Annotated in this window: 55 protein-coding genes (1 of these 55 only partly in view); 28 read left to right on the top strand and 27 right to left on the bottom strand. The window is 66.1% G+C overall.

The annotated features are described in order from the left end of the window. On the bottom strand, positions 1-50 hold the 5' end (the start) of the coding sequence (locus tag ACFWP0_RS03545; protein WP_377839727.1) for a hypothetical protein. It extends 409 nt beyond the left edge of the window; 50 of the gene's 459 nt are visible here — the first part of the coding sequence; the start codon lies at positions 48-50; its stop codon lies off the left edge, out of view. A gap of 230 nt (positions 51-280) precedes the next feature. Here ACFWP0_RS03545 and ACFWP0_RS03540 point away from each other — a divergent pair, with 230 nt between their 5' ends. The 5 genes from ACFWP0_RS03540 to ACFWP0_RS03520 all read left to right on the top strand — a co-directional run bounded on the left by ACFWP0_RS03540 (position 281) and on the right by ACFWP0_RS03520 (position 6,981). Further along, positions 281-661, top strand: coding sequence for a hypothetical protein (locus ACFWP0_RS03540; protein WP_377839726.1), 381 nt, complete (start codon positions 281-283; stop codon positions 659-661). A 70-nt stretch (positions 662-731) separates the two neighbouring features. Next, complete coding sequence (locus ACFWP0_RS03535; protein ID WP_377839724.1) at positions 732-2,498, top strand: methyl-accepting chemotaxis protein; 1,767 nt, start codon at positions 732-734, stop codon at positions 2,496-2,498. 553 nt (positions 2,499-3,051) lie between these two features. Next, entirely contained in the window at positions 3,052-4,767 is a 1,716-nt protein-coding gene (locus ACFWP0_RS03530) for a GGDEF domain-containing protein (protein WP_377839723.1), read from the top strand. A gap of 668 nt (positions 4,768-5,435) precedes the next feature. Continuing rightward, positions 5,436-6,434, top strand: coding sequence for a LysR substrate-binding domain-containing protein (locus ACFWP0_RS03525; protein ID WP_377839722.1), 999 nt, complete (start codon positions 5,436-5,438; stop codon positions 6,432-6,434). A 196-nt stretch (positions 6,435-6,630) separates the two neighbouring features. After that, positions 6,631-6,981, top strand: coding sequence for a hypothetical protein (locus ACFWP0_RS03520; RefSeq protein WP_377839720.1), 351 nt, complete (start codon positions 6,631-6,633; stop codon positions 6,979-6,981). A 29-nt stretch (positions 6,982-7,010) separates the two neighbouring features. Here ACFWP0_RS03520 and ACFWP0_RS03515 read toward each other — a convergent pair whose 3' ends face one another. Then, positions 7,011-7,676 carry a class I SAM-dependent methyltransferase gene (locus tag ACFWP0_RS03515; RefSeq protein ID WP_377839719.1) on the bottom strand — a complete coding sequence of 222 codons (666 nt, stop codon included), beginning with the start codon at positions 7,674-7,676 and terminating at the stop codon, positions 7,011-7,013. Between the two features lie 227 nt (positions 7,677-7,903). Continuing rightward, a complete protein-coding gene (locus ACFWP0_RS03510) occupies positions 7,904-9,343 on the bottom strand; it encodes an NAD-dependent succinate-semialdehyde dehydrogenase (RefSeq protein WP_377839718.1) in 1,440 nt (479 codons plus the stop codon). Positions 9,344-9,940: 597 nt separating this feature from the next. On the opposite strand from ACFWP0_RS03510, the gene ACFWP0_RS03505 reads away from it, so the two are divergent. After that, complete coding sequence (locus ACFWP0_RS03505; protein WP_377839716.1) at positions 9,941-10,063, top strand: hypothetical protein; 123 nt, start codon at positions 9,941-9,943, stop codon at positions 10,061-10,063. A gap of 217 nt (positions 10,064-10,280) precedes the next feature. Further along, positions 10,281-10,718, top strand: coding sequence for a DUF1488 family protein (locus tag ACFWP0_RS03500; RefSeq protein ID WP_377839715.1), 438 nt, complete (start codon positions 10,281-10,283; stop codon positions 10,716-10,718). Here ACFWP0_RS03500 and ACFWP0_RS03495 read toward each other — a convergent pair. The 7 genes from ACFWP0_RS03495 to ACFWP0_RS03465 all read right to left on the bottom strand — a co-directional run bounded on the left by ACFWP0_RS03495 (position 10,715) and on the right by ACFWP0_RS03465 (position 16,184). Continuing rightward, complete coding sequence (locus tag ACFWP0_RS03495) at positions 10,715-10,984, bottom strand: DNA-3-methyladenine glycosylase (protein WP_377839713.1); 270 nt, start codon at positions 10,982-10,984, stop codon at positions 10,715-10,717. The genes ACFWP0_RS03500 and ACFWP0_RS03495 overlap by 4 nt on opposite strands. 157 nt (positions 10,985-11,141) lie before the next feature. Continuing rightward, a complete protein-coding gene (locus ACFWP0_RS03490; RefSeq protein WP_377839712.1) occupies positions 11,142-11,690 on the bottom strand; it encodes a cytochrome b in 549 nt (182 codons plus the stop codon). A 64-nt stretch (positions 11,691-11,754) separates the two neighbouring features. Continuing rightward, complete coding sequence (gene ligD / locus ACFWP0_RS03485) at positions 11,755-14,286, bottom strand: DNA ligase D (RefSeq protein ID WP_377839710.1); 2,532 nt, start codon at positions 14,284-14,286, stop codon at positions 11,755-11,757. Positions 14,287-14,288: 2 nt separating this feature from the next. Next, entirely contained in the window at positions 14,289-15,224 is a 936-nt protein-coding gene (locus tag ACFWP0_RS03480) for a Ku protein (protein ID WP_377839709.1), read from the bottom strand. Between the two features lie 85 nt (positions 15,225-15,309). Continuing rightward, a complete protein-coding gene (locus tag ACFWP0_RS03475) occupies positions 15,310-15,561 on the bottom strand; it encodes a hypothetical protein (RefSeq protein ID WP_377839707.1) in 252 nt (83 codons plus the stop codon). After that, complete coding sequence (locus ACFWP0_RS03470) at positions 15,551-15,943, bottom strand: PRC-barrel domain-containing protein (protein ID WP_377839706.1); 393 nt, start codon at positions 15,941-15,943, stop codon at positions 15,551-15,553. Before ACFWP0_RS03470 ends, ACFWP0_RS03475 begins: the two co-directional genes overlap by 11 nt. A gap of 19 nt (positions 15,944-15,962) precedes the next feature. Beyond that, on the bottom strand, positions 15,963-16,184 hold the full coding sequence (locus ACFWP0_RS03465; RefSeq protein ID WP_377839704.1) for a hypothetical protein: 222 nt from the start codon (positions 16,182-16,184) through the stop codon (positions 15,963-15,965). 235 nt (positions 16,185-16,419) lie between these two features. Here ACFWP0_RS03465 and ppk2 point away from each other — a divergent pair, with 235 nt between their 5' ends. Both ppk2 and ACFWP0_RS03455 read left to right on the top strand, forming a co-directional pair. Next, on the top strand, positions 16,420-17,241 hold the full coding sequence (gene ppk2, locus ACFWP0_RS03460; RefSeq protein WP_377839702.1) for a polyphosphate kinase 2: 822 nt from the start codon (positions 16,420-16,422) through the stop codon (positions 17,239-17,241). 17 nt (positions 17,242-17,258) lie between these two features. Then, positions 17,259-17,513 (top strand): RNA-binding protein, encoded by a 255-nt coding sequence (locus tag ACFWP0_RS03455; protein WP_377839701.1) that lies wholly within the window; start codon positions 17,259-17,261, stop codon positions 17,511-17,513. 27 nt (positions 17,514-17,540) lie between these two features. Here ACFWP0_RS03455 and ACFWP0_RS03450 read toward each other — a convergent pair whose 3' ends face one another. The 8 genes from ACFWP0_RS03450 to ACFWP0_RS03415 form a co-directional block, all read right to left on the bottom strand. Continuing rightward, positions 17,541-17,741 (bottom strand): hypothetical protein, encoded by a 201-nt coding sequence (locus tag ACFWP0_RS03450; protein ID WP_377839700.1) that lies wholly within the window; start codon positions 17,739-17,741, stop codon positions 17,541-17,543. A gap of 88 nt (positions 17,742-17,829) precedes the next feature. Continuing rightward, complete coding sequence (locus tag ACFWP0_RS03445) at positions 17,830-18,204, bottom strand: hypothetical protein (RefSeq protein WP_377839698.1); 375 nt, start codon at positions 18,202-18,204, stop codon at positions 17,830-17,832. A gap of 132 nt (positions 18,205-18,336) precedes the next feature. After that, positions 18,337-20,397, bottom strand: a complete 2,061-nt coding sequence (locus tag ACFWP0_RS03440) for a TonB-dependent copper receptor (protein WP_377839696.1) — start codon at positions 20,395-20,397, stop codon at positions 18,337-18,339. A gap of 205 nt (positions 20,398-20,602) precedes the next feature. Then, on the bottom strand, positions 20,603-21,010 hold the full coding sequence (locus tag ACFWP0_RS03435; RefSeq protein ID WP_377839694.1) for a DUF2946 family protein: 408 nt from the start codon (positions 21,008-21,010) through the stop codon (positions 20,603-20,605). A gap of 122 nt (positions 21,011-21,132) precedes the next feature. Beyond that, positions 21,133-22,554, bottom strand: a complete 1,422-nt coding sequence (locus ACFWP0_RS03430) for a PepSY-associated TM helix domain-containing protein (protein WP_377839692.1) — start codon at positions 22,552-22,554, stop codon at positions 21,133-21,135. A gap of 75 nt (positions 22,555-22,629) precedes the next feature. Beyond that, positions 22,630-23,091 (bottom strand): DUF2946 family protein, encoded by a 462-nt coding sequence (locus ACFWP0_RS03425; RefSeq protein WP_377839691.1) that lies wholly within the window; start codon positions 23,089-23,091, stop codon positions 22,630-22,632. A 60-nt stretch (positions 23,092-23,151) separates the two neighbouring features. Continuing rightward, complete coding sequence (locus tag ACFWP0_RS03420) at positions 23,152-23,781, bottom strand: NAD-dependent dehydratase (protein ID WP_377839689.1); 630 nt, start codon at positions 23,779-23,781, stop codon at positions 23,152-23,154. Positions 23,782-23,784: 3 nt separating this feature from the next. Next, positions 23,785-24,756 carry a LysR substrate-binding domain-containing protein gene (locus tag ACFWP0_RS03415; protein WP_377839688.1) on the bottom strand — a complete coding sequence of 324 codons (972 nt, stop codon included), beginning with the start codon at positions 24,754-24,756 and terminating at the stop codon, positions 23,785-23,787. Between the two features lie 141 nt (positions 24,757-24,897). On the opposite strand from ACFWP0_RS03415, the gene ACFWP0_RS03410 reads away from it, so the two are divergent. From ACFWP0_RS03410 to ACFWP0_RS03385, 6 genes are all read left to right on the top strand, one after another. Next, a complete protein-coding gene (locus tag ACFWP0_RS03410; RefSeq protein ID WP_377839686.1) occupies positions 24,898-25,902 on the top strand; it encodes a tripartite tricarboxylate transporter substrate binding protein in 1,005 nt (334 codons plus the stop codon). 7 nt (positions 25,903-25,909) lie between these two features. After that, positions 25,910-27,433: a UxaA family hydrolase gene (locus tag ACFWP0_RS03405; protein WP_377839685.1), complete on the top strand. Its 1,524-nt coding sequence runs from the start codon at positions 25,910-25,912 to the stop codon at positions 27,431-27,433. Between the two features lie 26 nt (positions 27,434-27,459). Further along, entirely contained in the window at positions 27,460-28,935 is a 1,476-nt protein-coding gene (locus tag ACFWP0_RS03400; protein ID WP_377839683.1) for an NAD-dependent succinate-semialdehyde dehydrogenase, read from the top strand. Between the two features lie 31 nt (positions 28,936-28,966). Beyond that, positions 28,967-29,773 carry an aldolase/citrate lyase family protein gene (locus tag ACFWP0_RS03395; RefSeq protein ID WP_377839682.1) on the top strand — a complete coding sequence of 269 codons (807 nt, stop codon included), beginning with the start codon at positions 28,967-28,969 and terminating at the stop codon, positions 29,771-29,773. 163 nt (positions 29,774-29,936) lie between these two features. Further along, positions 29,937-30,326 (top strand): hypothetical protein, encoded by a 390-nt coding sequence (locus ACFWP0_RS03390; protein ID WP_377839680.1) that lies wholly within the window; start codon positions 29,937-29,939, stop codon positions 30,324-30,326. 8 nt (positions 30,327-30,334) lie between these two features. Beyond that, positions 30,335-30,556 carry a hypothetical protein gene (locus ACFWP0_RS03385; RefSeq protein ID WP_377839678.1) on the top strand — a complete coding sequence of 74 codons (222 nt, stop codon included), beginning with the start codon at positions 30,335-30,337 and terminating at the stop codon, positions 30,554-30,556. A gap of 117 nt (positions 30,557-30,673) precedes the next feature. On the opposite strand, the gene ACFWP0_RS03380 is transcribed toward ACFWP0_RS03385, so the two are convergent. Further along, positions 30,674-31,351 (bottom strand): hydrolase, encoded by a 678-nt coding sequence (locus tag ACFWP0_RS03380; RefSeq protein ID WP_377839677.1) that lies wholly within the window; start codon positions 31,349-31,351, stop codon positions 30,674-30,676. Positions 31,352-31,594: 243 nt separating this feature from the next. On the opposite strand from ACFWP0_RS03380, the gene ACFWP0_RS03375 reads away from it, so the two are divergent. Both ACFWP0_RS03375 and ACFWP0_RS03370 read left to right on the top strand, forming a co-directional pair. Further along, positions 31,595-33,079: a hypothetical protein gene (locus ACFWP0_RS03375; protein WP_377839676.1), complete on the top strand. Its 1,485-nt coding sequence runs from the start codon at positions 31,595-31,597 to the stop codon at positions 33,077-33,079. A 101-nt stretch (positions 33,080-33,180) separates the two neighbouring features. Beyond that, positions 33,181-33,855, top strand: coding sequence for a ProQ/FinO family protein (locus ACFWP0_RS03370; RefSeq protein WP_377839674.1), 675 nt, complete (start codon positions 33,181-33,183; stop codon positions 33,853-33,855). Between the two features lie 97 nt (positions 33,856-33,952). Here the strand turns inward: ACFWP0_RS03370 and ACFWP0_RS03365 are convergent, their stop codons facing one another. Continuing rightward, a complete protein-coding gene (locus ACFWP0_RS03365) occupies positions 33,953-34,549 on the bottom strand; it encodes a DUF4202 domain-containing protein (RefSeq protein ID WP_377839673.1) in 597 nt (198 codons plus the stop codon). A 333-nt stretch (positions 34,550-34,882) separates the two neighbouring features. Here ACFWP0_RS03365 and ACFWP0_RS03360 point away from each other — a divergent pair, with 333 nt between their 5' ends. From ACFWP0_RS03360 to ACFWP0_RS03325, 8 genes are all read left to right on the top strand, one after another. Beyond that, positions 34,883-35,614 carry a FadR/GntR family transcriptional regulator gene (locus ACFWP0_RS03360; RefSeq protein WP_377839671.1) on the top strand — a complete coding sequence of 244 codons (732 nt, stop codon included), beginning with the start codon at positions 34,883-34,885 and terminating at the stop codon, positions 35,612-35,614. Between the two features lie 237 nt (positions 35,615-35,851). Then, positions 35,852-36,847 (top strand): DctP family TRAP transporter solute-binding subunit, encoded by a 996-nt coding sequence (locus ACFWP0_RS03355; protein WP_377839670.1) that lies wholly within the window; start codon positions 35,852-35,854, stop codon positions 36,845-36,847. Then, on the top strand, positions 36,847-37,326 hold the full coding sequence (locus ACFWP0_RS03350) for a TRAP transporter small permease (protein WP_377839669.1): 480 nt from the start codon (positions 36,847-36,849) through the stop codon (positions 37,324-37,326). The genes ACFWP0_RS03355 and ACFWP0_RS03350 overlap by 1 nt, the downstream gene beginning before the upstream one ends. Before the next feature lie 10 nt (positions 37,327-37,336). Further along, a complete protein-coding gene (locus ACFWP0_RS03345; RefSeq protein ID WP_377839668.1) occupies positions 37,337-38,620 on the top strand; it encodes a TRAP transporter large permease in 1,284 nt (427 codons plus the stop codon). Then, a complete protein-coding gene (locus ACFWP0_RS03340) occupies positions 38,617-39,546 on the top strand; it encodes an HpcH/HpaI aldolase/citrate lyase family protein (protein WP_377839666.1) in 930 nt (309 codons plus the stop codon). Before ACFWP0_RS03345 ends, ACFWP0_RS03340 begins: the two co-directional genes overlap by 4 nt. Then, positions 39,543-41,240, top strand: coding sequence for a thiamine pyrophosphate-binding protein (locus ACFWP0_RS03335; protein ID WP_377839665.1), 1,698 nt, complete (start codon positions 39,543-39,545; stop codon positions 41,238-41,240). The genes ACFWP0_RS03340 and ACFWP0_RS03335 overlap by 4 nt, the downstream gene beginning before the upstream one ends. Positions 41,241-41,427: 187 nt before the next feature. Continuing rightward, positions 41,428-42,414, top strand: coding sequence for a Bug family tripartite tricarboxylate transporter substrate binding protein (locus tag ACFWP0_RS03330; protein WP_377839663.1), 987 nt, complete (start codon positions 41,428-41,430; stop codon positions 42,412-42,414). A gap of 16 nt (positions 42,415-42,430) precedes the next feature. Then, a complete protein-coding gene (locus ACFWP0_RS03325; protein WP_377839662.1) occupies positions 42,431-43,180 on the top strand; it encodes a class II aldolase/adducin family protein in 750 nt (249 codons plus the stop codon). Positions 43,181-43,214: 34 nt separating this feature from the next. On the opposite strand, the gene ACFWP0_RS03320 is transcribed toward ACFWP0_RS03325, so the two are convergent. Beyond that, positions 43,215-44,906 (bottom strand): thiamine pyrophosphate-dependent enzyme, encoded by a 1,692-nt coding sequence (locus ACFWP0_RS03320; protein WP_377839661.1) that lies wholly within the window; start codon positions 44,904-44,906, stop codon positions 43,215-43,217. 131 nt (positions 44,907-45,037) lie between these two features. Between ACFWP0_RS03320 and ACFWP0_RS03315 the strand changes: the two genes are divergently transcribed. Next, positions 45,038-45,982, top strand: coding sequence for a LysR family transcriptional regulator (locus ACFWP0_RS03315; RefSeq protein WP_377839659.1), 945 nt, complete (start codon positions 45,038-45,040; stop codon positions 45,980-45,982). Positions 45,983-46,015: 33 nt separating this feature from the next. On the opposite strand, the gene ACFWP0_RS03310 is transcribed toward ACFWP0_RS03315, so the two are convergent. The 6 genes from ACFWP0_RS03310 to garD all read right to left on the bottom strand — a co-directional run bounded on the left by ACFWP0_RS03310 (position 46,016) and on the right by garD (position 52,613). After that, the gene (locus ACFWP0_RS03310; RefSeq protein ID WP_377839657.1) at positions 46,016-47,173 is read right to left on the bottom strand and encodes a Fic family protein; all 1,158 of its coding nucleotides are present in this window, start codon (positions 47,171-47,173) and stop codon (positions 46,016-46,018) included. Positions 47,174-47,283: 110 nt separating this feature from the next. Then, entirely contained in the window at positions 47,284-48,432 is a 1,149-nt protein-coding gene (locus ACFWP0_RS03305) for a putative zinc-binding metallopeptidase (RefSeq protein WP_377839656.1), read from the bottom strand. 17 nt (positions 48,433-48,449) lie between these two features. Further along, positions 48,450-48,800: a hypothetical protein gene (locus ACFWP0_RS03300; protein WP_377839655.1), complete on the bottom strand. Its 351-nt coding sequence runs from the start codon at positions 48,798-48,800 to the stop codon at positions 48,450-48,452. A gap of 88 nt (positions 48,801-48,888) precedes the next feature. Beyond that, a complete protein-coding gene (locus tag ACFWP0_RS03295; protein ID WP_377839654.1) occupies positions 48,889-49,869 on the bottom strand; it encodes a Bug family tripartite tricarboxylate transporter substrate binding protein in 981 nt (326 codons plus the stop codon). A gap of 68 nt (positions 49,870-49,937) precedes the next feature. Further along, the gene (locus ACFWP0_RS03290) at positions 49,938-50,987 is read right to left on the bottom strand and encodes an SMP-30/gluconolactonase/LRE family protein (RefSeq protein ID WP_377839652.1); all 1,050 of its coding nucleotides are present in this window, start codon (positions 50,985-50,987) and stop codon (positions 49,938-49,940) included. A 57-nt stretch (positions 50,988-51,044) separates the two neighbouring features. Then, entirely contained in the window at positions 51,045-52,613 is a 1,569-nt protein-coding gene (garD, locus tag ACFWP0_RS03285; RefSeq protein WP_377839651.1) for a galactarate dehydratase, read from the bottom strand. A gap of 246 nt (positions 52,614-52,859) precedes the next feature. Here garD and kdgD point away from each other — a divergent pair, with 246 nt between their 5' ends. Next, entirely contained in the window at positions 52,860-53,774 is a 915-nt protein-coding gene (gene kdgD, locus ACFWP0_RS03280; RefSeq protein WP_377839650.1) for a 5-dehydro-4-deoxyglucarate dehydratase, read from the top strand. A gap of 102 nt (positions 53,775-53,876) precedes the next feature. After that, entirely contained in the window at positions 53,877-55,460 is a 1,584-nt protein-coding gene (locus ACFWP0_RS03275; RefSeq protein WP_377839648.1) for an aldehyde dehydrogenase (NADP(+)), read from the top strand. The last annotated feature ends 127 nt before the right edge of the window (positions 55,461-55,587 follow it).

Here is a 55,587-nt window from a genome sequence, read left to right as displayed (position 1 = left end):
GCTAGATAACTCATTTTTATTGCCAAATCATCGGTGGTTTCGATTGGCAACGATTATTTCATAGATATTTGGTCATACCTATTCAATATGGCTATACCAAAATTCAATAATTCAATTTATCTACGGTAGCTCGCCTGGTTATATTCTCCCCAGGGGCTCGCTCGGGCCGGGCGACCGCTGGGCGTCGCTCTAGTTGGCCACTCGAAAATAAGAATAATCTTATCAAAACAATACTGCTCAAGGATTATAAGTAAAAGCGCCGTCGATACAGAGCAGAGGGATGAACATTGAGCATTCAGCCAGGCCTGCCCCGCAACACCTGACACACCTGAAGGCGCAAGCTTTCAATCATGGAAATACGATGGAAAGAAATATCCTGCTGACAATGACGGAAACGGTCGCTGTCTTGGCCGATTTAATTATCAAGCAGCACCTCAAGGTCGATGCCATGAGAACGGCGGTGATTGGAATGACCTGCACGGTTTCCAGTTTTCCGGAACTTCGCGAACCCTTATTCAAGCACTTCGAGCTTGCGATGAAGGACGACGCGAAGCGAAACAATGAAATTGGCTATTCCGCAGAAGTGCAACGGCTTCGGAATGAATGGCTCGCGGTGCTCATGCCGCAGGATTTCTGGAAAAAAATGCAGCAGGCCACTTGAACGACCGCACTTTCCCCAATCCATCCACCTTCAATTCGTCGCATCAGATCAAGGCTATCAGGTAAATATTATGTTTAAGAAACTAAGCGTCCGGGCGTTCATGGCATTACTGCTGTGCCTGCTGGCCGGCGTAATGATCGTCTCGAATGCCGTGGCATGGAAAAGCCTCGACACCAGCAATCAGAACCTGGTCGAGGTCAAAGACGCATACACGGGACAGTCCGGCGAGCTGAATTCGGCCTACCTCCAACTGCTCCGGGCAAGAGTCAATTTGGCTACCGCCTTCAACGACCTGCTGGCAGGAAAGGAAAGCCAGGTGGTTGCCGGCATCGAGGCCAGCCAACGCGCGCTCGACGCATTGGACAAGAACTTCAACGCGTTCCTGAGAAATGCAAGGCAGCACGAGTCGGCGCCCGCCCCTCAGGTCGCGCAATTGGAAAAGGCATATAAAGCTTATCTAGACGCAGTGGCGCTGCAGATTCACGCGCTGGAAGGCAAGGACACGGATCGCTACCTTGCGCTGGACGAAACTTCGCGCAAGCGAGGACAGGTGTTCAGCGCGCATAACGCTGAAGTCCTGGAGATCATCGACCAGCGCACGAGAGACTTGGTGGAAGTTGCCTCGCATGAGCATGCAAGCGCGCGCATCGTCACGATCGCGACGCTGGCGGTGGGATTGATACTGGCGCTGGCCGGCTGGATCTTTGTGAACCGCATCGTCCTGCGCCCGCTCGTGGAGGCCGGCGCGCATTTCGATCGCCTTTCCGAAGGCGATTTCACGGGACGGATAGAAAACAAGAAAGAAAACGAGATTGGCCACCTTTTCACGGCAATCAGGAAAATGCAGGAGGGCCTGACCCGCACGGTTTCTTCCGTGCGGCGCGGCGTCGACGAAATCAACACCGGAGTGCGCGAGATCGCGGCGGGGAACATGGATCTGTCTGGCCGCACCGAGCAGCAGGCCGCGTCGCTGGAGCAGACTGCGGCGTCAATGGAGCAACTGTCGGTGACCGTCAAGCAAAACGCCGACAACGCGAAACAGGCCAATCAATTGGCGTCCAGCGCTGCGATGGTCGCGGAACGCGGCGCCGCGGTCGTATCGGAAGTCGTAAGCGTGATGCACGACATCTCCACCAGCTCCCATCGGATTGCGGAGATCGTCTCCGTCATTGACGGCATCGCATTCCAGACCAACATATTGGCCCTGAACGCCGCGGTGGAGGCCGCGCGCGCGGGAGACCAAGGAAAGGGCTTTGCCGTCGTGGCAGGCGAAGTCCGCAACCTTGCGCAGAGAAGCGCACAGGCGGCCAAGGAGATCAAGACGCTGATTCTGGAGTCCGTGAGCGCGGTGGACGGAGGCTCCCGGCAGGTTGAACTCGCGGGCGCCACCATGAATGAGCTCGTCGCGTCTGTCTCGCGAGTGACGGACATCATGGGTGAAATCTCCGCGGCTTCGCAGGAGCAATCCGTGGGCATTGACCAAGTCAACCGCGCAGTCGCGCAGATGGATCAGATGACCCAAAAGAATGCTGCGCTGGTCGAACAGGCAGCGGCGGCGGCGGGATCGTTGGAAAAACAAGCCATAACCCTGGCCGGCGCAATGGACGTATTCAAAACGCACTCCGGCGAAATTATTGAGGTCGCGACGAACGATCTGAGAGTGGTGCAGCCCGCTACTCCCCAGGAAACCGGATCACTCAGAGCCAGCCTCGCGGTCAATCGAGCCCAGACGACAAATGGCGGCAGGACTACAAGAAGCGCTATTGCGCCAGGGCACACGGCACGGCTGGCAGCGGCTACCCCTTCGTCGGGCAACGAGGACTGGGAATCCTTCTAGCATCGCCTACACAGAATCCGCAATGAAGCGCTCCTGAAACAAGGTTCCTGGCGCCTAAGCGCTGACACCGCCTCGCCTCGCCTCGCCTCGCCTCGCCTCGCCTCGCAATGGATTGCAGCTTGATACGTCGAGCTGCGCTTTCCTTTGCGTGCCGGATTATTCCTTGAACAAGCTTTCCTCGACCATCCCCGCCTGCTAGACGATATTCTCGGGAGCAATAGCGCCATTCTGTTTATGAATTATCCATGCCGCTTCTTGATTATTAACATACGAAAACAAGACGGGCTTCGCGTTATTTTCGAGCATTTCGTGAGATATAGCGGCCCTCCTTTCGAGACTGGTAGACAATGAGAAGCAGCACTTCCATGAGCGCCCATACTCGCAATCTGGAAAAGAACAGCATATCGAGCTCCGCACTTCCGGCCGCTGCTTGACAATGAGCTCGGCAAACGAAACACATAAACAATGCTCTAGCGAAAAAGCTTCAGGCCTACGCGGCAACAGCGGGGCCATTACAAGACCGGATCGCGCCTTTGCCCGAAAATCGTTGGCCTTGAATTACATTACCTTTGCCTCATTTTTACTGGCATCGCTCTTCACCATTTTATATTTTGGCATAGGCACAATCTGGCATTCATATGCCAATAACGAGCAGACCCGTCGCACCTTGCGCGTCGCAGGCGCCGGATTCAAGACCATGGACGCACTCGTGCGCGAGAGCGCGTCGACCTCGGAGGCGCTGGACAAAAACGGGCATGACTTGGCCGGCCAGATTTCGGCCCGCGCAGCCACCGACTCGGCCATTGCGGATTTCAATAGGCTCCTGACGTCATCGGAATGCGCGCCGTGCAAACCTGAAGCGGGATGGGTTGCAGAGATAACGGCCGACCTGTCCGTTATTCGAGAGCTGGCCGATCATTACCTCAAAAACCCCGACAGCCATCCCCCAGGGCGGCAGTTTAATTCGATCCTCAAGGGAATGGCGCGGCTTGTTCCGCAAACACAGGCGATCCTCGCTGATCAACTCAGCGCCGCGTGGAAAGCAGAGGCTGGCCTAGGGGAGGAATTGGCGCTTCTAACCTTCATAAGCGAGCTGTGCGAGCGCTTGGAACAGCTCCGGACAAGCTTTGTGCCTGCGCTGGCGGAACGCCGGCAATTATCCGCCGTCGAACAACTGCGAGCCGAGCGTACTATCGCGCGCATCGAGGAACTCCATGGATTGATCGATAAGGCAATAATGCGCCGCGCAGGCCTGCAGAATTCCGCGTCTATCAAATCGAAATTCTTTAGCGAGAGGCTGCACTACATAAGGGACTTGCAGGCGAAGCTGACACAATCCGCCCATGCAGATATCAGCATTATTGAGCTGAACAGGCAATACAGGCCCTTGGCCTTGACCATCACCGATCTTCGGGACGACCTGCTCAGGAGTTTTTCAGTAAAGACCCGGCAGCGGGAGGCCGTGCTGAAGTTTCAGTTTGTCTTCGTGGGGCTGGCGGTCCTTACGCTTTCGGTGACTCTGGTCTGGGGACTGGTGGGCTTCTGGAAGCGGATTCTCCACCCCTTCGGGATAGCCAATAGAATCATCCGCAGCTTCATTTCGGAAGACCCGGCCATCCAGCTCCCGCCGGCCAAGAGATATCGCGGCGTGGCTCGGGAGTTCTTCGAAACCTTGTCCTCGCTAAAGGAACACATAGATCTCAAGCGCAACCTTGAAAGCCAGCGGAACGAACTGATAGAAGCGCTTCAGGAAATGGCGGAAACTGATCACCTCACGGGTCTGCTGAACCGGCGGGCATTCGAAAAGCGCGTAGCCAAGGCGCTCGACGAATGGAGCAATCCCGAGGAACTGCTAGCCGTCATTCTGTTTGACATCGACCATTTCAAGGGGGTCAACGACAGCTTCGGCCATGTGACTGGCGATGCCGCATTGGCCACGATAGCCCAGATATGCCAGGGGAATTGCCGCAAGACGGACATCATCGCCCGAGTCGGCGGGGAAGAATTCTCGGTTGTGTGTTTTGTGAACAGTGCCGCAGAGGCGCACGCGATAGCCCACAGGTTGCGGCTCAATATTCAGAATAAAGAAATCATGTCGGAATCCGGCAGCTCGTTTCATGTCACGGCGAGCTTTGGCGTCGCGGTCTCGCGTCGCAATGAAGAATGCAATATCGGTGTTATTTTTGGCAGATCGGATCAATTGCTGTATATCGCAAAAGCGTCCGGGCGCAATCGCGTAGTGCTGGGCGACGGGCAAGAGACAATATAAACCCTGAAAATCCAAGCGGATATGCGCTGCACCAATAATAATCAAGCATATCCGCTCGCGTCCTGGCGGTGTTGCCGCACCGCTCCACTCTACCCCGCCTTTGCCACTCTCCTATTTTCCTGCTTCAGCCTGTTGCCGCGTCTCATCCAAATATTCCAAATGGGAATAGAGATATGCATTTTATCAATTAGTGGCAGCGTGCAGTAAAACCTAGAATTTTCTGGATAGACAATACAATCGAAATTGGCAGGAATTGGAAATAGTCGGACATCTTCATGGTCAGAGGGTGCGCTGATACGAATTTCGAACAACTACGGCTAGGCAGGCCCGGCGCCGTCAGAAAATTCCGCCCGACAAGTTGGCCGACTGGAAGGCAAACTCCTGCCCTTCAAGGGCGCGAGACAATAACCCCGCTTGCGCAGCCATTTTTGATAAACCGCGAAACGACTGACAAAGGAGTGATAAAAATCGCGCTGGCGAAGGCTCTGTGCTGGAACAACCGATATGATTAATGAGGATTCCATGCAACCAGCCCTACAGCGAATCCTTACTGACGGCGCTTGCTTTGTCGCAGCAAGTCGCGCGAAGGAACCAGCCCGGCAACGAATTTTCCAAAGGCGATCAGTAGAGCGCTATTTTTTGCATTCGATTTTCTGGACTTCAACGTCATGAAACACTCTACGGTTTCCCTCGCCCGGAAGGTCAAATTCTATCAATTGGTCGTTTTCGATCAGATTGTCGCGAGTGGATCGCTAGTGAAGGCTGCTGGGGCATTGAATATCACCCAACCCTCGCTCACCAAGATCGTCCAAGAGCTTGAGTATTTTTTTCAAGCCCCGCTGCTGGTGCGCGGAAACCGCGGCGTCACCGCGACCGAACTGGGCGAGCTCATCTCCCGCCGGGCGCGTTCGATGCTGGCGGACCTGCGCGCACTGAACGACGACGTCGAAGCCTATCGCCGGGGCACCTCAGGCTATGTCCTGGTGGGGTCACTGACTTCGGCGTCCATGTCGGCCATTCCACAGGCCCTGCACCTGGTCAAGCAACGTGCACCCAGCCTGCTCGTATCGCTGCGCGTCGGCCAGATGAATCAATTGCTGTCCGTATTGCAGGTTGGCGAACTCGATCTGGTTGTCGGCCGCATCCCCGACGATTGGGGGTGGCGCGCCAATGTTGGCGACCTTGCCGTCGTGCCGCTCTATCACGAAAGGCTCTGCGTGGTGGCGGGCAGGTATCACCCGCTGCACTCCTTGCCCACCAGCCCGTGGAATCTCATGCATGCCTACCCGTGGATCTTGCCCCCCCGGGAATCCGTCTTGCGCAACTCCGCCGAGAACATCTTTGCGAAGGCGGGCATGGCACCGCCTGCTGACTTCACCGAGTCCGCCTCGATCCTTACAAACCTCGCATTAATGCAGGACAACCAGACCCTTTCCTTGCTGCCATCCGCCGTGGCGGACCCTTTTGTGCGCAGCGGAATGATCAAGGAAGTTGACGTCGGAGAACACCTTGCATATGGGCAGGTCGGCTGCTTCTTTGCTGCGCACCGCAAACGGGAACCGTCGCTCAGCCTGCTGGTGGACTGCCTGAAGAAGGTATCTCAAACTACTGCGCCGGGCGACAGCGCGTTCTCGCCCGCGGCCACGCTGTCAATAATTAATCACTGAATCCGGATTTAGTTTCCGGGAAGGCCGGCATCGCATACTCGTCCGGATAAAAATGGAAGCTGCGGCATGAAAAATAAGCGGAAGTTGATATCGGCTTCTGACATTGCCGTATTTTCAATTTTAATCGTCAATATTTTGAAAAATACGACAAACCTTCTTTCCATAACGAACTGCGTATTTTTATCGGCCAATATGAATGGGAGCAACACCGTTGGATAGCAATGAGCACAACCTGATCCTGACCTTGGCGCAGACGGTCGAGAAGCTGGCCGACACGCTAATGAAGACGCATATCGAGATCGAAGCACTCAGGACCGTCGTGGTCGGGATCAGCGCCGTCTTGCACGACAGGCCGGAACTTCAGGCGGCGTTCGTGGATTCCATGTCGGGCGCCATCGAAGGAAATCTTGTTCAAGGCCTGGGATCGCCGCTGACGGAAGACATGCTGAAGATGCGCGACCAGTGGCTGTCCAAATTAATGGCCGAATCCGCATGGCGGAAAGTCCAAGCGAACAAGAATATCTACTCCGAAGCGCAGAAGAAGTAGTTTCCGCTGGGGCTGCGAACAGGCGTACCTCAGGGCCGCCGGCTCACGCTGTACACCGAGGCGGGGGGCAAATTGAGCGGGACGAAACGCTCCCGGCGGGCGGACAGCCCACAAGCTTCGAGTACGCCGGTGGAGATCGGGCAACGCACGCCATAAGTGAAAAAGTGCATGGCTCCGCCCGGACGCATTGCCTCGAACACGGCGGTCAGCAGCTTATGGTGGAGCGTCCCGCTCATGTTCCGCAACGGGAGGCCACAGATAGCCGCGCCTATCCCATTGAGTTCAGGATGGCTGTCCCGGGACAGATCTTGCGCGGAAACCTGAAGCACCGCGGCGCCAGGAAATTGCGTGCGCAAGCTGGAGCTCATCCCTGAATCCTGCTCGACCAGCACAAGGCTGGACGGATCGACTCCCCTGCGCAGCATCTCGCGCGTGAAGACGCCCGTTCCGCAGCCCAGCTCCAGGACTTTTCCCGCTTTGGGGTGGATGGACGCTGTGATCGCTTCCGCCAGCGCCGCCCCGGATGGCGCCACCGCGCCTATGGCCGCGGGGTTGGACAAAAGCGCCTTGACGAACTGCTTGCGCTCTTGCAGCCAGGTCATCGGCGGGCTGGGCGGGGATTGATGCTGGGCAGTGCTTTTGCATGATGGCGAGGAATGCATTGGTGCTTCTATCTCCGGAGTCGACGTCTTCATGCAGACATTACCTGGGCCTGGCGGCTCATACCGGCAACGGTGCGTAAGCACCCTTGTCAAATAGGCAAAAACAGGCGGGCAGCCGGCGCGGGGACAAAGCCCAACCCCATATAGCGCATGCCCAGCCGCATGGCGGCCCAGCCCGTGACGATCGCAGACAGCTTGAGTTGCAAGTCCCGCTCCATTGGATCCCTGCCCAAAGCGGATCCAATGGAGCATCGGCAAGACTAAACGCCGACGACGGACACCGCCTTCGTTACAAGGTAGGCCTCCAGCGCTTCCGGCCCGCCCTCGGACCCATAGCCTGAATCCTTGACCCCGCCGAACGGAAGCTCGGCCGATGGCGTCGCGGGCTGGTTGACCCACAACATGCCGACCTCAAGGCGGCGCGACAGTTCGTGCACCGTTTTGATAGACCGCGTAAAGCCATAGGCGGCCAGCCCGAAAGGCAGGCGGTTGGCTTCGCGTATGGCCTCGTCCAGGGTTTCAAAGCTGCGGATCGCGGCGATCGGCCCGAACGGTTCCTCGTTGAAAATGTCGGCCTCAAGCGGCACATCGGTGAGAATCGTGGGCGCGAAGAAATTGCCCGCGCCGCCGATCCGCTCGCCGCCGATGGCAACGCGAGCGCCCTTCTCGCGCGCATTCCGGACAATCTTGTCCATGGCCGTCAGGCGGCGATCATTGGCCAGCGGGCCGAGCGTCGTGCCTTCGGTCAGCCCGTCGCCCAGCTTGAGCTTTTCAGCGTGGGCAACAAAGGCCTGCTCGAACGCCGCCTTGACGTTCTTGTGGACCAGAAAGCGGGTCGGCGAGATGCAGACCTGGCCTGCGTTGCGGAACTTCGCGCCGCCGGAGCATTTCACGGCCAGTTCCACATCGGCGTCCTCGGCAACGATCACCGGGGCGTGACCGCCCAGTTCCATCGTGACGCGCTTCATGTGCCGGCCCGCCAGCGCCGCCAGTTCCTTGCCGACGGGCGTGGAGCCCGTGAATGTGACCTTGCGGATCACCGGGTGCGGAATCAGGTAGCCGGAAATCTCGGCCGGCGAACCGAAAACCAGTCCAAGCACGCCCTTGGGGATGCCGGCGTCGACAAAGCAGTTGAGCAGCGCAGCCGGGGAAGCCGGCGTTTCTTCCGGTGCCTTCACCAGGAATGAGCAGCCCGTGGCCAACGCGGCGCCAAGCTTGCGCACGATCTGGTTGACCGGGAAGTTCCAAGGCGTGAACGCCGCGACGGGGCCGACAGGCTCCTTGATGACCAGTTGCTGCGCAGCCGGGTTGCGCGACGGCACGATGCGGCCGTAGACGCGCAGCGCCTCGTTGGCGAACCAATCGATGATCTCGGCGCCGGCGAGCACTTCGCCGCGCGCTTCGGCCAGCGGCTTGCCCTGTTCCTGGGTCAGCAGCCGGGCGACCGAGTCCGCGCGCTCGCGCAGCAGCGCGGCCGCCTTGCGCATGATGGCGCAACGTTCATGGGCAGAGGTGTCTCTCCACGTCTCGAACCCGCGCTGCGTCGCCGCCAGCGCCAGGTCGAGATCTTCCCGGCTGGCGCTGGCCACCTGGCCGATCTTCTGGCCGGTGGCGGGGTTCACGACATCAATACGCGCGCCGCCTCGGGCTTCGCGCCATTCGTTGTCTATCAGTAGGAGAGTATCTGGGTAATCGTTCATGGGTGCTCCGTGGTAGAAATGCGGCCGTCACGTTCCAGTCGATTCGGGCAAGCGCGGTGGAAACTGCTGCGCGCGTCCTGGTATCGTAAGTGTTTGGCGTGTCTACGGGAAGTGGGACGCGTCGGACGGCCGGCCACGGTAGGCGCGCAGCCCCGGGGGATCCACGGCGAACCAGAGGGGCAGCCATGATCAGATTCGGCAAGAGATACCGGCACGGCCTGATCGTGCTTGCGGGCGCGGCTGCGCTGACCTGGCTGCTGGGGCGGCATATTGCGGGACGGCGGGGCTATCCGCGCTGATCCGTTGCGACCCCGGGCGCGGCGTCACGCCCGGGCAGGCCTGCCCGCGCAGGGTGCATGGCGGCCGCCATGGGCATGCCGCTTGCTGGTGGGAGCCCGATGCTGGTCATGCAATCTTCCCTAGCGGAGACTCACCATGAGCTCGCCCGAACCCGCCTTAACATCGACACAGATCGGAAACACCTTTGTTTCCCTCGGGGAGCCGCAGCTCCCCTCGGGCCAGCCCTCCTGCCTGGGCCTGCATCCCTGCCCTCTGGCCGCCAATGAAGACATCCCGGACGCGCCCCCGGCGCGAGGGATGCCCGCCCTCGCCCCCCCAGCAGGCCGCGTCCCGCTCGGCGCATGGCTGTCGCTGGCCTTCTGGGGACTGGGCACCGCGGTGCTGTTGACCTTGGGACTGGCCTACCGCTTGTACGCGTGACGGGGCGCCGGACTTGCCTTCGGCGCCAGATCCTCGGGCGGGCGCGCAGACGCGCCATTTCCACACGCAGCGGTAGTTTTTTCCGATGCCCATCGCAGGGCCTGAAAGGCGTCTTGCGTTCGTTTTCGCCGTGCAATGGGTGGCCGGGCACGGCAATTGCTCGCGCGCTCCCCCAAGCAGCGCCCCCCAAGAACCTCCTGCACAGGGAATGCCCGCCATGACGACGCTCCAGCCCCCCGCCGTTCCCGGATCTTCCCCGGGATCCTCGCCCGCCCCTTCCCCCACTTCTTCTCCATTCGGTCGCGCCCAGCCGCGCGCCCCGGACGCCACGCCCGGCGCCCTGCCGGAGCACTCGCCCGGCCATGCCGACGCCACCGCCGAGGCCACGGGCGTGCGTTTCAAGCTGAACCTGGCCGGCAAGGAGTGCGCCGCCGTGATTACCGCCAAGGCGCTCGTCGAGCACTTCGGCGCGCGCGCGGGCAGCGCTGGCCTGCTGGCTTGCTATCGGCAGCATTCGAGCGCGATCCATCGCCTGGCGGCGCGCAAGAACGCGTCCACCCTGGACGGCGGCGTATTGATCAGTGCCGCGGATTTTTCCGCGGAGGACGCGTCCGCCAGCCCTGCCGGCTGGCGCCGCCTTCCCGCCGCGCTCTAGTCACGGACGGCCGGCACGCTTTTGGCCTGCCCGTCCGTCTTCTGCCGTTCCCAGACCGCCTCTTTCCGGTAGGCGTCCGCCTGGCGGAGCGTCCGATAGAACATGGCGCCCGCGCCGATGAAATCGCCCAGTTCCTTTTGGGACAGTTTCGGGGCGACGCCTTCCAGATAGCCGGCAAAGATCGACAGAACCCTGTCCCAGTCGTCCAGCCTGGGCACCGGAGCCGGAACAGAAATCATCAATGCCAAGAGTTCTTCCCGCTGCATGAGTCTCTCCTCGCCACCGGTGCATTTGCACTAAGCTCATTAACAAGTGTATTTTCCACTTGTCGCATCAAGGGGGTGGAATCCTTGGTGCGTCGCATCAGTACCCCCTTCCCACCGCGCGCCTTCTTCGCCGTGCGGACCGGGAAGGGCCTCCGGCTCATTTCCCTTTTGTCATGTATGACAGCACGGGCTGCCCGTCAGGCTTGCGATGGACGAACGCCATGACCACATGGCCGGCGGCCAGCGCCAGCAAGGTCCAGCCCAATAAGCCGTGCCAGGTGTTGCCTAGCTCGACCAGGCTTTCGATTTCGTTGTCCCTGCGGCTGAAAATCTCGATGCCGAACGGGGAATAGCCGCGCCCCCTGCCATAGGCCCGCAACAGCGACAGCGTGGGAATGGCGACCATGAAGGCGTAGAGGATGAGGTGGCCCAGGCGCGCGATGTAGCCGCTGTCGGGCCGGCGGCGGGCATTGGCCAGCGCCCAGGCGCCGCGCACCAGCACCAGGATGAACAGCAGGAACCCCAAGGAGGTGTGCGAGAACCAGAAGAATTCTTCCACCGGGGTATCGGGCAGAAACTGGCGGGCCGCCGCGCTCGTGAATTGCCAGGCAAGGAGCGCAGCCATGAGCCAGTGCAGGGTGCGGCTGACGATTCCGTAGCCGTCCGGGCGGTCCATGAGGGTAGCTCCGGTGGGACAGGCGGGCATGCGGCATCTCCTTGTCTCTAGTACCTTGATAGTAGCGCCCCGACACTAAGGGCGGGCGCGCCGCTCACGGCTCGAACCCAATCGCCGCCATCGCCTTGCCTATCGGCTGCGCCGCGTAGCCTGACCACGGTTCGTTGCCGGCGTCCAGCCGCGAGTGGATATTGCTGATCGTCCAGTGGGCTCCGCTGGTGAGTTTCTCCAGTTCATCCCAAGCCACGGGAACCGAAACGCCCAGGCCCGGCCGGGCGCGCGCCGACCAGGCCGCCACGGTGGTGGCGCCAAAGCCATTGCGCAGATAATCGGCAAAGATCTTGCCGACGCGGTTCTTCGGGCCGCTCTTGGCGACGAACAGCTGCGGCAGCGTCTTGGCCAGGTGTTGCACGAGCGCCTGCGAGAAGCCTTTGACGGTATCCCAATCGTGTTGCTTGCGCAGCGGCACCACGACGTGCAGGCCCTTGCCTCCGCTGGTCTTCAGCCAGGCCTGCAGGCCGATCTCTTGCAACAGCACGTGCAGCAGATGCGCGGCGCGCTGCATCGCAGCCCATTGCACGCCCTCCCCCGGGTCCAGGTCAAACAGCATGCGGTCCGGCTTGCCGATCGAGGTCTTCACGGCGTTCCAGGTGTGAAACTCCACGACGTTCATCTGGACGGCGGACATGATGGCTTCCTGCGTGGGCACTTCAAGCAGCGGCGGATGGTCGGGATCGAGCTTGGCGGGCAAGGCCTTGACGCCCGGCATGGCGGCATCCAGGTGCTTCTGAAAGAAGAATTCTCCCTGGACGCCGGCAGGCGCGCGCAGGAACGATACCGGGCGGCCCGTGAGATGCTCCACCAGCAGGGGCGCGATCAGTCCGTAATATCGCGCCAGGTCCAGCTTGGTGAGATTCGTGGAGGGATCGATGACGCGATCGGGATTGGTAAGCTTGCCGGCCTTCGTGCGCGCCGGCGCCGCGGCGCGCGAGGCGCGGGCGGGCTGAGCAGCGGGCGGAGCGGGATCGGGCTTGTCCTCGACCTCCTCGACGGGCACCGCCTTCTCGCGAGAGATCGCCCGCAACGGCTTGTCCTGGCGCAGCCCGCGAAACACCGAATGGCGGATGTGGCCCGAGCTTGTCCAGTCGCCGAACGAGACTTCGGCGATCAGCTCGGGCCTGACCCAATGCACATCCTTGCCCGCTATGCCGCCCGCCACGGGCTTTTCGTCCGTCTGCATGCGCGCCAGCCGCTTCTGCAGCCCGGCCAGTCCCTGGTCGTCGAAGCCGGTGCCGACCTTGCCGGCATAGCGCAGTTTTCCATCGGCCTCATGCACGGCCAGCAGCAGCGCGCCCAGCCCCACGCGCTCGCCCTTGGGCGCGGTGTAGCCGACGATGGCGAACTCCTGGCGCTTGGCGCACTTGACCTTCACCCAGCTGTCCGTGCGGCGCGACACGTAAGGCGCCGACTGGCGCTTGGCCATGATGCCCTCCAGCCCCATCTTGCAGGCGGAGGCCACCAGGTCGGCGGGCGCCGCGTCGAATGCCTCGCTAAAGCGCAGGCGCTCATCGTCTTCGGCGGTCTCCATCAATTGCGCCAGCAGCGCCCGGCGCACGCGCAAGGGCTCCCGCCGCAGGTCCCGCCCGCCGATGAAGGGCAGATCGAAGGCGTAGAAAACGATGTCCTGGGTGCGCTCGCCGTCGAAGGCATTCTGAAGCGCCTGAAAGCTGGGTACGCCGTTCTGGCCGAGAATGACGATTTCACCGTCGACCCAGGCGGACTTCGCGGGCAAGCCGCGGAACGCCTCGACCAGATGCGGCAGCCTTGCGCTCCAGTCATGGCCATTGCGGGTGTAGAGGCGCACGTCGGCGCCGTCGATCCGGGTCAGCAGCCGGTAGCCGTCGAACTTCATCTCGTACAGCCAGTCCTCGGCGTGGCGCGGCACGCCATCCACCAAGGTGGCGAGCTGCGGCTTCAGGAGCCTGGGCAGTTCGGCCGCCTCGCCGGGCAGCGCGGCGACGCCCTCTGGCGCCTGGCTGGACCGGGCCTTGACCTTGCGCCGGCCCGCCCCGGAGGCGCGCAGCGGCACAACGCTGTCGGGCATCTCGTCGACCACGCTGAACTCGCGCTCGGGGCGGGCGAAGTCGTCCCTGTCCTTGATCAGGAGCCAGGGCGGCTGCTTCTCGGCCTCTTTTCCTTTCAGGCGCACCAGCGCCCATCGGCCCTGCATCTTGACGCCTTGCAGGTCGAACTTCATGTGCCCTTCCCGATAGCCCTTGCGGGGGTCGCCGACGGGCGCCCAGTTGCCCTCGTCCCAGATGATGACCTTGCCGGCGCCGTATTGGCCCTTCGGAATCTCGCCTTCAAACTGGTTGTAGGCGATGGGGTGATCCTCGACCTGCACGGCCATGCGCTTGACGGCCGGGTCGTAGCTGGGCCCCTTGGGCACGGCCCAGCTTTTCATGGCGCCGTCCAATTCCAGCCGGAAGTCGTAGTGCAGCCGGCTTGCCCAGTGCTTCTGGATGACGAAGGCGCGCGCGCCCTCGTTCGCCTCGCCGCCGCCCGCGGGCTCCGAGGTCACCTCGAAATTGCGCTTCTCGCGGTACTTCTTTAGGGAGTCCGCCATCGTCACGCCGCCTTCCGCGCCTTGCCTGCGGTCTTGGCGGCCTTGGCCGGCGGCTTCTTGGCGGCCGCCTTGCGGGGCGCGGGCTTTTTCGCATTGCCGGCGCTGGATCTGGCGGCTGCGGGAGCGGCCTTGCCGGCCGCCCTGCCCCCCTTCAGGCTGCGCTGCAGCAATTCGGTAAGGTCGATGACGTTGTCAGCGTAGGCGGGCGATTCCTCCTGGGGCTCGATGACGGTCTCGGTCTTGCCGGCGCGCGCCTTCTTCTCGACCAGTTCCATCACGGCGGCCTTGAATTCGTCCTTGAACTGCTCCGGATCCCACTCGCCCGTCATATCGTCCACGAGCATCTTGGCCATCTTCAATTCGCTGGCGCTAGGGCTCATGCCCTTGGCGCCGGCCTTCGGCAGGTCCAGGCCTTCCTGCGACCTGACCTCGTCGCCCCAGCGCATCAGGTTGAGCACCAGCGCGTCGCCCGACGGAATGAGCGCCGCCAGGTGCTGCTTGGTCTGGATCACCACCTTGGCAATGCCGATTTTCCCGGTCTTGGCCAGCGTGTCGCGCAGCAAGGCGTACACCTTATGGCCTTTGTTGATGGGCGCCACGTAATAAGGCCGCTCCAGGTAGACAAACGACACGCCGGCCGCGTCCACGAATTGCTGGATCTCGATGGTCTGTGTCGTCCGTGGGTATGCGTCGGCAATCTCTTCGGGGGAAATGATGACGTATTGGCCGTCCTCGTACTCCACGCCCTTGACGATGTTGTCCTTGTCGATCTCCTTGCCGGTGCGCTTGTTGATGCGCTTGTAGCCGACCGGATCCATCGAGCGCTTGTCCAGCCAGTCGAAGTCGACCCCGGACTCCGTCGTGGCGGTGTGCAGTCCGACCGGGATGTGGACCAGGCCGAAGGAAATTGCCCCTTTCCATATGGTTCTAGATGCCATGACCGCCTCCTTGAGAGGATTCCGACCAGCAAATGGCATTCCCGCCGCGCCGCGGTCCGGCATGGCGACCCCGGGGCCAGTCCGGTCAGCCCAGCCTTTTCACCACGCGCGCCACTCTCGCAACGCCGCCCGTGCCGCTTGCCGCGCGGCCGACCAGGGCAGTGCCCACGGCCGTCAGCAGGGTGCGGCGCAGCACGGTCCGGCTGCGCATGCCGGCCACCATGAGCAGCGCCCCCACGCCAAACACGATCAGGTGCTCGCCAGGAAAGTCCGGGCGGTTGGCGTCGATTTCCCTAAGCTGCCGCGCAAGCGAATCCCGGTGGCGTTCACTTCGCATACTTGAACTCCGGCAGCGCCTTCAGTGAGTCCTTGGACGCGTTCGGCAGCTGGAACTGGTCGCCTTCCACCCGCATGTTCGCCAAGGGCACCGTTACCAGGTGGTTCCCGACGCCCAGCAGGCCGCCCACCGACAGCACCGCATACGGGGTCCAGTCCGGCGGACCCAGGATCAGGTCGTCCACGGTGCCGATCTTTTCCTTCTTGCCGTTGTAGACGGTGGCGCCGTTTATCTTCGAGGCGCGATATCCGGCTTCGACTTTCGCGACATCGACGCGAACTTCCGTCACCGACTGCGGCGCGCCCTGGGCCCAGGCCAGAGGCACATGGGACATTACGCCCAGCAGAACGGCCCATCCTATCGTTGCAGTCTTTTCGATCATGGCTGATCTCCTTGATGGCTCAGGAACCCCGCTTCGCGTCGCCGGGCGACGGGTCAGAGGCTGTCGCATCCGACGGTTCGAGATCCTCTTCGCGGATTTCGTTGCCTTGCGCGTTCTCGCTGGCGTCGTCCGGCTTGACGGGCGCCTGCCCGCTTTCCGGCGCCGGCTTTCCGGCGGGCGCGGTCGCAGGCTTGGAGGGTGCTGCGGGGGATGCCGGTTCAATGGGAGAGGTAGGATTCATTTTCGTCACCTGAAGTCGCCTGAGACGGCCAGGCGGTGGCCGTCAGTCCGATCAGCAAGTGCCGGTCCCGACGCGGCGCGCAGTGTGCGGCCGCGCCAGCATGGCGAGGAATCCGGCACCATAATTCCATCGGTAACGCCCATACAAGCCCGCGCCAATCGGCAATATATTCAGATTCACTGCCGGAGCATGCTCCGGCTTTCACCTCGCGGCAGGGAACTTCCGGAGTGCAATCATGGCCGGCAAAAAGCAAGAAAAGAAGAGCAATGGTCCGCCAGCGCAGAACGTCCTTTCCAGACAGCAGTACGAGGATGAACTGGCGCTGCTGCACGTCGAGCTCGTCAAGCTGCAGGAATGGGTCGTGAAGACAGGGGCGAAGGTCTGCGTCGTCTTCGAGGGCCGCGACGGGGCAGGAAAGGGAGGAACCATCAAGGCCATCACGCAGCGGGTGAGTCCTCGGGTCTTCCGGGTGGTGGCGCTCACCGCGCCAACCGAGCGCGAGAAGTCGCAGATGTACATGCAACGCTATCTCCCGCATCTGCCCGCGGCCGGAGAGGTCGTGATTTTCGACCGCAGCTGGTACAACCGGGCCGGCGTGGAGCCGGTCATGGGGTTCTGCACCCAGGAGCAGACAGACGTCTTTCTGAAAGGCGTTCCCCTGATGGAACGGGTCATGGTCGATTCCGGCATTCTGCTGTTCAAGTACTGGCTGGAAGTCAGCGAGGAAGAACAGACCCGCAGGCTGCAGGCGCGCATCACCGACGAACGGAAGACCTGGAAACTCACCAAGATGGATCTCGATTCGTACAGCCGCTGGTACGACTACTCGCGCGCCCGGGACGCGATGTTCCGGGCGACCGACACAGCCGTGGCGCCGTGGTTCGTGGGGCGGTCCGACAACAAGAAGCGGGTGCGGCTGAACATCATCAGCCACCTTCTAAAGAACATCCCATACAAAGCCATGCCCCGCGAGAAAATCAAGCTCCCCAAGCGGCAAAAGGCCGGGGGCTACACCGAGCCAGACCATCCGTTCAGGTTCGTGCCCGAAAAATTCTGAATTACGGAGAATCCGTCATGGCTGCCCTGCTGATCAATCACGTGGAAGACAGCACTTCCGACGATGAGATCCGGACGTTTCTGCTCAAGTATGGATTTCCCTCGCTCGACCGCATCCAACGCGTGCCCAGCGACGGAAACCGCCCTGCCGTGCTGGTGACGTTCAATGCCGCGACCGAGGCCGAACTGCATTCCCTGCTGCCGCGGATACATCAGGTGTTCTGGAAGAATCACACGATTACCGCCTTGGTCATGCGGGCTCCCATCGAATGAGCGCCCGCAAGGCATGGATCCCGCCGCCTACCCGTAGCTGCGCGGCCGATACGCTTCCTTTACGTATCTCGCCAGCTCGGCCTCGATCGAAGACTCGGATGGCACGCCCGGCGGAATGCTGGGATGAAGCAGCTGTTCCGCCGCGGCGAGCGTGCGCTGCGCGCAGCGCTCTCCGCTGCTGAGCACCCTGGTCGGGCGAGATGCGGCGATGTCTTTGAGTGGGTCCATGACGCTACTCCAGAGAACAAGGAAGGACGGTGTGCAGCCGTGATAGCAAGTATCGTGCCGCGTTCGCGGCCGGCGGGCCGCGGCGCCGCTACCGTCCGAACTCATTGGACTTGTGGCCGCCCGATCCCGCTTTGCCTCCGGGGATGACGCCGTCGGGCGCCGGGTTGCCGGTGGATCCCTTCACGGTCCCCTGGCCAGGCATGGGCTGGGTGGAGCTGTCGCCGGCCGGCCCTCTGGGTATGGTCGGAGGCGGCGCGCTGGGATCGCCCTTGGACGGCCCTTCCGGGCCGGCCGGCGGCGGCGGCGCCTTGGGGGTCGAGCCGCCGCCCTCCGAACCGGGCGCATTGTTGCCCGGCGAGCCGGAAGGCGGCTGAGCGAACCCGGCCGGCGCGTAGGCTCCCGCGGCAAGGCCGACCGCCAGCGCGGCCAATGTTGTTCCGAAACTGCGGTGGCCATGGTTCATGGTCGTCTCCCAGGAGCGTTGCCGGCATGCGCGCGGCGCCCGGGCCGCTGCCTGGCCGTCCGCGACGCGGAAACCCAGCAGCAAACGATATGCCCGAGGCGCCCCGCGCCGGTCACGTTCCGCCGGACCGGATCAGTATTTGACGCTGACGCGCGCCCACACGGTGCGTCCGGGTTCGTTCACCCCGGTGTTCGCGGCATAGCCAAAACCGGCGTTGCCCGCCAGGTTCAGGTGTTCGCTGTAGGCCTTGTTGAACAGGTTGTCCACGCCCAGCGACAAGCGCACCTGCTTGTTCACCGCATACCCGCCGTTGATGGAGAACACCCCGAACCCCGCGCTGGGGCCGAAGTCCTTGCCGACCACGTTGCCTTCGTTCAGGGCATAGCGCTTTTGCGGCGCGACAAGGCGCCACAAGACCCCCGCCGACCAGGCGCCGTCGTCATAGGCGGCGCTGAGCTTGGCTTCCAGCGGCGGAATCTGCGGCAGCGCGCGGCCATCGCTGCGGTTCTGGCCCCAGGCGTAGGCCAGCGTGGCGCCCAGCTTCCAGCCCGGCGACACGGCGTAGGACGCGCCGAGTTCGCCGCCGAAGATCCGGGCGTCCACATTCGTGGCCTGCGACGACGCCCCCATCATGCCGCCGCCCGTGTAGTTGAACAGGATGAAGTCGTCGACGTAGCCTGCGTAGCCGGAGAACCACGCATCCAGGGTTTCGGTCTTGTACTGGGCGCCGAAGTCGAGCTGCGTGGTCTTTTCGGGCTTGACGCCCTGGAAGGCGTTGACGGACCCCGCGGGGCCGCGGTCGGGGGAGAACAGTTCCCAGTAGTCCGGGAAGCGCTCCACATGGCCCAGGCCGATGTAGACGGTGGCGGGCACCGCCGCCAGGTCCTGTTCATAGCGCAGAAACCCGCTGGGCAGCGTATCGTTGCGCCGCGCATTGGCCGTGGGATTCGGCATGGGCATCATCATGCCGCCCGCGCTCTGGCGCAAGTCCTTGGCGGAGGCCCAATCCACCCGCGCGCCGCCGATGACGCGGCTGTCCGGCGCGGCGCGCCAGGTGAGCTCGCCAAAAAGGCCCGTGTTCGAAAAGTCTGCGTCCTTGACCCAGGGCTGCCCACGGTACGGCATGCTGTCCGTGCCGCTGCGCGAACGGTGGCGGCTCTGCTGAAAGTCCAGCCCGGCCGCCAGGCTGAGGTCTTGCGACAGGTCCCATGCGGTGGCCAGTCGCCCGCCCCAGGTGGCGCGGTCCACGTCGGCGGCCATGGCCATGCGCATGGCGCTCATCGGGTCTGGCGCGCGCAGGCTGTAGTTATCCATCACATGGTCGGCATAGTTGTAGTAGAGCTGCGCTTCAACCTTGTTCAGCACGGCGCCGATGTTGCGCTTCTCGAAGCGCAGGCCGAAGCTTTCGCGCTTGAACTGCGAACCGTCCATGCCCCGGCCGGCGTAGCGCGCCTCTCCGTCGCCCGTGCCGGCGGTCAGCTCGTACAGCGTATCCGCGTCGGGCGTGAACCCCAGCGTCACGTCCGCGTTCCACTTGTCCCAGCGCGACGGCACGGTGTTGCCGTCGCCGTCCTTGTAGTCCTGGGAATGGGAATGGTTGGCCGTGATGCGCGTGTAGACCTTTTCGTTGCCCACGGTCAGGTCGGCCGTCTGGTCGTTGCGGCCGAACGAGCCGCCCACCAGGCTGCCGTCGAACCGGACGCCGGCCTCGGTGAAACGGGGCGTATCGCGGTCGAACCGGATCGTGCCCGCAGACGCGCCCGGCCCCCACAACACGGTCTGCGGGCCCTTGATGACGGTGAGCTGGTCAAAGTTCTCGGGAGAAATATAGGAGCTGGGCGCGTCCATGCGCGCCGGGCAGGCGCCGGGCATCGAAGTGCCGTTGGTCAGGATGTTCAGGCGCGAGCCGAACATGCCGCGCAGCACCGGGTCGCCGTTGGTGCCGCCGTTGCGTATCGCCGAAAAACCGGGAATCGTCTTGAGGTAATCGGTGCCGTCGCTGGCCGGCAGCGGCTGGCGCGGGAGCTTCGGGTCCGTCGTGAAGGTCAGCGGCGCGCTGGGCGCCACGCCCAGGATCACCACGGGGTCCAGCGTGGCGACGCCGTCGGCCGCGGACTGGGCCGCGGCGGGAAACGAGGCAGCCATTGCGGCCGCCAGGCAGGTCATGCGTAGGAATTGCTGTTGCTTGCACATATCGGGATCTCGACCATCTTGGATCGTTGAATGAAGTGCGCCGGTGTCCCGCGGAATGGCCAGGCGCGCGTGCGCGGCCCGGCGCCATGCGCCCAGGCCGGGCCATGCCGAGTGCGACGCACGAATTTCCGCTGACGGAACGGCAACGCCCGCGCCAGCAGGTGGCGGCGCGCGATGCAAACCGATGACGCTTAAGGGAGGAACGTCAGGCGAGGAACGGCGGGGCGCGCGATCGCTGCTGCGACCGCGCCAGCGCGCTGGAGAAATGGGGAGTGGCCGCGAGCTGCGGCGCATCGGGTTGCGACGCCGCCGGAACGAACCAGGCAAGCGCCAACAGGGCCGGGAGGGCTGCGCCGCCCAGCATGGCGCAGCCGGCCGCGCAACAATGCGGCAACGCGCCGCTATGCTGGCCGGCGCCCTGCTTCGCGGCGTCGAGATCCAGCGCAACGACGCGCGGGCCGCTCGCCGTGCAGATGATGGTGGTGGCGCCGGGGAGGCCGGAGACGGCGCGGGGCGCCGCCAGGGCAGAGGATGCGATCAGCGCCTGAAAGACGAAAAGGGCCGCCGCGAACAACGCGACCCATCGTCTGCCGGCAGCGCCGCAAGTGTGCATTCTCATCCTCATGACGGCGCAGATGGTAGCACGCAGGACGGAGCAAATTGGCGTCAAACCGGGCCGCTTGCGGTGGTGCGCGCGGTCTTTCCGCCCTTATCTGCCGCGTTCGTTGACGCAGATCAATTCCGGCTGGCCGCGGGCCTGCGCAAGCGCCAGCGCAGCACGTCCACCGCGACAAACACCAGCAGGCTCGCGCCCATCGCCGGCAGGCACCAGCCCAGCGCCACCGCGACGCCCGCCGCCGCCATGCGTGCGGGCCACGACAGGTCCCGCCATGCCTGCGTGAGCGTTTGCGGCGACGCGCCCGCGGCCGGCCGGCGCAGCCACCACATCCGATAGCCCAGGATGACCATGGCCGTCAGCGCCAGGCCGATGGCCGCCATCAGGAGCTGGTTGGGCCACCCGAAGAGGATGCCCATGTGCATGTCCACGCCCCAACGGATCAGCTTGGCGATAAGAGGAAACGTGTCGAAATCCGCGCGGCTCGTAATGGCGAAGCTGACGGGGTCGATGGCGACGGTGTCCACCTGCGTCGGCCAGGAGCGGTCCACTTCGCGCACCATCCAGGCCTGGTCCGCGGCGCGCGGCGGCCGGATTTCAAGCTGATTGCTGTCGATGCCGCCCAGCCGGGCCCCTTCCAGCACGCGGTCAAAGCCGCCCGCCACGCTCGCGCCGGCGGCGGGCATGGCGCCGTGCTCGTGCATGCCGCCATGGTGATGCGCGTGTTCGCCCGCGGCGGCCGGCGCGGTTCCCGCCGATCCCGGAAGCTTCATGGAAGCCGATGGCGTGATCCAGCCCAGTTGCGCCCGCAGCTGATCCACGCGGGCGCCCGCCCAGTTCGACCAGGTCAGCCCGGTGGCCGACAGGAACAGCAGACCGACCGCCAACCATAACCCCAGCAAGCCATGCCAGCGCCGAGCGCGCAGGCGCGGACTGCGCGCGGTGTTTGCGGCATTGTCGCGGCCGCGCCTTGCGAACCACAACACCAGCCCGCCCAGCGCCGCCAGCCAGAGCCAGGAGGCGGCCAGTTCGCTGTAGTTGCGGCCCAGTTCGCCCAGCATCAGGTTGCGGTGCAGATAGTCCAGCGCGGTGCGGAAAGGCAGCGTACCGCTGGTGCCGTAGACGATCATGTCGCCCTTGATCTCCAGGGTGACCGGGTCCACGAACAGTGCGCGGCTTTCGGAGTCGCCCAGGCCGGGCTGCGTGTACATCACGCGCGTGGTGTCGCCCTCTCCGGGCGCGGGACGCACCGCGAACAGGCGCGGGCCCGGGCCGATGCGGGCTTGCGCGGCCTCGACCTGGCGGGCCAACGGCTGGGCCGCGCCCCGGGAGGCCGTGCGCAGCTGGTCGGCGTAGAGATGGTTCTCGATCTGGGGAGTCAGCACGAACAGCGTGCCGGTAACCGCGGCCACCAGGATGAAGGGGCCGACGAACAAGCCGATGTAGAAATGCAGGCGGGTGATCAGCGCCAGCAAGGCGCCGCGGCCCGCGGACCGCGCGCGGGCGGACGCGGCCGGAGAATCCAGGGTTTGAGTGGACATGAGAGTCTCGAATACGACGGACGCCGCCGGGAACGGGCGGCTTTCATGCGCGCGGTGCGCGCACGGCGACAGGAGTCATCCGGGGAGTCGAGGCGGGGCGCGCTGCCCCAGGGGCGGGCCCGCCGCCGGCATGGGCGGGCGCGGGCTGTCCGCAAGCGGCGGCGGCTGGGCAAACCAGCGCAGCAACACGATGGGCAGCGCCGCGACGGGCGGCAGGTCCAGCACCTGGTGGGCGGCGAGCCCGAAGGGGCACTCCTGCCCTGCTCCGCTTCCCGCGGGCTGGCCGCCGTGTTCATGGTGGCCGTGATGCGGATCGGCTTGCGCGTGCGGTTCCGCCAATGCGCGCAGGCCCATGAGCGAGCCGCCGCCGGCGGCGCAGAATCCCAGGGCCAGCCGTCCTTGCTTCAAGGCGTCCGCGTCGGGCATGTACCCGACGGGCACCCATGCCCGCGCCGCCAGCAGCAGCAACAGCAACAGCCGCCCGATGGCGGCGGCGCTGGAAAAACGGCGGGGGGAACAGGATAATCCGGTGCGCATGCGCTCATTCCTGGCTGCCGGCGGATTCCGGCGCCAAGCGTGCATTTTACGCATCCGGCATCAAGCCAGCTGCTCGGCGGCGACGATGTGGACGCCCGGCTTCGGATTCACGGCCGCCTCGATCAGCGCGCGGGCGATCGCGGTAGCCGGGTTGAGCCGCCAGCGCCTGGGCAGCAAGGGCCCCGCAAGGCTCAGCGCGGCCGCGAAGGCGCGTTCGCCCAGGCGGAACTCCTCGCGGCGGCCACCGATAAGCCCCGGCCTCACGAACGTCAACGAGGCGAATCCCAGGCCGGCCAGATCCCGTTCCAGTTCGCCCTTGGTCCGGTTGTAGAAGAACCGCGAGGCCGGATCGGCGCCGATCGCCGAGTTCAGCGCATACGCAGGCGTGCCGGACCGCAGTGCCAGTTCGGCGACCGCCAGTGGATAGTCATGATCCACCCGCCTGAAGGCGGCGGGCGACCCGGCGGTGCGCATCGTCGTGCCCAGCGTGCAAATGACCGCGTCCGCCCGCCACCAGCCAGCGTCTTCGGGCAGATGCTCGAAGTCCACGACGGGCGCCAGCAGCTTGGGATGCGGCGGCAGCTCGCGACGGGCGGGCGCGGTCACCTCATCGATCCTGGGGTCGGCCAGCGCCATGTCCAGCACGTGGCGCCCGACCAGCCCGGTCGGTCCCACCAATAGCAGTTTCATCGTTCACTCCTGGTTTGGGCGCGACGGCTGCGCAGCGTCGGCGCGGAGCGCCGATCCGACCTCGCGCAGGCATTCCATCAACTGCAGGCTGCTGGCCGACAAGCGGCCCTCCCGCATCGTAATGATGCCCACGGGCGGCAGGTCCAGGAACAGCGGCACGTTCAGTATCCTGCACAGGCCCTGGCGCTCGAAGCTTTGCGCGGCCGACCTCGCCAGGAATCCCACCGCGCCGCGCTGTCCCAGGAAGGTGAGCGTAGCCAGATAGGACGAGGTCTCCATCAGGTCGGAGGACGGTTGCACCCCGTGGCGGTGGAACTGCTGCTCAAGCTTGACGCGCAGCGACGCCCAGGGCGGCGGCATGACGCAAGGCAGCGCCGCCAGGTCGGACCAGCCGGGCGCCGGCTTGCCGGCCACCGCGCTGCCCACGCCGGCCACAACCACCATCGGCTCCTCGTACAGGGCTTCCGTGGACAGGTCGGGGGCCGCGTAGCCCGGCTCCAGCCGCCCGACGAAAAGATCCAGCTCGCCCAGGCGCAGCTTGGGCAGCAGGTGGGTCAGGTCTCCTTCCTCGATCTGCACTGTCGCGCGCGCCGAGCGCGCCTTCAGTGCGTGGACCGCCCGGGCCAGCAGCACGGGCATGGCCACCGCCATCGACCCCACCCGCGTCTTGCCGACCGCGCCGCTGGCGGCCGCATCGATTTCATCCCGAGTGCGCTCGTACTGCGCCAGCACGCCGCGGGCGAATCGCACCACTGATACGCCCGCGCTGGTGGGCTCGGTGCCGCGAACGGAGCGGTCAAATAGCGTAAAGCCCAGCATGGACTCGACCTCCGACAGCATGCGCGAGACGGCGGGCTGGCTGACCGACAGGAACTCCGCGCTGCGGCCCAAGTGGCGGAATTCGTCCAGGGCGACCACCAACTGCAGGTGGCGGAGCTTGAGATTCGAGCGGAAAACGCGGTCCAGGTGCGCCATGCGAGGGCTCAATACATATCAAAGACGTTATCTAAGGATGTTTCTATTCTATTGGCTTGTTATGTATAAGCCCATGAGAATAACGACAGGCCGCCGGTAGCCTTTCGGCAGCCCCAAAAAAACGACATACGGAGACAAACCATGAGGCACACCCCTACCCCTGATCTGCAGCGGCGCAGGCTGCTGGCCGGCGCCGCCTGTGCGGGCGCGGCTGGCTTGCTGGCGCCCCTCTCGGCGCGCGCCGCCAACTATCCGCAGCGGCCGATCACCTTCATCTGCCCGTGGCCGGTAGGCGGCACGGCGGACCAGTCGATGCGGGCGCTGTGCCAGGTGGCCTCCGGCGTGCTGGGCCAGTCCATCGTGGTGGAAAACCGCGCGGGCGCCTCCGGCATGATAGGCACCAAGACCCTGTCGCAGGCCCAGCCGGACGGCTACACCATTGGCCAGATTCCCATCTCGGTCGCGCGCTTCTCGCAGCTGGGGCTGCTGCAGCTCGACCCGCGCAATGAGCTGACCTATCTTGCCCGCACCTCCGGCCAGACCTTCGGCATCGCCGTGCTGGCTGGTTCGCCGTTCAAGACGCTGCAGGAGGTGGTCGCGCACGCCAAGGCCCATCCCGGCCAGGTGACCTATGGCCACGCCGGCATCGGCGGCGCCACGCATGTGGGCATGGAGGAATTCGCGCTGGCCGCCGGCGCGCAGTTCAACGCCATCGCCTACAAGGGCGGCTCGGCCGCGCTGCAGGACGTCCTGGGCGGCCAGATCGACCTGCTGGCCGATTCAAGCTCCTGGGCGCCGCACGTCGAGTCCGGCAAGCTGCGCCTGCTCGCCACCTGGGGCGAGGCGCGCGCATCGCGCTTCAAGGATGCGCCCACGCTGAAGGAGCTGGGCTACGGCGTCGTGGTCGAGGCGCCCAACGGCATCGGCGCGCCCAAGGGACTGGACCCGGCGGTCGAGCGCAAGCTGCGCGACGCCTTCCGCGCCGCCGTCGCGAGCGATGCGTTCAAGCAGGTCGCCGACCGCATCGATGCGCCGGTCATGTACCTGGACGGGCCGGACTACAAGGCGTACGTGGCCTCCGTCTACCAGCAGGAAACCGCGCTGATCGCGCGCCTCAAACTGAAAGAAATGCTCCAGAAAGGCTGATTCCACGGTGAACCCCAACCCCTTGATCCGGCTGCACGCCAACGACAATGTGCTGATCGCCAGGCAGGCCCTGGCGCTGGGCATGGCCATCCCCGAGCTGGGACTGCGCGTGCGCGCCCAGGTGCCCGGCGGCCACAAGATTGCCGCCTGCCGCATTGCGGCGGGCACGCCGGTGCGCAAGTACGACGCCATCATCGGCGTGGCGGCCCGCGACATCGAAGCCGGCGACCATGTGCACGCGCACAACCTGGAGCTGGTCGACTTCGAGCGCGATCCCGCGTTCTGCCGCGACGCGCGGCCGGTGGCGCTGCTGCCGGAATCCGAGCGCGCCACGTTTCAGGGCTACCTGCGGGCGGACGGCCGCGTCGGCACCCGCAATTTCATTGGCATCCTGGCCTCGGTGAACTGTTCGGCGACGGTCATCCACCATATCGCGGAGCACTTCACGCCCGAACGCCTGGCCGCATTTCCCAACGTGGACGGCGTGGCCGCCTTCGCGCAGACGAGCGGCTGCGGGATGTCTTCGCCCAGCGAGCATTTTGACGTGCTGCGGCGCACGCTGGCGGGCTACGCCCGGCATCCGAACCTGGCGGGCGTGCTGATCGTGGGCCTGGGCTGTGAACGCAATCAGGTCGCCTCGCTGGTGGAGTCCCAGGACCTGGCGCTGGACTCGCGGGTGCGCACGCTGGTCATGCAGGACAGCGGCGGCACGCGGGCAACCATTGCCGCGGGCATCCGCGCAATCGAGGAAATGCTGCCCCGGGCCAACGCGGCGCGGCGCAGCGCCGTGCCGGCCAGCCACCTCAAGATCGGCCTGGAATGCGGCGGGTCGGACGGCTTTTCCGCCATCACCGCCAATCCGGCGCTGGGCGCGGCGATGGACATCCTGGTGCGCCATGGCGGCACGGCCATCCTGTCCGAAACGCCCGAGATCCATGGCGTGGAATACATGCTGACGCGCCGCGCCGCCACCCCGCAGGTCGGCCAGAAGCTGCTGGACCGCCTGGCATGGTGGGAAAGGTACACGGCCGGCCAGAACGCGCAGTTCAACGGCGTGGTCGGCCACGGCAACCAGCAAGGCGGCCTGGCCAACATCTTCGAAAAGTCCCTGGGGTCCGCCATGAAAGGCGGCACCACGCCGCTGCAGGCGGTGTACGAGTACGCCGAGCCCATCGACCAGCCCGGGCTGGTCTTCATGGATTCGCCGGGCTATGACCCGGTGGCCGTCACGGGGCAGATCGCCAGCGGCGCCAATCTGATCTGCTTCACGACCGGCCGCGGTTCCATGTTCGGGTCCAAGCCCGCCCCCACGATCAAGCTGGCCAGCAACAGCGCCATGTACGCCCGCCTGGAGGAAGACATGGACATCAATTGCGGCGCGGTGCTGGACGGCGAGCTGGACATCGGACAGATGGGGCAGCGCATCTTCGAGCACATCCTGCGCGCGGCCTCCGGCGAGCCCACCAAGAGCGAAGCGCTGGGGCTGGGCAACCACGAATTCGTGCCCTGGCATCTGGGCATCGTCAGCTGATCCTCAACACTCTGAATCCTCCCCCCATGCATCCGACGCTTGATCACCCCGCGCTGTTGCGCGACCAGAATTTCATCGCCTCGCAATGGCGGCCGGCCCAGGCCGCGGGCCGCCTGCCGGTGAGCAATCCCGCGCGGGACGCGGTCTTCGCACACGTGCCCGACAGCGCCGCCGCCGATGCCCGCGCCGCCGCCGACGCCGCCCACGCGGCGTTCCCCGCCTGGAGCCGGCGGCCCGCGCGGGAACGCGCGCAGTTCCTCAAGCGCTGGCATGCCGAAATCCTGCGCCACCAGGAAGACCTGGCCCGGCTGATATCCGCCGAGCAAGGCAAGCCGCTGGCCGAAAGCCTCGGCGAGGTGCTGTACGGCGCGTCCTATGTGGAGTGGTTCGCCGAAGAGGCCAACCGCATCTACGGCGACATCATCAACGCCGCGGCGCCTGGCCGGCGCATGATGGTGCTGAAGGAGCCGGTGGGCGTGGTCGCCGCCATCACACCGTGGAACTTCCCGCTGGCCATGATTGCGCGCAAGATCGCGCCCGCGCTGGCGGCCGGCTGCACCGTGGTCGGCAAACCCGCCGAGGACACCCCGCTGACCGCGCTGGCGTTGGCCTATCTGGCCGAACGGGCCGGCCTGCCCGCCGGCGTGCTGAACCTGGTGACGGCCTCGCGGGAAAACACGCCCGCCGTGGTGGACGCGTGGCTGGGCGACAGCCGTGTGCGCAAGATCACCTTCACGGGCTCGACGCCCGTGGGCAAGCATCTGGCGCGGGAGTCGGCGGCTACGCTGAAGAAGCTGTCGCTGGAACTGGGCGGCAACGCGCCCTTCATCGTGTTCGACGACGCCGACCTGGACGCCGCCGTCGACGGCCTGATGGCGTCCAAGTTCCGCAACGGCGGCCAGACCTGCGTCTGCCCCAACCGCATCTATGTGCAGTCGGGCGTGCACGACGACTTCGTCGCGCGCCTGGTCAAGCGGGTGGCGGCCCTGCGGGTCGGTCCGGCCACCGAGGACGGCGCGCAGATCGGACCCATGATCAATGCGCGCGCGGTAGACAAGATAGACCGCCATGTCCGCGACGCGGTCGAGCGAGGCGCCCGCGTCGAGACCGGCGGACGGCGCGTGCGCACGGAGGATGGCCCCAACTACTACGCGCCCACGGTGCTGTCGGGCGCCACGCCCGCGATGGCCCTGTCCTGCGAAGAGACCTTCGGTCCGGTCGCGCCGGTGTTCCGCTACACGTCCGAAGAGGAAGTCATCGCGCACGCGAACGACACGCCCTTCGGGCTGGCGGCCTACTTCTATTCCAGCGATGCGCGCCGGATCTGGCGCATGGCCCAGGCGCTTGAGACCGGCATCGTCGGCATCAACGAAGGCGCGATCGCATCCGAGGCCGCGCCCTTCGGCGGCGTGAAGGAGTCCGGCTACGGACGCGAGGGGTCGTCCTATGGACTGGACGACTACCTGCACACCAAGTACCTGTGCCAGGGCCAGCTCGGCTGAGCCCTCCGACCCTCTCATCAATCACACGAACATGCCCGCACACAATCCCTTCAAATCCGCGCTTGCCGCGGGCCAGGCCCAGGTCGGCCTGTGGCTGTCCATGGCCGATCCCTACATGGCCGAAGTCTCGGCCACCGCGGGCTTCGACTGGCTGCTGATCGACGGCGAGCACGCGCCCAACGACCTGCGCAGCACGCTGGCCGCGCTGCAGTCCGTGGCGCCTTACCGCTCGCAGCCCGTGGTGCGCGTGGTGGCCGGAGAAACCGCCCGCATCAAGCAGCTGCTGGACATCGGCGCGAAGAATCTGCTGGTGCCCATGGTGGACACCGCGGAACAGGCCCGCGCGCTGGTTGCCGCAACGCGCTATCCGCCGCAAGGCGTGCGCGGCGTCGGCAGCGCCGTGGGCCGCGCATCGCGCTGGAGCGAACGCGCCGACTACCTGGACGTCGCGGATCAGGAAGTCTGCCTGCTGGTGCAGGCGGAAACGGTCGGCGCGCTTGAGAACCTGGAAGCGATCTGCGCGGTGCCTGGCGTGGACGGCGTGTTCATCGGATCGGCGGACCTCGCCGCGTCCATGGGCCACCGCGGCCGGCCCGGCCACCCCGAGGTGCAGGCGGCCATCGAGCGCGCCATGCGGGTCATCATCGACAGCGGCAAGGCAGCCGGCACGCTGACCTCGGACCCGGTCCTGGCGCGCCGCTACCTGGACCTGGGCTGCACTTTCGTGGCCACCGGCGTGGACGTGCTGCTCTACGCCAACAGCGCGCGGCGCTTGGCGGCAAGCTTCCTGTCCGTGGACGCCGACGCGGCGGCGCAGCCCGCTTGCGCAGCCTACTGAACCCGGCCGCCGCGGCGCGCCCGGCCTGCAATCTATGGTTGCGCGGCCGGGATTTCAGGCATAAATTGATTGATACCCGCTTTCCGACCGGCCCTCCCGATCTGTCCGTCCGAACGCGTGCGAAGGTTGTTTTCTATCTTTTGTTCCCCAAAGGAGCGATGCGATGCGAGTAAAACACCTGCTTGGCCCTGCAACCGTAGCCCTGTCTGTCCTGTTCGCCCCACCCACGATGGCTGCACCGCCTGAACCTGCTCCCATCATTACCGGAAAGCACTGGACGGAATCGGACGCTAACCTGAAAAAGGCCTATCTGCTGGGCATGGCGAACGTTCTTCAAGTCGAACAGGCATATCAGCAACGGCGGGCCGTTCCGGACACCCAGACCCTGGTTCCAAAATTCGCGAGGGGGCTCCAGGGGCAGACACTGGACTCCGTGCGCGACAGCGTGGACCGCTGGTATGCCGCAAACCCGACGCAACTGGATCGGCCCGTCGTAGAGACCATCTGGTTTGAGATCGTCGCGCCTGCCACGAAGACGAAGCGCACCCCCTAGGAGGCTCCATGAAAACCATCCAAACGATAGTCTTGGCCGTCGCGATGGCATCGCTGGCCGCCTGCACCAACATGACGAAGGAACAGCAAGGCACCGTAACGGGTGGCTTGATGGGCGCGGCCGCGGGCGCCGGCATTGCCGCCATCGCGGGCGGCAGCGCATGGACCGGGGCTGCCATCGGCGGCGCCGCCGGCGGCATCGCGGGCAATATCCGCGGCGCAAATCAATAGTCAGCAAGCACCAAGGCGCCGCGCGTCATCATGCGCGGCGCCTTGCCTTCCCCCTGGCGCGACCGTGTCGCTTGAACCGTCATCCTTGCCCGGCATCCCGGCGGATGACGGATCGGATCAGCGCTGCGAGTCGAGCACCTCGTTGTTCTTCACGACTTCCTGGGCCTTGCCATAGCTTTCGATCAGCAACTGGTAGGCGGGAAAGACCTTGGTATAGACCTCTGCCCACTGCGCCGCGTCTTCGCGGTGCCAGGTCCTTTGCAGCTCCGACGCCACGGCCCCGGTGTCCATCGGCACCACGCCCGCCTGCACCACGCGCGCGAGCGTGATCTCCTGCGCCATCTTGCTGTAGGTGCCGGAGGCGTCGACCACGACGAATACCTTATAGCCTTCAGCGACCGCGCTGATGGCGGGAAACGCCATGCAGACGCTGGTGATCGTGCCCGCGATGATCAGGGTCTTGCGGCCTGTCGCCTTGACGGCGGCGACGAACTCGGGATTGTCCCAGGCGTTGATTTCGCCTTTGCGGGCCACGTATTGCGCGTGTGGCGCATTGGCATGGATCTCCGGAATCAAAGGCCCGTTGGGGCCCTGGGGCACGGAGGCGGTGGTGATGACGGGCAGCTTGGCCAGCGTGGCCATCGTGGCCAGCGCGCCGGCACGGGCGCGCAGTTCGGTCATGGGCATGTCGCCCACGGTCTGGAACAGGCCGCTCTGATGGTCGATCAGCAGCATGACGGCGTCGTCGGGGTCGATGACCGGACGCTGGCCGTTGAAATTTGCGGGTGCGGACATGGATGTCTCCTTGGTTGGCACTGGGCGGCCCCGAAGGGGCGCGCCGTTCGCCGGAATGGCTTAATCCATATTAAGAACAGGACTATCCATACGCTAGATGCGCGCTTGGGCTGCAGAGTCCTGTTCATGGAACGACAATCCGCTTTGCGGGGCGGCCAAGAAATGCCTTCTCCGGAGATTGGGGCATACACTGCTACGCGCTCCCCGCCCTGAACCCGACCAAGCCATGCAGGCCTCCCACCCATGATGTATTTCCTGTGGTCCCTCCCCGCGCTGACCGTGATCGGCGCAATCGCCAGCGGGCGGGTGAACACCACGATAGCGGCAGTGCTGGGCCTGGCCGCGGCGATTCCCGTTGCCCTGTTTGCGGCGCCTGCGCCGTTCACCGGCGCCCAGCTCGCGTTCGCGCTGGAGCGCGGCCTGTGGATCGGCTGGATCATCACTCCCTACATCCTGGGCGGACTGCTGTTCTGGCAGATGGCCTCGCAGGGCCGTCCTGCGCCTGCCAAGGCCGGCGGCCCCGGCCATGCGGATCCCGGCGATCCGCTTGCGCGGCGCAGGATGCTCTTCTTTGCCTGCTTCCTGATCGGTCCGTTCGCCGAATCGGCCACCGGCTTCGGCGTGGGCATGCTCGGCACCGTATTGCTGATCCGGCCGCTGGGCCTCAAGCCGCGCGAAATCATGGTGTTTGCCTTGCTGAGCCAGACGCTGATCCCCTGGGGCGCCATGGGCAGCGGCACGCTGCTGGCGTCGGCCTACGCCCGCGTGCCGGCGGCGCAGCTCGCGCTCTACAGCATGGCGGCCGTGGCCTTGCTGATGGCCGTCTGGATGATCCTGTTCTGGCGCACCGCCCGGCGCGCAGGGCTGCAGGCGCCCGCCTCCGAACACCGGCGCGAGGCCGGCTGGATGGCGGCAAGCCTGGCGCTCCTTGCCGCCGCCACGGCGCTCCTGGGACCGGAAACGGCGTTGCTGGCGGCCTACGGCCCCCTGATCGTGCTGCGCTTCCTGCTGGATCGCCGTCCCGACCGCCCTCAGGCGCGGCAAGCGGCGCGCAAGGCCCTGCCCTATATCCTGGTGATTGCCTGCCTGGTGGCGACGCGGCTGATCCCGGCCTTGAATCGCGGGCTCGCCGGCCTGGCCGACTTCCGTCCGTTCTCGGACCTGCCGGGCTGGACGCCCTTCCTGCACGCTGGAAGCTGGCTGATCGCCGGAGCGCTTGCCATGGCCGCCTGGCAGCGTCGGCCGGGGGTGCTGGGCGCCCAGGCGCGCGCGGCCTGGATGACCGGACGCCATGCGGTGCTGTCCGTCTTTCTGTTCGCCATGATGGCCGAGGCGCTGGCGGGCGCGGGCATTTCCCAGGCCTACGCCGACGGGCTGTTTGCCAGCCTGCAAGACTGGACTATCCTTATCACTCCCCTTCTGGCCGGGGCGTTCGGCATACTGGCCAACAGCGGCAACGCGCCGAACAGCCTGTTCATGCCGTCGCAGCTATCATTGGCGGTCCAGGCCGGCCTGAACGTCCCCGCCGCCGCCGCGCTGCTGCATGTGTCAGGCACGTCGATGGGGATTTTTTCGCCGGTCAGGATGTCGATTGCCGCCGGTCTGGCTCACGGCCGAGGGCAGGAACGCAGCGTGTATGTTCTACTACTGCCGTTTGCCCTGGCCGCATTCGGCATTCTCCTGGCGCTGGCGCTGCTTGTCGTCTTGTCGGGACAGCCGCCAGCCTAGGCTGAAAAGCAGTCGAAACGAGCATGCAACGGCGCTGGATGGCCGACAGACGGCGGCGTAGCGCTCACGCTCGCGGCTTCAACCTTTTTTTTGTGTAGCAAATGGGACTAGAACAGTTAGCCGCGATCCGGGAATTGCTGATCAAGCAGGCGCCTGAAAAGGCGGCCCCCAAGAAGGAATCGCGTCCGCAGGGCGCGGAGAAAGCGCGCCGCCCGCAAGGCGCCGGAAAAGGACCGCGTCCGCAAGGCGGCGACAAGGGCCAGCGCGCGCAAGGCAGCGACAAGGGGCAGCGCCCCCAGCGCGCCGAACGCCGCGACACGCCCGTGGATCCCGTGGTGGTCGCCATCTCGCGCCTGCAGCGCCACTTCCCGAAGGCGTTTCCCAAGAATCCCGCTCCCAAGCTTCCGCTGAAGCTGGGCGTGCTGGCAGACCTGGTGCAGCATGCCCAGGCCCTGCAGCTAGACGAGGCGCAGATCAAGGAAGCCGTCAAGACCTGGTGCGATGGCCGCCGCTACTGGACCTGCATGGTCGAAGACGCGCCGCGCGTGGACCTGAACGGTGAACCGAATGGCGCCGTGACGGCCAACGAGGCTCGCCACGCCAAGCGCATGGCGTCGCGCAGCGCCTCGAAGAACGCCGCTCGCGCGAAGGCCGAGAAGAAGGCCGAGGCGCCTGCCGCAACGCAGGCCCCCGCGCCTGCCGAGCAAGCGCCTGCGTCGTCCGAGGCGCCCGCCGCGGCGGCTCCGGCCGACGCTTCGGCGGACACCCCCACGTAAGTTCCCGGCCCGGCCGGCGACAAGACAGGCACGCGGCGGCAAGGGTTGAACCCCTGCCGCCGCGTGCCTGTTCGTTTGCGGCTGAAAGGCGGCCGGCTTACCCGCCGGCTTCCAAGGCGGCCAGCGCCTGCTTCAGGTACGCCATGCCCGCGGGCGAATACGGGAGAGTCAGCGCCTGCCGGTGGCCGGCGCTGTCCATCTTCAGCAGCGATTTGCGCAGGATCTCGACGATCTTCTCGCCATGCGCGGGATGGAAGGCCTCGTACTGGTACTGCAGGAACACCAGGCACAGCGCGTTCTCCATCGCCTGCACGTCCGCGTCCTGCTTGATGCCCTGCTTCATGAGGATCGCCGTCACGCGTTCGGCCACGCTGTCGGGGTAGCCCGCGTCCTTGATAATGCGCTGGGCGATGCCGGCATGATGCCGCATCAGCGCCTTGCGCCAGGACAGATAGCCGATGCGCCCCTCGGGATAGCTGTCGCGCGTGATTTCCCACCGTCCGATGTGCTGGCATTTGGACGCCAGGATCAGCGGCTCGGATGCATCGGGCGCAAGCTTGACCACCCATTCATGCAGTTTCTCCGCCAGGAACAGCTCCTGCGGACAGGTCTGGCCGTCCCACGAAAACAGGTTGGGGTCCGCGCCGTTGTACTGGTCGAAAAGGCGCAGGGTCTGCCGCAGGCGGTCATTCATTCGTTGAGATTCCAGGTGGACCGCCGTGCAAGCGCAAGGCGTGGGTTACGGACGAGAAGGAATCGATCATACCGCCGGGCCTCGCGGCGCAACGGCCTTCCGGGCGCAAGCATCGCAAGCCGACGCTGTGCGGTAGTGGTTTTCCCTAAAAATCAACGAAAACGGGCCGCCACCGATTCCCAATGCCAGTCCGCTTCGGTACATTTAGCCCAGTGGCCTGACCACTGGGCCATCAGACACCACAACATCGACCCCGGCTTTCGACTCCGCGCAAGACACGAGCGCCCAACTCCAATTACGCTCTAGCCCCCGAACATTGACCCCAGTCCAACAATGACTTCTCTTCAGGCCGTAGCCTCCACCCGCCTCTATCGCATGATTGCCGACCAGATCGCCGCGCGCATCAAGGCGGGCGACTTTCCCGCGGGCGGCAGGCTGCCCGCCGAGCGCGACCTGGCCGAACAGCTGCAGGTAAGCCGCGCCTCGGTGCGCGAAGCGCTGATCGCGCTGGAAATCGAGGGCTACGTGGAAGTGCGCGTGGGCACGGGCGTGTTCGTATCCCCGGCGCGCGAGGATGGCCAGGTCGAGACGCCGCGGGCGCCGACCGCGGCCAATGGCCTCGAAGCCACCGACATCGGCCCCTTCGACCTGCTGGAAACCCGGCTGCTGATCGAACCGGAATGCGCCGCGCTGGCGGCCCAGAAGGCGTCGCCCGCGCAGATCGCGGCGATCCGCGCCGCGCACGACGGCATGTCGCTGACCGAATCGCCCAGCCTGCACGACCGCGCGTTCCACAGCGCGATCGGCGCGGCTTGCGGCAACGCGGCGCTGGCCGCCGCCATTTCGCATATCTGGCATCTCAGCACGCTGAGCCCCGTATTTCACCGCCTGGAAGAGCACTTCGTGACCACCAAGGTGTGGAGCGAAGCCCAGAAGGAACACGAACGCATCCTCGCGGCCATTGTCGACCGCGATCCCATCCGCGCCCGCCACGCCATGCACGACCATCTGGTCGGCATCCTGGCGCGGCTGCGGGAAGACTTCGGCAGCGTCGGGATCCGATGATTTGATGACCCCCTGATCCTCCCGCGGCTAGGCGCGCCGCGGCTCCCCCTTCCGACCGTGCATGCACCGCCGGCGCTTATTGCGCCGCCCGCGGCAAGGGGAGCGGCTTGTCTTTCGATACGCAGTTCCGCAGCACCGCAGCACCCCTTAAGTCCGTAGGTCCAATACATAGAACATATCAAGGTGAACAACATGCAGCCGACCCTTACCCGCCCTTCCCGTTTCCGGAGTCTTGCCATGACTGTCTCAGCCCAGAACATGCGCGCCGCGCTCGGCGGCGCCCTGATCGCAATCGCAGGCCTTGCCCCGCTGGCGGCCCAGGCCATGGACATCAAGCTGGGACACGTGCTGGCGCCCAGCCATAGCTGGAACAAGGCCGCCGAAGGCTTTGCCGCCGAGGTCAAGGAAAAGACCGCCGGCCGCGTCAACTTCGTGCTGTTCCCCAGCGGTCAGCTGGGCAACGAGAAGACCATGCTGGAAGGCTTGCAGATCGGCAGCCAGGGCGCGGCCATCATCGGTTCGGGGTCCCTGCAGCCGATCGAACCCAAGTTCGGCGTGGTCGAACTGCCCTACACGTGGTCCACGGCCCAGCAGGCCTACAAGGCCTACGACGGGGAGCTGGGCCAGGCGCTGGCCAAGCTGGCCGACAAGAAGAACCTGACCATCGTGTCGTGGTGGGAAAACGGCTTCCGGCACGTCACCAACAACCGCGGCCCGGTGAACAAGCCTGCCGACCTGGCTGGCCTGAAGACGCGCGTCACGCCCGACAAGATGCGCCTGGACACGTTCACGGCCCTGGGCGCCAACCCGGCGCCGCTGGCCTTCGGGGAACTGTATTCCGCCCTCCAGCAGAAGGTGTTCGACGCGCAGGAGAACCCGCTGTCCATCATCTACACCTCGTCCTTCTTCGAAGTGCAGAAGTACCTGTCCCTGACCGGCCACGTCTGGGGTCCCGCCAGCCTGATCATCTCCAAGCCCGTCTGGAACCGCATCTCGGACGACGACAAGAAGATCGTGCAGGCGGCCGCCGACAAGTGGCGCGATGCCCAGCGCAAGATGATCAGCGACGGCGACCAGCAGTTCATCGCCCAGTTGAAGGACAAGGGCATGCAGGTCAATGACGTGGACAAGGCCGCCTTTGCCGCCGCGGTGCAGCCCGTGTGGAAGACCTACTCGGTGACCTACGGCCCCGAATTGATGGCGCTGGTCCAGAAGTACCGCGAGGCCAAGTAATGCTCAACCGACTGTCCGCCATCCTGTCGGGCATCAGCAAGGCCTTCGCCGCCCTGGCGGTGGCCTTGCTGGCGATCCTGATCACCTACGTGGTGTTCGCCCGCTTCGTCACCCACACGACGCCGCATTGGGCCGAGGAACTGCCGCGGCTGGTGCTGGTGTGGTCCGCCTTCATCGGCGGGGTCGCATGCAGCCACGAGCGCTCTCACCTGATGGCCGGCCTGCTGCCCTTCATGGTGCGCAACCCGCGCGTGATCAACGCGTTCGAGCGCATCAACCAGGTGCTGATCATCGTCGGCCTGGCGGCGCTGGGCTATGCCGGCTGGCAGCTCGCCGAACTTACCAAGGACCAGACGCTGCCGGCGCTCGACGTCTCCGCCGGAACGGTTTACCTGGCGCTGCCCTTCGCCTGCGCGGTCACCGTGGTGGTGCATCTGGCGCAGCTGTTCTCCCCCGCTCCCGCGCCTGCCGCCGAATAGGATCAACAAGATGTCTTCGGGTGCTCTCTTTCTTATGGGCGTGTTCACGATCACCGTGCTGATCGACATGCCCATCGCGTTCGGCCTGGTGCTGTCCTGCCTGGCCTACCTGGCGGTCTATGACTCCGCGCCCCTGATGGTCGCGGCCCAGCAGTACGTGGTGGGACTCGACAGTTTCACGCTGCTGGCGATCCCGCTGTTCATCCTGGCGGCGCAGCTGATGAACAGCGCCGGGCTGACCCAGCGCATCGTGCGGCTGTGCGCCGCCATCGTCGGCGACATCAAGGGCGGCCTGGCCGTGGTCGCGGTGCTGGCCTGCCTGATGTTCGGCGCCCTGTCCGGGTCCGGCGTGGCCGACGTGGTCGCCATCGGCAGCCTGCTGCTGCCGGCCATGGCGCGCAGCGGCTACGACAAGGGCTTTTCGTGCGCGCTGGTCGGCAGCGCGGGCGCCACGTCCACCATCATCCCGCCCAGCATCGTGCTGATCGTCTACGGCACCATCACCGACACCTCGGTGGGCAAGCTGTTCGTGGCCGGCATCATCCCAGGCATCCTGCTGGGACTGTCCCTGATCGTCGTGGCCATCTGGCAGTCGCGCAAGCACAACTGGGCCGGCGGCCAGCCGTTCTCCTGGGGAGAGCTGCGCGCCGCCGCCTTCGACGCCCTGCCCGCGCTGATGGTGCCGGTGCTGATCATCGGCGGCATCCGCTTCGGGATCTTCACGGCCACCGAGGCCGCCTCCAGCGCCATCGTCTATGCCTTGCTGATCGGCTTTTTCTGGTATCGCACGCTGAGCGTCAAATCGCTGTGGGACAACCTCAAGTCCACCGGCGAAAGCAGCGCGTCCATCCTGCTGATCATCGGCGCGTCCGGGCTCTTCGCCTGGGTGCTGGTGGCCGAGCAGGTGCCGCAGGCTTTGTCGGCGCTGCTGGTCGATTGGACCGACAGCAAGGTCGCCGTGCTGCTGGTGCTGACCGTGGTGCTGCTGCTGCTCGGGACCTTCATGGAGGCTATCCCGGTCATCATCATCGTGGCGCCGGTCGTGATGCCGGTGCTGGCCCACTACAACATCGACCCGGTCCACTTCGGCATCCTGCTGTCGATCAACATGGCGATCGGCGCGAACACGCCGCCGGTCGGGGTGGACCTCATGGCCGCATGCAAGATCGGCGGCATCAACATGATGCAGACCCTGCGTCCGCTGTCCTGGATGATGCTGGCCATGACCGCGGTCATGCTGCTTCTGACCTTCGTTCCCGAACTGGTGCTGTTTCTGCCGAGGCATGTGCAATGACCCCTGCTACCCATCTCCGCCGTCCCCCGGCCCTGCGCCGCAGCTGGATGTTCGTGCCCGGCATGGACGCCGCGGCCCAGGCCGCGGGCCTGGCCAGCGGCGCCGACGCCCTGGTGGCCGATCTGGAGGAGTTCACCGCGCCCGCGGAGCGGCCCGCTGCCCGCCCGCGCATCGCGGCGCTGTTTTCCGAGTGCCGCGCTCGCGGCGTGGTGGCCGCCGTGCGCATCAACAAGCTGGAAGACGACGGCCTGGCGGACCTGCGCGGCGTGATGCCGGGCGCGCCGGACGCCGTCTTCTTGCCGCATGCGGAAAGCGCGGCGCAGATCGTCGCGCTGGACCAGGCCATCGCCGCGCTGGAAGCAGAGCTGGGCCTGCCCGCCGGCGGCACCGAGATCGTGCCCACGCTGGAATCCGCCCTGGGCGTGCACCGCGCCTACGACATCCTGACCGCCAGCCCGCGCGTGGCCGCCTGCCTGCTCGCGGCCGAGGACCTGACGGCCAGCCTGGGCGCGGAACGCGGCAAGGACGGGATCGAGCTGCACCACCTGCGCGCCCGCTTCCTGGTGGACTGCACGGCGGCGGGCTGCCTGCCCATCGACTGTCCGTTCAACTACCGCGACCTGCCGGCGCTGGAAGCCGACGTGCGCTGGGCGCGCCGCCTGGGCCTGAAATCCAAGTGCGCGACCGTAGCCGAACAGGTGCCCATGATTCATGCGGTGTTCACCCCCGCGCCCGACGAAGTCGCCGCCGCCCTGGACTGCGTCGCCCGCTACGAGGCGCAGCGCGCCGGACGGCATGACGCCGAACGCATCGATCCCCCTACCTACAACACTGCGCGCCGCCTGCTGGCGCGCCATCGCCAATTCGAGCAATGGGCCGCCGGGCGCCGCGCGCAGGCCGCTACGCAACAAGGAGACTCCGCATGACGTCAGCCGCAATTCCCGAACGCAATGGCGGGCAGATCCTGATGCAGCAGCTGCGCATCCATGGGGCGCGCCGTGTGTTCATGATCCCGGGCGAAAGCTACCTGCCCTGCATCGACGCGCTGAACGAGCACACCGATGCGATCGAGCCTGTCGTCTGCCGCCAGGAAAGCGGCGCCGCCTACATGGCCGAGGCCTATGGCAAGCTGACGGGCGAGCCCGGCATCTGCTTTGTCACCCGCGGCCCGGGCGCCACCAACGCCAGCATCGGCGTGCACACCGCGTTCCAGGACTCCACGCCGATGATCCTGTTCGTCGGACAGGTCGGCAACGACTTCATGGAGCGCGAGGCATTCCAGGAGATCGACTACCGCCGCATGTTCGGCCAGATGGCCAAGTGGGTCGCGCAGATCGACCGCACCGACCGCATCCCCGAATTCATCTCGCGCGCCTTCGCGGTGGCCACCAGCGGCCGCCCCGGCCCGGTGGTGCTGGCGTTGCCCGAAGACACGCTGTGGGGCCGCGCCCGCGTGGCCGACCTGCCGCGCTACCCCCGCATGCACAGCCACCCGGGCGCGGCCGACCTGGCGCGCATGACCGAGCTGCTGGACGCGGCCGAGCGTCCCTTCCTGCTCCTGGGCGGCAACGGCTGGCGCCAGGGCGCTATCGACCAGATCGCCGGCTTCGCCGAACGCTTCGAACTGCCGGTGGGCACGGCATGGCGCCGCCTGGAGTGCTTCGACCAGCGCCATCCCAATGCGGCCGGCCATGTCGGCTGGGCCATGACGCCCGCGCTGCGCCAGCGACTGCGCGACGCCGACCTGGTGCTGGCGGTGGGCACGCGCCTGGGAGAAGCCACCACTGAAGGCTATACCCTCATCGAGAGCCCGCTGCCGCGCCAGAAGCTCATCCATGTCTACCCCGACGCGGCCGAGCTGGGCCGCGTGTACTCGCCCACCCAGGCCATCGTGGCCGACACGGCCAGCTTTGCCGCCAGCGTGGCGGCCCTGAAGCCCGGCCATGCCAGGCCGCGGGCCGACGCCGTGCGCGCCGCCCATCGGGAACTCGTCGACAGCCTCGCGCCCCTGCCCTCGCCCGGCCCGATGAGCCTGGACGCGGCTGCCGCCTACGTCGACGCGCACCTGCCGGCCGACGCCTGCGTCACCGTGGGTGCGGGCAACTACGCTCTGTATCCGCACCGCTACCGCCGCTACACCGGCCCGGGCACCAGCCTGACGCCCACGGTCGGCTCCATGGGCTACGGGCTGCCGGCAGCCATTTCCGCCAAGCTTGAAGACCGCGGGCGCGCCGTGGTCTGCTACGCCGGCGACGGCTGCTTCCAGATGAACATGCAGGAGCTCGGCGTGGCCATGCAGTACCGCCTGGGCGTGGTCGTGCTGGTGTTCAACAACGGCATGTGGGGCACGATCCGCGCGCATCAGGAACGCGAGTTCCCGGCGCGCCCGATCGCCCTGGGCTTCGAGAACCCGGACTTCACGCAGATCATCCGCGGCTACGGCGGCTACGGCGAGGCCGTCGAGCACACCGCCGACTTTGGCCCGGCCTTCGAGCGCGCGCTGGCCTACGCGGAACGCGAAAGCCTGCCTGCCCTGCTGGAAATCCGCTATGACGCCGACGGCATCGCTCCGGGCGAAACGCTGATGGGCATCCGCCAGGCCGCCCAGGCCCGGCAATGAGCGCAGGAGGGGCCGCGCACGGCCCCTTCCATGCCGTTTCGCGCTATCTGCTTGGCCCGCTGCGTCATTGAACCCGCCAGCCCCTTGTGCCACCTTGGACGGCATCGGGTTTGGAAGAGGAGCCGGACCCGATGCGGGCCGGCGCAAGCGCTCTCCCGCCATCGGAACCATGACTGGAGAGACAACGATGCGCTACGCAACGACGCTGGCCCTGACGCTGGCCGCCACACTATGGGCCCCCAGCGGCGCCGTCCTGGCCCAGGAGGCGCCTTATCCCGCCAAACCCGTCACGATCCTGGTCGGCTTTCCGCCCGGCACGGCGACCGACACGGTGGCGCGGATGCTGGGCGAACGCCTGGCCCAGCGCATGGGCCAGCAGTTCATCGTCGAGAACAAGCCGGGCGCCGGCGGCTCCATCGCGGCGGGCCTGGGCGCCCGCGCCAAGGCCGACGGCTACACGCTGATGATCGGGGCGTCCGCCCCGCAGGCGATCAATCCGCATGTCTATCCCAACCTGAACTACGACGCGCGCAAGGACTTCGCCCCCATCGGCCTGATCACGTGGCTGCCGTATCTGTTCGTCGTCAGCCCGGAGAATCCGGCCCGCAACCTGACCGAGTTCCTGGCCGCCGTGAAGGCCAAGCCCAATCAATACACCTACGCCACCACGGGAGTCGGCACGACCAGCCATCTGGTGACCTCCGTGCTGCTGTCCAAGGCCGGCGCCGCCATGGTCCACGTGCCGTACAAGGGCAGCAGCCAGGCGCAGACAGACATCGTCGGCGGACGCACCTACGCCACGTTCGACACCATGGTGTCGTCGCTGGCGATGGTGAAGGCTGGACGGCTCAAGGCGCTGGCGGTCAGCACGTCGGAACGCGTACCCGTGCTGCCGGACGTGGCCACGGTGGCGGAACAGGGATTCCCGGGATTCGACATGGGCGCCTGGCTGGGGCTGATCGCGCCCGCCGGCATTCCCCCCGCCGTCCAGGACAGGCTGGCCCGCGAAATGAATGCGGTCCTGGCCGACCCCGCCGTCCGCGACAAGCTGGCGGACCTGGGCGCCCAGGTCCGCACCACCGCGTCGCCCGCGAGCTTTGGCGCCATGATGAAGACCGAGTACGAATCGTGGGGCGATGTCGTCCGCGAATTCAATGTGAAAGCCACCGACTGAACAGGAACCGCCCACCATGCACCCGCCTTCAGACATGAGCCCCCAGGAATGGGACACCCGCATCCAACTGGCCGCCTGCTACCGGCTGGTATCGCATTTCGGCATGAGCGACCTGGTCTACAACCACATCACCGCCCGCATCCCCGGCACGGACGACGAGCTGCTGATCAATCCCTACGGCATGATGTACGACGAGATCACGGCGTCCAGCCTGATCAGGATAGACCTGGCCGGCAACATCCTCGGCCAACCCTCCGGCTACGGCATCAACGCCGCCGGCTATGTGATCCATAGCGCGGTGCATGGCGCGCGCCACGACGTGCAATGCGTGATCCACACCCACACGCGGGCCGGCATGGCGGTATCGGCGCTGAAATGCGGCTTGCTGCCGCTGACGCAGACCGCGATGCGCTTTGCCCGGATTCCGTACCACGACTACGAAGGCGTGGCCATCGACCTGGACGAGCGCGAACGCCTGGTGGCGGACCTGGGCGCGTCCGAGGCGATGATCCTGCGCAACCACGGCCTGCTGGCCGCGGGGCCCAGCATCGCCCAGGCGTTCAACACGCTGTACTGGCTGGAAATGGCGTGCAAGGCGCAGGTGGATGCGCTGAGCGCCAACCGCGAGCTCTGCCTGCCGCCGCCGGAAGTCGTCGAGAAGACCTGGCATCTGTACCAGCCCGGGACCCGCCGCCCGTTTGGCGAAATGGAATGGCCGGCCATGCTGCGGCTGATGGACCGCAAGGATCCCGGCTACCGGCAATGAGGGCCGCCGCCGGACGCCGGGCGGCGCCTCGGGATCAGTCGCCGCGCGGCAGCAGGTCGATGCCTGCCGCGTGGCTCACGCCCGGCGGCAGGATGGCGCCCAGGCTGGTGCGCACTTCCAGCAGGTACGGCGCGTCCGAGGCCAGGCCGCGCGCGATGGCGTCGTGCACTTGGTCGGCCCGCGTCAGGTACTCGGCCCGCACGCCAAAGGCGCGCGCCATCATCGTGAAATCCGGGCTGGCCAAATTCGTGCCCACATAGCGGCCCGGGTAGGTGCGCGCCTGGTGCAGGCGGATCGATCCGTAGCAATTGTTGTTGGACACGATGAACAGAATGGGCAGCCCCCGCTCGGCCGCCGCCGCCATCTCGTTGCCGGTCATCAGAAAGCCGCCGTCGCCCACCATGCACACCACTTTGCGCCCCGGATCGCGCAGCTGCGCGGCGATCGCGGCCGGCGTGCCGTAGCCCATCGCGCCGGATTGCGACGCCATCAGCCGCTGCGGGTACGCAAAGGGAAAGTGGCGGTACACGGGCGCCGCGAAGGTGCCCGCATCCAGGCATATCGCCACGTCGGCGGGCGCCTGCGCCGCCAGCGCCCGCACCACCGCCACGAACGGGACGCCGTCATCGGCCTCGGGGTCTGGCCACGCGGCGTTGCGCTCGCGGATGGCGCGCAGCGAGGCGGCCCAGTCGTCCCGCGCCAGTCCCAGGCCCGTCGCGGGCAGGTCGGCCAGCGCGTCCGCGGTGGCCGCCGGGTCCGCCGCCACGCCCACGTCGGCGGCAAAGTGCTGGTTGACGATGTGCGGGTCGGGATAGCAATGCACCAGCGTCTGCGACGGCTTGGGATGGGCGGGAAAAGCGTAGCCCTGCGTCGTGATGTCGCCCAGGCGCGTGCCCAACGCCAGGATCAGGTCGCTGGAATTCCACGCGGAGACCTGGGCGGCTTGCGTCGCCAGGTCCAGGTCGCCGGCATACAAGACATGCGCGTTGGGAAAGAGGTCGTGCTGACGGAAAGACACCGCCACGGGGATCGTGTGCCGCTCGGCCAGGCGCCGCAGCGCCTCTCGCCCGCCCGCCCGGTTGAACGCGCCGCCGGCGATGATCAGCGGCCTGCGCGCCTGGGCCAGCAGGCCATGAATCCGGTCCAGCGCCGCGGCGGCCGGCTGCGCGGGGCTTTCCGGCGCGGCGACCCATACGGGCTGGGCCACCGCCGCCTGCTGCACGTCCTCGGGCACCACCATCACCACCGGCCCCGGCGTGCCCGCCGTCGCCACCCGGATGGCCTTGAAGGCCGCGGCCGCCAGGTCCTCGGGGGCAGACACCTCGACCACCCACTTGGCCATCGAGCCGAACATCTTCTGGTAATCGATCTCCTGGAAGGCTTCCTTGCGCACGTCCTTCTTCGGGACCTGCCCGATCAGCAGGATCATCGGCACGGCGTCCTGCTGCGCGGCATGCACGCCGATGCAGGCGTTCGCGGCGCCAGGCCCGCGCGACACCATCGCGACGCCCGGCCGGCCCGTCAGCCGGGCGTCGGCCCCCGCCATGAAGGCCGCGCCGCCCTCGTGGCGGCAGGTCACCACGTCTATCCGGGGAAAGTCATGCAGCGCGTCCAGCACGCCCAGATAGCTTTCGCCCGGCACGACGAAGACCCGGTCGATGCCGTTGGCGGCGAAGATCCTGAGCAGCGCATGGGCGGAGGTGTTCGGTTCGGCGGCATAAGTCATGGGCGGCGTCGTCTCTGGCGGGGAAAGTCGAAGGCATTCTAGATTGGCAACAACAGGCCAACTAGGCATACTCTGGCTATCAGATATACAAGAAAGAGACAGCGCGGCACGGCGCCCGCCACGGACCCGGGATGGACTTACGCAAGATCGAAAACCTGATCCACGTCGCCGACCAGGGCAGCTTCTCCAGGGCCGCATCCGTGCTCGGCATCGCCCAGTCGGCGCTGGGCCGGCAGGTCAGGAAACTGGAAGACGAATGCGGCTGCGCCCTGCTCTACCGCAACGGGCGCGGCGTATCGCTCACGCCTGACGGCGAAAGGCTGCTGGACCGGTTAAGGCCGCTTTTGCGCCAGATGGACCATGTCGTCACGGAATTCCACGACGACCAGAAGTCGCCCTCCGGCCAGGTCACCCTGGGGCTCACCCCCACGCTGTGCCACATGGTGGGCATGCGGCTGGTGGCGGAGGTCTGGAAGCGGCACCCGCGCATCCAGCTCAACATCATCACCGGCTACAGCGGCTACGTGCATGAATGGCTGACCAACGCCCGGGTCGACATCGCGGTGCTGCACGACGCGCGGCGTTCGCAGCATATCGCGGTGGACCTCCTGGCCGAACTGGACCTGGCCCTGGTGTCCCCGCCCCAAAGCCTCTCGCCCGCCGCGCGCGCCATGCCGTCCATCGAATTCGAGCAACTGCGCGATCTGCCGCTGGCGCTGCCGACCCGCAACCACGGCCTGCGCCGCACGCTGGAGCACGCCGCCGCGCAAACCGGCGTGCCATTGCACGTGGCGTTTGAAATGGACGCGCTGGAGCTGATGAAGGAAATCGTCGTCGAGGGCCTGGCCCATACCGTGCTGGGCCTGCCCGCCGTCATCGGCGAAGTCGCCTCGGGCAAGCTGATCGCCCGCAAGATCGTCCATCCAGGCCTGTCGACCCGCCTGATGGTGGCCACCGCCTCCAGCCGGCCGCTGACGCAGGCGGTAAAGATCGTGCAGGGCATCCTGCGCGAGGTGCTGGGCCAGATGACGCAGGCCGAGCCCTACCGGTCCGCGCTGCGAATGGCGGGCGCTTAGGGCGGGCTGTCCCCTTCCCAGCGACGCCCGGCTTTACTCGCCGATGCCATACAGGGCGGGCAGGAGCACCGGCAGTGCGTCAAGTGGAAACGCGAATCGAACCGGGGCTCGTGACGTTTCGGACGCCACCAGCCCGCATTTCAACGCCGCCGACAAGACTGACCGGCCTGTACGTTCGCCCAAGCCGGTCATTTGAATGAATTCGCCACGAGAGGCCGGTCCCGCAGCGAACACGTGGTAAATGGGCAGAACAGCTTCTTCACGCAACAGCCCCTTGGCTGCTTCGATCTGGACCGCTGCTTTGATCTTCGTTTTCATCGAATCCAGCGCGAGCATGCTAGACATGTACGCGACCTGATCCTCGCAAACGCGCAAGAAATAATCGACCCATTCAATAAGGCCTTTCTGCGTCAGATTGCCCCGGCCATCCAGATCTCCTTGGCGAGGCGCATCAGCGGCGGCAAGGTGCCCGTAATATTCTTCCACGCCCCTGGCCAATCCGCGATTGACCGACCATAGGCCCCTGGTTATCGGCCACATCGCTGCGTGCGTTTGCAAGCGGGTGGCTCGCCCGTTGCCGTCCACAAACGGATGCAGCCAGGCCATGCGATGATGCGCGCAAGCGATGGCAATAAGCTGTGAGTCCGCTGGTCTCGGCCGGGAATAGTGTTCAGTGAAGGTGTCCATGAACCGCGGGAGCGATTGCCACGCGGGCGGGTTGTGGCGACCAACCGTCACGTCCATCTGCCGAAGCATCGCTGGCTCGACAACCAGTCCATCCCTGGTCGTTCGGTCGGCGGGCCCAAGACGGCTGTAAAGCGCGCCATGCGCAAGTGTGATGAATCTTGCATCCAGAGGCTGAACCGTCATTGCCTGCCGCTCGACCTCCTTTTCGGCTTCGATGTGGGCCACGGCGATACGCTGCAGCCGCGCGATTTCTGGCCGAGTGGAAAAATTCTGATGCAAGGCCGCATCAATGTTCTTCGGCGTGGTGCTCTGTCCTTCTATCCTGTTGCTGTAATAGGAGTTCATGCTCCGAAGCAGTTCCCGCAGCGCCTCGCGCGTGACGGAATGCGCCTGCCCCCCAAGCTCGGCTGCGCGGTTCACAATGATCGACGCGCGTTCGCGATACGTCTCGAGCCGGTGCTCGGCGGGTTGCAGCGGAAGGAACTGGTGCGGAGATTCGTACATTTTTCGTAAATTTTTTCCGGTTTATTTTCCGGTTTTTATAAAATTCAATCTACTGATATTAATGAGATTTTCAGCTTTAAAAGCAATTTTATCGTAATTTTTTTGCCGGTTTATTTTCCACATGACGCCCCCTTCACCACCCGATGCACGAACTGCAGCTTGCCGACCACTTCCCGCGGCAGGACGAACGGGTAAAAGTCGCGCTGCCCCATGCTGCGGGACAGCTCGTTGAGCACGCCGGTCAGCGCGACCCAGGCATTGACCAGGTCCAGGAAGGACTGCCCGTCTGGGTCCTCGGGGTCGTAGAGCGAGGCCACGGTGAAGGGTTCGTAGGCCTGTTCGACGGCAGTGCGCGTCACGCCGAAGCTGATGGCCGTGTCCAGCGTGTCCATCATGTGCAGGTAGTGCGCCCAGGTCTCGGCCCAGTCCTCCCAGGGATGGCAGGACGCGTAGGTGCTGATGTAGTGCACCGCCCAATCCGGGGGAGGGCCTGGTTCGTAGTTGCGCCGCAAGGCCTGGGCGTAATCGGCCCGCTCGTCGCCGAAGACCTGGCGGAAGGCCCCAAGCCAGGGGCTGCCGGCGATCAGATGGTCCCAGTAGTAGTGGCCGATCTCGTGGCGAAAATGGCCCAGCAGGGTCCGGTAGGGCTCGCGCATGGCTTCCCGCAACTGCACGCGGTAGGCGTCGTCCGCCTCCAGGATATTGATGGTGATCAGCCCGCCGGCATGGCCGGTCAGGAGCGGCGCGCCGTCCGCGGCCGGGGCCAGCAGGTCGAACGCCAGGCCGCCGTCGCCGGGCGCCGCCGAGCGCCGCAGCGGCAGGCCCAGGGTTATCAGCTGGGCGATCAACTGCCGCTTGGCCGCTTCCACCTTGAACCACAGCGGGCCGTTCTCCGGCACGGACAGGTCGGGGATGGTGCGGTTCAGGCTGCAGGCGACGCACAGGGCATCCGGCGCATGCGCCGGCACCAGCCAGTTGCACAGCGCCGGCATGTGGTAGTTGGCGCAGCGCTTGAACGTCTTGCCGCGCGCCCTGCCCGCCACGCGCCATGCGCCGGGGACGCCGCCCTCATCCAGCGCCAGCACGTGGCCCCGCTTGGGATCAAAGCCCAGTTGCCGGCGGCAGTTCAGGCATTCGGTATTGGAAAAGAAGATGGGTTGCCCGCAGTAGCACCGGAAGGCCTTGGCGCGCGCGTGCCGCGCAGACTGCCGTTTGGGCGTGGGCAATTGGCGGGAGATCTCGTCGAAGAATCGGGTCATGCGTCCGATCCCGGCGCCTAGCGCGGCAACGCCGGCGCCGGCGTCAGCGGCCCGATGGGCGGCTGGCCGGGACGGGGCGGCATCGGAGGCAGCCTGGGTTGGGCCGGGCCCTTCAATCCAGATCCGCCTGGCGCGCCGCCGGGGGAGGCCCCGGCGGGCGGGTAGCGGGACCCGGGGCAGGAGGTGCCCAGGCAATCCCGGTTGATCTTGCCGGGGTCCACCACCCGCGGGCAGGAGGTGCCCAGGCAGGTGTCGGGCAAGGTGCGCGAGGATTGCGGCGGCCGCGGCACGGTAGGCATGGCGTCCCGCGCCAGCGCCGGCCCGAAGGCCAGCGCCATCAATGCCGCCGCGGCGATCAGGGATTTCATCGCTACACTCCGCCTGGATGGTTCCAGCCTCAGTGTGCGCCCATCCCCCGCCCCTCGCAAGGCGGGGGGATGCCGCTGGCGGCCGGGCTCAATCCAGCCGGATGTCCGTGCTCTGCACCACCTTGGCCCAACGCGCGCGCTCGCTGCTGAAGAACTGCGCAAGCTCGGCCGGATTGCGGGTGACGATCTCGGCGCCCTGCTCGTTCAGCTGCGCCTTGACGTCGGGCTGGTTGACGATTTGCGCCATCAGCGTAGACAGGCGGTTGGCGACCGGATCCGTCGTGGCGACAGGCGCCATCACGCCCTGCCAGGTGCCCGATTCAAAGCCGGCCACGCCTTGCTCCGAGATGGTCGGAATGTCCGGCACGAGTTGCATGCGTTCGCTCTTGGAGATCGCGATCGGGCGCAGCTTGCCCGCCTTGATGTGCGGCAGCGTGGCCAGGAGGCCGTTCATGATGACCTGCGTCTGGCCGCCGATCGTGTCGGTCACCGCCTGCGAGCCGCCCTTGTACGGAACGTATTCCCATTGGGCGCCGGTGGCCTGCTGCACGGCCACGGCAGCCAGGTGCGGCGCGCTGCCGATCGCGGTCACGGCGAAGTTCAGGCGCTGCTTCTTCGACAGCGCGACCAGCTCCTGCACCGTCTTGGCCGGGACGTCGGGATGCACGGCGAGCACGTGCGGCGAATAGGCCAGCATGCCCACGGCGCGCAGGTCCTTGGACGGGTCGAAGGTCAGCTTGGTGTAGACGGACGGGCTGATCGCCAGCGCGCCCACGTCGCACAGCAGCACCGTATGGCCTTCCTGCGCCGACTGCACCACGAGCCCGGCGCCCAGGTTGCCGTTGGCGCCGGGCTTGTTCTCGACCACCACGGTCTGCTTGAGCGCTTCGGCCAGCCGGGGCGCGAGGATCCGGGCGATGATGTCCGACGAGCCGCCGGGCGGGTACGGCACGATGATGCGCACGGGCCGAGTCGGCCATTCGGACGATTGTTGCGCCCATGCCGGCACCCACGGCGTCAGGCAAAGCGCCGCGGCGCTGCCCAGGAACTGTCTCTTGCTCGGGTTCATGCTGTCTCCACGCTGTTTGATGTGTTTATTGAAAAGTCCGCGGCCCTGTCCCGACCGCGGTTAAAGCGCTATGCCGCGCCGCGCGTCTCCACGTACAGGGCATAGAGCGAATGGCTGCTGGCCATGAAAAGGCGGTTGCGCTTGGCGCCGCCAAAGCACAGGTTGGCGCAGCGTTCCGGCAGCCGGATATGGCCGATGGGCTTGCCGGCGGGGTTGAACACCATCACGCCGTCCAGCTCTTCGGACTTGGCGTCCGGCGATCCGTTGCTGCCCCACCCGCACCACAGGTTGCCCGCCTCGTCGCACTTGATGCCGTCGATGGCGCCGGGGCCCTGGGCGTCGATGTGCAGGCGCTTGCCCGACAAGCCGCCGTCCGCGCCGACGTCGTAGGCCCAGACCACGCGGTTGGGCTGGTGGCGGGACTCCACGACGTAAAGCACCTTTTCGTCGGGCGAGAAGCACAGCCCGTTGGGGCCGGCCAGATCGCCCAGGGCCCGCGTCACGCGGCCATCGGACGGATCGATGCGGTAGACGGAGTGCGGCAGCTCGGGCGTGGCCTTGTCGCCTTCCCAGTGCCCGCCGATGCCGAACGGCGGATCGGTGAACCAGACCGCGCCGTTGCGCTGGCAGACGATGTCGTTCGGCGAATTGAAGCGCTTGCCGTCAAACCGGTCGGCCAGCACGGTGATGCTGCCGTCGTATTCCGTGCGCGTGACGCGTCGCGTCAGGTGTTCGCAGGCCAGCAGCCGCCCCTGGCGGTCGCGCGCCAGGCCGTTGCTGAAGTTGGCCGGCTGACGGAACACGCTGATCGCGCCGGTGGTTTCGTCCCAGCGCAGGATGCGGTCGTTGGGGATGTCCGACACCAGCAGGTAGCGCCCGTCGCCCACCCAGACCGGGCCTTCCAGCCAGCGAAAGCCCGTGGCCAGCTGCTCCACGCTGCTGCTGTAGATGCGGTACTTGGAAAACTCCGGGTCCAGGATCCGGACGGAGGGGTCCGGGTAGCGTTGCTGCGGGGTAAAGCTGAAGGACTGCGCCTGCGCGAGGCTGGCGGGCCCCAGCGCAAGCGCGGCGCCCAGCAGCCGGCGGCGTCCGGGCTGGACAAGGGGGGCATTTTCCATCGGCGGTCTCCTCTGTGTGTTTTTTTCGATGGCGCTACGGAAGGACGCTGGCGGCCGTCAGGTCACGGGGCCGGGATTAAACAGCGCCAGGGCGTTGTGCAGCTTGAGCTTTTCGGCACAGGTCTGCTGCTTGCCGCTGGCCACGTCCAGCATCAGGCGGAACAGTTCCCAGCCCACTTCCTCGATCGAGGCCTGGCCGGTGGCGATGACGCCCGCATCCACGTCCATCAGGTCATGCCAGCGGCGCGCCAGGCTGGAGCGCGTGGCCACCTTGATCACCGGCACCTGGGCCAGCCCGTAGGGCGTGCCGCGGCCGGTCGTGAAAATATGCAGGTTCATGCCGGCGGCCAGCTGCAGCGTGCCGCAGATGAAGTCGCTGGCCGGCGTGGCGGCGAAGATCAGGCCCTTGCGCGTGAGCCGGTCGCCGGGCGACAGCACGCCATGGATGGGCGACGACCCCGACTTCACGATCGAGCCCATGGCCTTTTCCACGATGTTCGACAAGCCGCCCTTCTTGTTGCCGGGGCTGGTGTTGGCGCTGCGGTCGGCCATGCCGCGCTGCAGGTATTCGTCGTACCAGGCCATCTCGCGGATGAGCGCGTCGGCGACTTCCGGCGTGGCGGCGCGCGCGGTCAGCTGGTCGATGCCGTCGCGCACTTCGGTGTTCTCGGAGAACATCACGGTGCCGCCCGCCCGCACCAGCAGGTCGGTGGCAAAGCCCACCGCCGGATTGGCGGTGACGCCGGAGAACGCGTCGCTGCCGCCGCACTGCACGCCCACGGTCAGCTCGGACACCGGGCAGGTTTCGCGCCGGCGGGCATCCAGCTTTTGCAGATGGCGCTCGGCCGTGCGCATGATCAGCGCAATCATCGATTCAAAGCCGATGTTCTCTTCGTCTTGCAGCACGATGGTGTCCACGCCGTCGGCGCCCATGCCCTCGCCGGCCCGGATCGGGATGGCGTTGGGCGCGAGCAGACGGTCCGGCTGCAGCTTTTCGCAGCCCAGGCTGACCACCATGGACGTGCCGCCGAAATTCGGGTTGCGGCTGATGTTGTGCAGGGTGCGAATCGGAATGGCCGCGCCGGGGGCGTCGATGGCCACGCCGCAGCCGTAGGTGTGCTCCAGCCCGACCACGTCGTCCACATTGGGGTAGCGCGGCAGCAGTTCCTGGCGGATGCGCGCGACCGCGTGCTCGACCACGCCCTGCACGCACTGCACGGTGGTGGTGATGGCGAGGATGTTGCGCGTGCCTACCGTGCCGTCGGCGTTGCGAAAGCCCTCGAAGGTGTAGCCCTCCAGCGGCGGCAGCGGCGCGATGCGCGTCGACACCGGCAGGTCCTGCAAGGTGCGCGCGGTAGGCATGGTGGTGACGCGCTCGTTGATCCAGCTGCCTCGCGGCAAGGCCTTGGCCGCAAAGCCCACGACCACGTTGTAGCGCACCACGGCATCGCCCTCGGCCAAGTCCGCCAGCGCAACCTTGTGCCCCTGCGGCACCGCCTCCACGAGCCGCAGGCCGTCCGGCAGGACGGTGCCCGCGGCCAGCCCGCCTTCGTTGGCCACGATCGCCACGTTGTCCTGGGGGTGAATCTTGATGAGTACTGGCGCCTGCTCTGCCGCAACCTGCATGGGGAATCCTCTGCTGATGGACGCCGCGCTGCGGGCATCCGATACGTTATCGTACAACCAAGAGAATATCGCCGAACAGGGGCAGAAATAAATTGCGGGTTTCCCCTGGTAAAGGCATCACGCCATAGGGCAACACGGCTTGAACTCAGGAATTACGTGTTGTACGATGACATACCTTTTGTCACCACATCCCGTCCGCGGCCCACCTCAGGCGGCCTGCGACGGCCACTTAGGGATGAACGCAACATGACGACTCCGCAGGAACTCAAGGACATCGTTTCGGAAGGCTTGCTGTCCTTCCCCGTGACCGACTTCGACCAGAACGGCGACTTCAACGCCAAGGGCTATGCGGCCCGCCTCGAATGGCTGGCCCCCTACGGCGCCACCGCCCTGTTCGCCGCCGGCGGCACGGGCGAGTTCTTCTCCCTGGCTCCCAAGGAATACTCGGACGTCATCCGCACCGCGGTCCAGACCTGCGCCGGCAAGGTGCCCATCCTGGCCGGCGCGGGCGGCCCCACCCGCACGGCCATTGCCTATGCGCAAGAAGCCGAACGCCTGGGCGCCAAGGGCGTCCTGCTGCTGCCGCACTACCTGACCGAAGCCTCGCAAGACGGCATCGCCGCGCACGTCGAACAAGTCTGCAAGGCCGTCAACATCGGCGTCATCGTCTACAACCGCGCCCAGTCCCGCCTGTCGGCGGACAGCCTGGCGCAACTGGCCGACCGCTGCCCCAACCTTGTCGGCTTCAAGGACGGCGTGGGCGACATCGAAGCCATGGTCAGCATCCGCCGCAAGCTCGGCGACCGCTTCTCCTACCTGGGCGGCCTGCCCACGGCGGAGGTCTATGCAGCCGCCTACCGCGCGCTGGGCGTGCCGGTCTACTCGTCGGCCGTGTTCAACTTCGTGCCCAAGATGGCCATGGAGTTCTACCGCGCCATCGCCTCCGGCGACCACGACACCACCAACCGCCTGCTGGACGACTTCTTCCTCCCCTACCTGCAGATCCGCAACCGCAAGGCCGGCTACGCGGTCAGCATCGTCAAGGCCGGCGCCAAGCTGGTCGGCCACGATGCAGGCCCGGTGCGCGCGCCGCTGACCGACCTGACCGGCGAAGAGCTGGAAATGCTGAACGCGCTGATCAAGAAATCAGGCGCGCAGTAAGCGGCGAAACCGGTGTCTGACACCCGCCGGCTCAAGCCGCAGCAGACCTTCCGTGGGTGTCAGACACCGGCAACCCTGGAACCGCACTTTTTGGAGATAAGCATGAACCTGACCGGCCAGATGTTGATCGGCTCGACCCCCGTCCTGGGCGCGGGCGCTGCCCAGCACGCCATCAATCCCGCCACGGGCGAACGCCTGGAGCCTGGCTTTCCCGCCGGTTCGTCCAGCGACGTGGCGCGCGCGGCCGAGCTGGCCCGCGCCGCGTTCGACCCGTATCGCGCCGCGCCCCTGGAAACACGGGCGCAGTTCCTGGAGAGCATTGCCGACGGCATCGTCCAGCTGGGCGACGCGCTGATCGAGCGCACGCACCAGGAAACCGGCCTGCCGCTGGCGCGCCTGCAAGGCGAACGCGGCCGCACCGTGGGCCAGTTGCGCCTGTTCGCCCGCGTGCTGCGGGACGGCTACTTCCTGGACGCCACCATCGACCCGGCGCTGCCCGAGCGCCAGCCCCTGCCGCGCGCGGACCTGCGCCTGGCCAATGTGCCGCTGGGCCCGGTCGCCGTGTTCGGCGCCAGCAACTTCCCGCTGGCCTTCTCCGTCGCGGGGGGCGACACCGCATCGGCCCTGGCCGCCGGCTGCCCCGTCATCGTCAAGGCGCACAACGCCCACCCCGGCACCTCCGAAATGGTGGGCCGCGTGATCCAGCAGGCGGTCGCCAAGCATGGCCTGCCCGAAGGCACGTTCTCGCTGCTGTTCGGTTCGGGCAATGAAATCGGCACGGCGCTGGTGATCCATCCGGCCATCGCGGCCGTCGGCTTCACGGGCTCGCGCCGCGGCGGGCTGGCGCTGGTCACCGCGGCCAATGCCCGTCCGGTGCCGATTCCCGTCTACGCGGAAATGTCCAGCATCAACCCGGTGTTCCTGATGCCCGCCGCCCTGGAAGCCCGCGCAGAATCCATCGCCCGCGGCTTCGTGGACTCGCTGACCATGGGCGTGGGCCAGTTCTGCACCAACCCCGGCCTGGTGATCGGCATCGAAGGCCCGGCGCTGGACCGCTTCCGTCAGGCGGCCGCCGAAGCCGTGAAGGCCAAGGGCGCGGCCACCATGCTCACCCCGGGCATCTTCTCGGCCTATGAACAAGGCGCGGACGCCCTGGCCAGGCACGCAAGCGTCGCCACGGTGGGGCGCGGCGAGCCCTCGCAGCCCGCCTGCAACGCGGCGGGCGCGGTGGTGTTCGGCGCCGCTGCCGACCAGTTCCTGGCCTCCCGCGAGCTGGAAGCCGAGGTGTTCGGCCCGGCCTCGCTGGTCGTGGCGTGCAAGGACGCGGCGCAGATGAAGGCCGTGGCCGAGCATCTAGAAGGCCAGCTCACCGCCACCCTGTTCGTCGACGACGCGGATGTGGCGCTGGCGCAAACGCTGCTGCCGGTGCTGGAGCGCAAGGCCGGCCGCATCCTGGCCAACGGCTATCCGACCGGGGTGGAGGTCAGCCACGCCATGGTGCACGGCGGCCCTTTCCCGGCCACGTCCAACCCGGCGTCCACATCGGTGGGCGCAACCGCCATCCGCCGTTTCCTGCGTCCGGTCTGCTATCAGGACCTGCCCGACGCCCTGCTGCCCGACGGCATCAAGCACGGCAATCCGCTGGGCCTGACGCGCATGATCGACGGCACGCTGACGGCCGCCTGAGCCAGAAGCCATAACGCCGCGGGGGGGCCCCACCCCCCCGGGGGGGCGCGCGGGGGGGGGGTGGTGGGGGGCGAGTGGGCCACTAGGCCGTGAGCGTTGCGGGGGGACAGATAATTTGGCACGCGGA

Origin of the sequence: Achromobacter sp. NPDC058515 (genome assembly GCF_042721735.1) — a bacterium.
Taxonomy (GTDB): Bacteria; Pseudomonadota; Gammaproteobacteria; order Burkholderiales; family Burkholderiaceae_B; genus Achromobacter.
The sequence above is the reverse complement of the archived record's forward strand: the minus strand, read 5'-3'. Positions and strand labels throughout refer to the sequence as shown.

Excerpts from the sequence above, each read along its gene's own strand:
- ACFWP0_RS03540 (WP_377839726.1), top strand. The coding sequence starts at position 281 with ATGAACATTGAGCATTCAGCCAGGCCTGCCCCGCAACACCTGACACAC.
- ACFWP0_RS03535 (WP_377839724.1), top strand. The coding sequence starts at position 732 with ATGTTTAAGAAACTAAGCGTCCGGGCGTTCATGGCATTACTGCTGTGC.
- ACFWP0_RS03525 (WP_377839722.1), top strand. The coding sequence starts at position 5,436 with ATGAAACACTCTACGGTTTCCCTCGCCCGGAAGGTCAAATTCTATCAA.
- ACFWP0_RS03520 (WP_377839720.1), top strand. The coding sequence starts at position 6,631 with ATGGGAGCAACACCGTTGGATAGCAATGAGCACAACCTGATCCTGACC.
- ACFWP0_RS03515 (WP_377839719.1), bottom strand. The coding sequence starts at position 7,676 with ATGAAGACGTCGACTCCGGAGATAGAAGCACCAATGCATTCCTCGCCA.
- ACFWP0_RS03510 (WP_377839718.1), bottom strand. The coding sequence starts at position 9,343 with ATGAACGATTACCCAGATACTCTCCTACTGATAGACAACGAATGGCGC.
- ACFWP0_RS03505 (WP_377839716.1), top strand. The coding sequence starts at position 9,941 with ATGCCCGCCCTCGCCCCCCCAGCAGGCCGCGTCCCGCTCGGCGCATGG.
- ACFWP0_RS03500 (WP_377839715.1), top strand. The coding sequence starts at position 10,281 with ATGACGACGCTCCAGCCCCCCGCCGTTCCCGGATCTTCCCCGGGATCC.
- ACFWP0_RS03495 (WP_377839713.1), bottom strand. The coding sequence starts at position 10,984 with ATGCAGCGGGAAGAACTCTTGGCATTGATGATTTCTGTTCCGGCTCCG.
- ACFWP0_RS03490 (WP_377839712.1), bottom strand. The coding sequence starts at position 11,690 with ATGCCCGCCTGTCCCACCGGAGCTACCCTCATGGACCGCCCGGACGGC.
- ligD (WP_377839710.1), bottom strand. The coding sequence starts at position 14,286 with ATGGCGGACTCCCTAAAGAAGTACCGCGAGAAGCGCAATTTCGAGGTG.
- ACFWP0_RS03480 (WP_377839709.1), bottom strand. The coding sequence starts at position 15,224 with ATGGCATCTAGAACCATATGGAAAGGGGCAATTTCCTTCGGCCTGGTC.
- ACFWP0_RS03475 (WP_377839707.1), bottom strand. The coding sequence starts at position 15,561 with ATGCGAAGTGAACGCCACCGGGATTCGCTTGCGCGGCAGCTTAGGGAA.
- ACFWP0_RS03470 (WP_377839706.1), bottom strand. The coding sequence starts at position 15,943 with ATGATCGAAAAGACTGCAACGATAGGATGGGCCGTTCTGCTGGGCGTA.
- ACFWP0_RS03465 (WP_377839704.1), bottom strand. The coding sequence starts at position 16,184 with ATGAATCCTACCTCTCCCATTGAACCGGCATCCCCCGCAGCACCCTCC.
- ppk2 (WP_377839702.1), top strand. The coding sequence starts at position 16,420 with ATGGCCGGCAAAAAGCAAGAAAAGAAGAGCAATGGTCCGCCAGCGCAG.
- ACFWP0_RS03455 (WP_377839701.1), top strand. The coding sequence starts at position 17,259 with ATGGCTGCCCTGCTGATCAATCACGTGGAAGACAGCACTTCCGACGAT.
- ACFWP0_RS03450 (WP_377839700.1), bottom strand. The coding sequence starts at position 17,741 with ATGGACCCACTCAAAGACATCGCCGCATCTCGCCCGACCAGGGTGCTC.
- ACFWP0_RS03445 (WP_377839698.1), bottom strand. The coding sequence starts at position 18,204 with ATGAACCATGGCCACCGCAGTTTCGGAACAACATTGGCCGCGCTGGCG.
- ACFWP0_RS03440 (WP_377839696.1), bottom strand. The coding sequence starts at position 20,397 with ATGTGCAAGCAACAGCAATTCCTACGCATGACCTGCCTGGCGGCCGCA.
- ACFWP0_RS03435 (WP_377839694.1), bottom strand. The coding sequence starts at position 21,010 with ATGCACACTTGCGGCGCTGCCGGCAGACGATGGGTCGCGTTGTTCGCG.
- ACFWP0_RS03430 (WP_377839692.1), bottom strand. The coding sequence starts at position 22,554 with ATGTCCACTCAAACCCTGGATTCTCCGGCCGCGTCCGCCCGCGCGCGG.
- ACFWP0_RS03425 (WP_377839691.1), bottom strand. The coding sequence starts at position 23,091 with ATGCGCACCGGATTATCCTGTTCCCCCCGCCGTTTTTCCAGCGCCGCC.
- ACFWP0_RS03420 (WP_377839689.1), bottom strand. The coding sequence starts at position 23,781 with ATGAAACTGCTATTGGTGGGACCGACCGGGCTGGTCGGGCGCCACGTG.
- ACFWP0_RS03415 (WP_377839688.1), bottom strand. The coding sequence starts at position 24,756 with ATGGCGCACCTGGACCGCGTTTTCCGCTCGAATCTCAAGCTCCGCCAC.
- ACFWP0_RS03410 (WP_377839686.1), top strand. The coding sequence starts at position 24,898 with ATGAGGCACACCCCTACCCCTGATCTGCAGCGGCGCAGGCTGCTGGCC.
- ACFWP0_RS03400 (WP_377839683.1), top strand. The coding sequence starts at position 27,460 with ATGCATCCGACGCTTGATCACCCCGCGCTGTTGCGCGACCAGAATTTC.
- ACFWP0_RS03395 (WP_377839682.1), top strand. The coding sequence starts at position 28,967 with ATGCCCGCACACAATCCCTTCAAATCCGCGCTTGCCGCGGGCCAGGCC.
- ACFWP0_RS03390 (WP_377839680.1), top strand. The coding sequence starts at position 29,937 with ATGCGAGTAAAACACCTGCTTGGCCCTGCAACCGTAGCCCTGTCTGTC.
- ACFWP0_RS03385 (WP_377839678.1), top strand. The coding sequence starts at position 30,335 with ATGAAAACCATCCAAACGATAGTCTTGGCCGTCGCGATGGCATCGCTG.
- ACFWP0_RS03380 (WP_377839677.1), bottom strand. The coding sequence starts at position 31,351 with ATGTCCGCACCCGCAAATTTCAACGGCCAGCGTCCGGTCATCGACCCC.
- ACFWP0_RS03375 (WP_377839676.1), top strand. The coding sequence starts at position 31,595 with ATGATGTATTTCCTGTGGTCCCTCCCCGCGCTGACCGTGATCGGCGCA.
- ACFWP0_RS03370 (WP_377839674.1), top strand. The coding sequence starts at position 33,181 with ATGGGACTAGAACAGTTAGCCGCGATCCGGGAATTGCTGATCAAGCAG.
- ACFWP0_RS03365 (WP_377839673.1), bottom strand. The coding sequence starts at position 34,549 with ATGAATGACCGCCTGCGGCAGACCCTGCGCCTTTTCGACCAGTACAAC.
- ACFWP0_RS03360 (WP_377839671.1), top strand. The coding sequence starts at position 34,883 with ATGACTTCTCTTCAGGCCGTAGCCTCCACCCGCCTCTATCGCATGATT.
- ACFWP0_RS03355 (WP_377839670.1), top strand. The coding sequence starts at position 35,852 with ATGACTGTCTCAGCCCAGAACATGCGCGCCGCGCTCGGCGGCGCCCTG.
- ACFWP0_RS03350 (WP_377839669.1), top strand. The coding sequence starts at position 36,847 with ATGCTCAACCGACTGTCCGCCATCCTGTCGGGCATCAGCAAGGCCTTC.
- ACFWP0_RS03345 (WP_377839668.1), top strand. The coding sequence starts at position 37,337 with ATGTCTTCGGGTGCTCTCTTTCTTATGGGCGTGTTCACGATCACCGTG.
- ACFWP0_RS03340 (WP_377839666.1), top strand. The coding sequence starts at position 38,617 with ATGACCCCTGCTACCCATCTCCGCCGTCCCCCGGCCCTGCGCCGCAGC.
- ACFWP0_RS03335 (WP_377839665.1), top strand. The coding sequence starts at position 39,543 with ATGACGTCAGCCGCAATTCCCGAACGCAATGGCGGGCAGATCCTGATG.
- ACFWP0_RS03330 (WP_377839663.1), top strand. The coding sequence starts at position 41,428 with ATGCGCTACGCAACGACGCTGGCCCTGACGCTGGCCGCCACACTATGG.
- ACFWP0_RS03325 (WP_377839662.1), top strand. The coding sequence starts at position 42,431 with ATGCACCCGCCTTCAGACATGAGCCCCCAGGAATGGGACACCCGCATC.
- ACFWP0_RS03320 (WP_377839661.1), bottom strand. The coding sequence starts at position 44,906 with ATGACTTATGCCGCCGAACCGAACACCTCCGCCCATGCGCTGCTCAGG.
- ACFWP0_RS03315 (WP_377839659.1), top strand. The coding sequence starts at position 45,038 with ATGGACTTACGCAAGATCGAAAACCTGATCCACGTCGCCGACCAGGGC.
- ACFWP0_RS03310 (WP_377839657.1), bottom strand. The coding sequence starts at position 47,173 with ATGTACGAATCTCCGCACCAGTTCCTTCCGCTGCAACCCGCCGAGCAC.
- ACFWP0_RS03305 (WP_377839656.1), bottom strand. The coding sequence starts at position 48,432 with ATGACCCGATTCTTCGACGAGATCTCCCGCCAATTGCCCACGCCCAAA.
- ACFWP0_RS03300 (WP_377839655.1), bottom strand. The coding sequence starts at position 48,800 with ATGAAATCCCTGATCGCCGCGGCGGCATTGATGGCGCTGGCCTTCGGG.
- ACFWP0_RS03295 (WP_377839654.1), bottom strand. The coding sequence starts at position 49,869 with ATGAACCCGAGCAAGAGACAGTTCCTGGGCAGCGCCGCGGCGCTTTGC.
- ACFWP0_RS03290 (WP_377839652.1), bottom strand. The coding sequence starts at position 50,987 with ATGGAAAATGCCCCCCTTGTCCAGCCCGGACGCCGCCGGCTGCTGGGC.
- garD (WP_377839651.1), bottom strand. The coding sequence starts at position 52,613 with ATGCAGGTTGCGGCAGAGCAGGCGCCAGTACTCATCAAGATTCACCCC.
- kdgD (WP_377839650.1), top strand. The coding sequence starts at position 52,860 with ATGACGACTCCGCAGGAACTCAAGGACATCGTTTCGGAAGGCTTGCTG.
- ACFWP0_RS03275 (WP_377839648.1), top strand. The coding sequence starts at position 53,877 with ATGAACCTGACCGGCCAGATGTTGATCGGCTCGACCCCCGTCCTGGGC.